This window comes from Chimaeribacter arupi (assembly GCF_002858805.1).
Taxonomy (GTDB): domain Bacteria; phylum Pseudomonadota; class Gammaproteobacteria; order Enterobacterales; family Enterobacteriaceae; genus Chimaeribacter; species Chimaeribacter arupi.
The window spans coordinates 1-48,943 of record NZ_PJZI01000038.1; the positions used below are offsets into that span (position 1 = coordinate 1).

The 48,943-nt window shown below is 57.0% G+C and carries 45 protein-coding genes and 1 pseudogene; 21 read left to right on the plus strand and 25 right to left on the minus strand.

Annotated features, from left to right (window positions below; all coding sequences use genetic code 11):
- Positions 1–396: 396 nt before the first annotated feature.
- The 4 genes from CYR52_RS18670 to CYR52_RS18690 all read left to right on the plus strand — a co-directional run bounded on the left by CYR52_RS18670 (position 397) and on the right by CYR52_RS18690 (position 4,582).
- Positions 397–807 carry an ASCH domain-containing protein gene (locus CYR52_RS18670; protein WP_072929258.1) on the plus strand — a complete coding sequence of 137 codons (411 nt, stop codon included), beginning with the start codon at positions 397–399 and terminating at the stop codon, positions 805–807.
- A gap of 552 nt (positions 808–1,359) precedes the next feature.
- Complete coding sequence (locus CYR52_RS18680) at positions 1,360–2,490, plus strand: MFS transporter (RefSeq protein ID WP_101829162.1); 1,131 nt, start codon at positions 1,360–1,362, stop codon at positions 2,488–2,490.
- A 213-nt stretch (positions 2,491–2,703) separates the two neighbouring features.
- Positions 2,704–3,555 carry an aldo/keto reductase gene (locus tag CYR52_RS18685; RefSeq protein WP_101829163.1) on the plus strand — a complete coding sequence of 284 codons (852 nt, stop codon included), beginning with the start codon at positions 2,704–2,706 and terminating at the stop codon, positions 3,553–3,555.
- A 37-nt stretch (positions 3,556–3,592) separates the two neighbouring features.
- A complete protein-coding gene (locus CYR52_RS18690) occupies positions 3,593–4,582 on the plus strand; it encodes an aldo/keto reductase (protein WP_101829164.1) in 990 nt (329 codons plus the stop codon).
- A gap of 204 nt (positions 4,583–4,786) precedes the next feature.
- On the opposite strand, the gene CYR52_RS18695 is transcribed toward CYR52_RS18690, so the two are convergent.
- From CYR52_RS18695 to CYR52_RS18735, 9 genes are all read right to left on the minus strand, one after another.
- Positions 4,787–5,350: an LOG family protein gene (locus tag CYR52_RS18695; protein ID WP_072929252.1), complete on the minus strand. Its 564-nt coding sequence runs from the start codon at positions 5,348–5,350 to the stop codon at positions 4,787–4,789.
- Positions 5,351–5,659: 309 nt separating this feature from the next.
- Complete coding sequence (locus tag CYR52_RS18700; protein WP_101829165.1) at positions 5,660–6,088, minus strand: ParB N-terminal domain-containing protein; 429 nt, start codon at positions 6,086–6,088, stop codon at positions 5,660–5,662.
- 4 nt (positions 6,089–6,092) lie between these two features.
- Positions 6,093–6,743 carry an orotate phosphoribosyltransferase gene (gene pyrE, locus CYR52_RS18705; protein ID WP_101829166.1) on the minus strand — a complete coding sequence of 217 codons (651 nt, stop codon included), beginning with the start codon at positions 6,741–6,743 and terminating at the stop codon, positions 6,093–6,095.
- Positions 6,724–7,779: a quinone-dependent dihydroorotate dehydrogenase gene (locus CYR52_RS18710; protein WP_101829167.1), complete on the minus strand. Its 1,056-nt coding sequence runs from the start codon at positions 7,777–7,779 to the stop codon at positions 6,724–6,726. Before CYR52_RS18710 ends, pyrE begins: the two co-directional genes overlap by 20 nt.
- Complete coding sequence (locus CYR52_RS18715; RefSeq protein ID WP_072929248.1) at positions 7,776–8,045, minus strand: hypothetical protein; 270 nt, start codon at positions 8,043–8,045, stop codon at positions 7,776–7,778. Before CYR52_RS18715 ends, CYR52_RS18710 begins: the two co-directional genes overlap by 4 nt.
- A gap of 423 nt (positions 8,046–8,468) precedes the next feature.
- Positions 8,469–9,362, minus strand: coding sequence for a LysR family transcriptional regulator (locus tag CYR52_RS18720; RefSeq protein ID WP_101829168.1), 894 nt, complete (start codon positions 9,360–9,362; stop codon positions 8,469–8,471).
- A gap of 201 nt (positions 9,363–9,563) precedes the next feature.
- Positions 9,564–12,101, minus strand: coding sequence for a malto-oligosyltrehalose synthase (gene treY, locus CYR52_RS18725; protein WP_101829169.1), 2,538 nt, complete (start codon positions 12,099–12,101; stop codon positions 9,564–9,566).
- Complete coding sequence (gene treZ / locus CYR52_RS18730) at positions 12,098–13,885, minus strand: malto-oligosyltrehalose trehalohydrolase (protein ID WP_101829170.1); 1,788 nt, start codon at positions 13,883–13,885, stop codon at positions 12,098–12,100. Before treZ ends, treY begins: the two co-directional genes overlap by 4 nt.
- A gap of 265 nt (positions 13,886–14,150) precedes the next feature.
- Positions 14,151–14,393, minus strand: coding sequence for a hypothetical protein (locus CYR52_RS18735; protein ID WP_072929239.1), 243 nt, complete (start codon positions 14,391–14,393; stop codon positions 14,151–14,153).
- 488 nt (positions 14,394–14,881) lie between these two features.
- Here CYR52_RS18735 and CYR52_RS23105 point away from each other — a divergent pair, with 488 nt between their 5' ends.
- Complete coding sequence (locus tag CYR52_RS23105) at positions 14,882–15,352, plus strand: RES domain-containing protein (protein WP_146001355.1); 471 nt, start codon at positions 14,882–14,884, stop codon at positions 15,350–15,352.
- On the opposite strand, the gene CYR52_RS18740 is transcribed toward CYR52_RS23105, so the two are convergent.
- Positions 15,253–18,240, minus strand: a complete 2,988-nt coding sequence (locus tag CYR52_RS18740; RefSeq protein WP_101829171.1) for a Tn3 family transposase — start codon at positions 18,238–18,240, stop codon at positions 15,253–15,255. The genes CYR52_RS23105 and CYR52_RS18740 overlap by 100 nt on opposite strands.
- A 448-nt stretch (positions 18,241–18,688) precedes the next feature.
- Between CYR52_RS18740 and CYR52_RS18745 the strand changes: the two genes are divergently transcribed.
- Together CYR52_RS18745 and CYR52_RS18750 are read left to right on the plus strand one after the other, a co-directional pair.
- Positions 18,689–19,867 (plus strand): MFS transporter, encoded by a 1,179-nt coding sequence (locus CYR52_RS18745; protein WP_101829172.1) that lies wholly within the window; start codon positions 18,689–18,691, stop codon positions 19,865–19,867.
- Between the two features lie 124 nt (positions 19,868–19,991).
- The gene (locus CYR52_RS18750; RefSeq protein ID WP_101829173.1) at positions 19,992–21,101 is read left to right on the plus strand and encodes an alkene reductase; all 1,110 of its coding nucleotides are present in this window, start codon (positions 19,992–19,994) and stop codon (positions 21,099–21,101) included.
- An 8-nt stretch (positions 21,102–21,109) separates the two neighbouring features.
- On the opposite strand, the gene CYR52_RS18755 is transcribed toward CYR52_RS18750, so the two are convergent.
- Positions 21,110–22,021, minus strand: a complete 912-nt coding sequence (locus CYR52_RS18755; protein WP_101829174.1) for a LysR family transcriptional regulator — start codon at positions 22,019–22,021, stop codon at positions 21,110–21,112.
- 22 nt (positions 22,022–22,043) lie between these two features.
- On the minus strand, positions 22,044–22,778 hold the full coding sequence (locus CYR52_RS18760) for a hypothetical protein (protein ID WP_101829175.1): 735 nt from the start codon (positions 22,776–22,778) through the stop codon (positions 22,044–22,046).
- 240 nt (positions 22,779–23,018) lie between these two features.
- Between CYR52_RS18760 and CYR52_RS18765 the strand changes: the two genes are divergently transcribed.
- The 5 genes from CYR52_RS18765 to CYR52_RS18785 all read left to right on the plus strand — a co-directional run bounded on the left by CYR52_RS18765 (position 23,019) and on the right by CYR52_RS18785 (position 27,589).
- Positions 23,019–24,014 (plus strand): LLM class flavin-dependent oxidoreductase, encoded by a 996-nt coding sequence (locus tag CYR52_RS18765; RefSeq protein ID WP_165698484.1) that lies wholly within the window; start codon positions 23,019–23,021, stop codon positions 24,012–24,014.
- A 5-nt stretch (positions 24,015–24,019) separates the two neighbouring features.
- Positions 24,020–25,108 carry an alkene reductase gene (locus tag CYR52_RS18770; protein WP_101829192.1) on the plus strand — a complete coding sequence of 363 codons (1,089 nt, stop codon included), beginning with the start codon at positions 24,020–24,022 and terminating at the stop codon, positions 25,106–25,108.
- A gap of 150 nt (positions 25,109–25,258) precedes the next feature.
- The gene (locus CYR52_RS18775; protein WP_101829177.1) at positions 25,259–25,585 is read left to right on the plus strand and encodes an EthD family reductase; all 327 of its coding nucleotides are present in this window, start codon (positions 25,259–25,261) and stop codon (positions 25,583–25,585) included.
- Between the two features lie 49 nt (positions 25,586–25,634).
- A complete protein-coding gene (locus CYR52_RS18780) occupies positions 25,635–26,639 on the plus strand; it encodes an LLM class oxidoreductase (RefSeq protein ID WP_101829178.1) in 1,005 nt (334 codons plus the stop codon).
- Positions 26,636–27,589 carry a nuclear transport factor 2 family protein gene (locus CYR52_RS18785; protein ID WP_101829179.1) on the plus strand — a complete coding sequence of 318 codons (954 nt, stop codon included), beginning with the start codon at positions 26,636–26,638 and terminating at the stop codon, positions 27,587–27,589. Before CYR52_RS18780 ends, CYR52_RS18785 begins: the two co-directional genes overlap by 4 nt.
- A gap of 363 nt (positions 27,590–27,952) precedes the next feature.
- Here CYR52_RS18785 and CYR52_RS18790 read toward each other — a convergent pair.
- Positions 27,953–28,093, minus strand: a pseudogene (locus tag CYR52_RS18790) (DUF6500 family protein); the annotation flags it as partial.
- 405 nt (positions 28,094–28,498) lie between these two features.
- Positions 28,499–29,113: a MerR family transcriptional regulator gene (locus tag CYR52_RS18795; RefSeq protein WP_101829180.1), complete on the minus strand. Its 615-nt coding sequence runs from the start codon at positions 29,111–29,113 to the stop codon at positions 28,499–28,501.
- Between the two features lie 263 nt (positions 29,114–29,376).
- On the opposite strand from CYR52_RS18795, the gene CYR52_RS18800 reads away from it, so the two are divergent.
- Complete coding sequence (locus tag CYR52_RS18800) at positions 29,377–30,468, plus strand: tyrosine-type recombinase/integrase (RefSeq protein WP_101829181.1); 1,092 nt, start codon at positions 29,377–29,379, stop codon at positions 30,466–30,468.
- Between the two features lie 44 nt (positions 30,469–30,512).
- Here the strand turns inward: CYR52_RS18800 and CYR52_RS18805 are convergent, their stop codons facing one another.
- Positions 30,513–31,001: a hypothetical protein gene (locus tag CYR52_RS18805; protein ID WP_072929624.1), complete on the minus strand. Its 489-nt coding sequence runs from the start codon at positions 30,999–31,001 to the stop codon at positions 30,513–30,515.
- A 244-nt stretch (positions 31,002–31,245) separates the two neighbouring features.
- Here CYR52_RS18805 and CYR52_RS18810 point away from each other — a divergent pair, with 244 nt between their 5' ends.
- Together CYR52_RS18810 and CYR52_RS18815 are read left to right on the plus strand one after the other, a co-directional pair.
- Positions 31,246–32,025 (plus strand): DUF3750 domain-containing protein, encoded by a 780-nt coding sequence (locus CYR52_RS18810; protein WP_072929233.1) that lies wholly within the window; start codon positions 31,246–31,248, stop codon positions 32,023–32,025.
- An 80-nt stretch (positions 32,026–32,105) separates the two neighbouring features.
- A complete protein-coding gene (locus CYR52_RS18815) occupies positions 32,106–33,074 on the plus strand; it encodes an apurinic/apyrimidinic endonuclease family protein (protein WP_101829183.1) in 969 nt (322 codons plus the stop codon).
- Between the two features lie 44 nt (positions 33,075–33,118).
- On the opposite strand, the gene CYR52_RS18820 is transcribed toward CYR52_RS18815, so the two are convergent.
- Both CYR52_RS18820 and CYR52_RS18825 read right to left on the minus strand, forming a co-directional pair.
- Positions 33,119–34,327, minus strand: a complete 1,209-nt coding sequence (locus tag CYR52_RS18820) for an aldose 1-epimerase family protein (RefSeq protein ID WP_101829184.1) — start codon at positions 34,325–34,327, stop codon at positions 33,119–33,121.
- A 278-nt stretch (positions 34,328–34,605) separates the two neighbouring features.
- Positions 34,606–35,001, minus strand: a complete 396-nt coding sequence (locus CYR52_RS18825; protein WP_241522432.1) for a VOC family protein — start codon at positions 34,999–35,001, stop codon at positions 34,606–34,608.
- A 77-nt stretch (positions 35,002–35,078) separates the two neighbouring features.
- Here CYR52_RS18825 and CYR52_RS18830 point away from each other — a divergent pair, with 77 nt between their 5' ends.
- A complete protein-coding gene (locus CYR52_RS18830) occupies positions 35,079–35,771 on the plus strand; it encodes a helix-turn-helix transcriptional regulator (RefSeq protein WP_101829193.1) in 693 nt (230 codons plus the stop codon).
- 44 nt (positions 35,772–35,815) lie between these two features.
- Here the strand turns inward: CYR52_RS18830 and CYR52_RS18835 are convergent, their stop codons facing one another.
- A complete protein-coding gene (locus tag CYR52_RS18835) occupies positions 35,816–36,913 on the minus strand; it encodes an oxidoreductase (protein WP_101829185.1) in 1,098 nt (365 codons plus the stop codon).
- Between the two features lie 145 nt (positions 36,914–37,058).
- On the opposite strand from CYR52_RS18835, the gene CYR52_RS18840 reads away from it, so the two are divergent.
- The 3 genes from CYR52_RS18840 to CYR52_RS18850 all read left to right on the plus strand — a co-directional run bounded on the left by CYR52_RS18840 (position 37,059) and on the right by CYR52_RS18850 (position 40,380).
- On the plus strand, positions 37,059–37,946 hold the full coding sequence (locus CYR52_RS18840) for a LysR family transcriptional regulator (protein ID WP_072929225.1): 888 nt from the start codon (positions 37,059–37,061) through the stop codon (positions 37,944–37,946).
- Positions 37,947–38,035: 89 nt separating this feature from the next.
- Complete coding sequence (gene araJ / locus CYR52_RS18845) at positions 38,036–39,220, plus strand: MFS transporter AraJ (protein WP_072929223.1); 1,185 nt, start codon at positions 38,036–38,038, stop codon at positions 39,218–39,220.
- A 59-nt stretch (positions 39,221–39,279) separates the two neighbouring features.
- Entirely contained in the window at positions 39,280–40,380 is a 1,101-nt protein-coding gene (locus tag CYR52_RS18850; RefSeq protein WP_072929221.1) for an NADH:flavin oxidoreductase/NADH oxidase, read from the plus strand.
- Positions 40,381–40,433: 53 nt separating this feature from the next.
- Here CYR52_RS18850 and CYR52_RS18855 read toward each other — a convergent pair whose 3' ends face one another.
- From CYR52_RS18855 to CYR52_RS18885, 7 genes are all read right to left on the minus strand, one after another.
- On the minus strand, positions 40,434–41,360 hold the full coding sequence (locus tag CYR52_RS18855) for a nickel/cobalt transporter (protein ID WP_101829186.1): 927 nt from the start codon (positions 41,358–41,360) through the stop codon (positions 40,434–40,436).
- A complete protein-coding gene (locus CYR52_RS18860; RefSeq protein WP_101829194.1) occupies positions 41,360–43,054 on the minus strand; it encodes an ABC transporter permease subunit in 1,695 nt (564 codons plus the stop codon). The genes CYR52_RS18855 and CYR52_RS18860 overlap by 1 nt, the downstream gene beginning before the upstream one ends.
- Before the next feature lie 99 nt (positions 43,055–43,153).
- Complete coding sequence (locus CYR52_RS18865; RefSeq protein WP_101829195.1) at positions 43,154–44,611, minus strand: ABC transporter substrate-binding protein; 1,458 nt, start codon at positions 44,609–44,611, stop codon at positions 43,154–43,156.
- 68 nt (positions 44,612–44,679) lie between these two features.
- Positions 44,680–45,456 carry an ABC transporter ATP-binding protein gene (locus tag CYR52_RS18870; protein WP_101829187.1) on the minus strand — a complete coding sequence of 259 codons (777 nt, stop codon included), beginning with the start codon at positions 45,454–45,456 and terminating at the stop codon, positions 44,680–44,682.
- Positions 45,453–46,271: an ATP-binding cassette domain-containing protein gene (locus CYR52_RS18875; RefSeq protein ID WP_101829188.1), complete on the minus strand. Its 819-nt coding sequence runs from the start codon at positions 46,269–46,271 to the stop codon at positions 45,453–45,455. The genes CYR52_RS18870 and CYR52_RS18875 overlap by 4 nt, the downstream gene beginning before the upstream one ends.
- A gap of 137 nt (positions 46,272–46,408) precedes the next feature.
- Positions 46,409–47,419 (minus strand): nickel/cobalt transporter, encoded by a 1,011-nt coding sequence (locus CYR52_RS18880; protein WP_101829189.1) that lies wholly within the window; start codon positions 47,417–47,419, stop codon positions 46,409–46,411.
- A complete protein-coding gene (locus CYR52_RS18885) occupies positions 47,410–48,036 on the minus strand; it encodes a DUF1007 family protein (RefSeq protein ID WP_101829190.1) in 627 nt (208 codons plus the stop codon). Before CYR52_RS18885 ends, CYR52_RS18880 begins: the two co-directional genes overlap by 10 nt.
- Before the next feature lie 183 nt (positions 48,037–48,219).
- Between CYR52_RS18885 and CYR52_RS18890 the strand changes: the two genes are divergently transcribed.
- Complete coding sequence (locus tag CYR52_RS18890) at positions 48,220–48,717, plus strand: hypothetical protein (RefSeq protein ID WP_101829191.1); 498 nt, start codon at positions 48,220–48,222, stop codon at positions 48,715–48,717.
- A 3-nt stretch (positions 48,718–48,720) separates the two neighbouring features.
- Positions 48,721–48,943, plus strand: a 223-nt coding sequence (locus CYR52_RS18895) for a PAAR domain-containing protein (protein WP_175579001.1), incomplete at its 3' end; no start/stop codon positions are given.

Here is a 48,943-nt window from a genome sequence, read left to right on the forward strand (position 1 = left end):
CAGGTAAGAACTTTCAGACTCCCACAATGTGCGTGATTGAGACAAAGCAAACGGGCACATTTCATTGAATGTCTGAAGTCAAAGAGGAGCCTGAATTCGACGCAGTTTATTGGCAAGATGCGTGGTCGCCCAGTAAAAGGTTCTACAGAAACAGAGACATTAACCTGGTCTCAGACATGGGTTATGCGATACCGGAAGATTTCAGTGATGGATAGCGCAGAAGCTTTCTGACTCGGACTAAGCATGTCGAGGATGACGACTGGCTTGATGGTTAAGGTCTGCTATCAGCGAACAGCGGACCACAATACCAGAGGGAAAGCATCACTGTTAATGTCCGGACAATTCATGCTAAAACCCTGTATGACATTTTTCATCGACGATTAAAAGGGGCTGTTAATGGCTACAGTTGAGGTATTAAAAGTGAAGTATCCAGGCGCAGATGCCTGGCAAATGGGTGACAGTCCGGAACTGGCCAGCAAGCTTGCTGACCTGATTAAAAAAGGGATCAAAACGGCCTCCTGTGGATCTCTTACCTCTTACCAGCAGGAAGAGTTTGTCCCGAAGATTGGGAGCTATAACATCATCCTTGATGGCCAGAACGTCCCGGTCTGCGTGACCAGACTGGTTTCAATGCGACTGGTGCGTTTTTGTGATGTTACTGAGGCGTTTGCACGTAAAGAAGGTGAAGGCGATTTAAGCCTTGAATACTGGCAGAAAGAGCATCAGAGGTTTTTCACCTGCACAGGACATTTTTCAGACGATATGGAGCTGATCGCAGAAGAATTTGAGGTGATTGAGGTGCTGTAAGATAAAATAAACGTTCTGGCGTTTGATCCCCTGCCATTTATAACAATGTCCGCTTCTGGCACAGAGCGGACATGCGCAGGGCAAGGTCCGTTATGAGCGAAAAGCGGACGTTCAATTTGCAGTTGATGTAGCTTGAACTGTTTGAATTTGTTTTACGGCAATTAAGGAACATGGCAAACAGGGTTGACTGTTCGGTAAATATCGAACTAATATTGTTCTACATTTACCGAACAGTAGAAGCTTTATGACTCGCTCCTATCAACATCCGGCCCCAGAAGAAGTTAATTTGTCACAAGTACTGTTTGCTTTAAGCGACCCTACACGACTGCAAATGGTCCGTATTCTCGCTGGCCGGGAATATGTTAACAGCCTCGACCTGGCACCAGACATGCCTAAATCCACCGTAACGCATCACACCGGTACGCTGCGTAAGGCGGGTATAACTCACACTCGTCCTGAAGGTCGCAACTGCTGGATCAGCCTGCGACGTGACTTACTGAACGCCAGGTTTCCCGGACTTCTGGACGCTATCCTGAACCAGGAACCAGGCTCATGATTTGTCTGTTATGGCCGCTGATACTTGGGGGTTTTGCGCTTGGTCTGGATGCTTATGTTCTGGCTGGGCTTCTGCCGGGCATGGCACGGGATTTACAAACAACGCAGGCTATGGCTGGCCTTGGTGTCGCGTTATTCACCGTAGCTTATGCGGTAAGTGCGCCTGCTTTAGCCTCTGTTTCGACACGTTATTCGACACGGACAGCGTTGTTGGCCGGTATTGGCCTCTTCACCGTGGGCAACTTAGCGACAACTTTCGCCCCCACACTGAAGATCTTATTCGTCTCCCGCGTGATTGCTGGCGTTGGGGCTGGTTTATACTCACCGCTGGCTACAGCGAGCGCTGCCGCCATGGTCAATTCATCCCAACGTGGCCGGGCACTTTCCCTGATACTTGCAGGCTTAAGTGCCGGGACAGCCTTAGGGGTTCCTTTCGGGTTATTGCTCGAAGCACACTTTGGCTGGAGATGGACCATCGGGTTAATCATTCTGTTGGGCGTTCTGGCTGCGTCAGGGGTAGCAGGGGCCGGCTCCTTTCCAACCCTGACGCCTGTCAGATGGAAAGAACGACTCAGTGTACTAACTGAACCTTTTATCCTCTCCACACTGGCCGTGACGCTGTGCACAGGCATTGCATCACTGGGGCTATATACCTATATGGCTGAAATATTATCATCCAGGGCCATGGGGGATTTTACTGGCAGCTTTATATGGTTCTGGGGATTGGGGGGGATGGCCGGGGCATTATTCATCGGGAAAGCTATTGACCAATGCCTTACCTCTGCCAGGGCGACGTTATTACTGCTCATCGTGTTGGGAATGGGCTTTGCGTTAATGGGATATGCACCCGTGGCATTAGCAGGTATAGGATGTTTTATTTGGGGGATGTGCGGTTGGGCCAGTATGGCACCCCAACAGCATGTTCTGGTGTCTTATGCACCGAAACAAGCCACGGCCTCTGTAGCCTGGAATTCATCGGCTAACTATCTCGGTAGTGGTATTGGTGTGGCGCTGGGTTCTGCGGCATTGAATTCAGGCGTCCCAGCCAACTGGCTGCCAGCCGGGTCAATGATAGCCGTACTGCTGGCATTAACGCTTCACTCGTTCAAACGCCATTACCCCAAATAAATGGCTTCAGATCCACAAACAATATATTTCTGTATTTATGGCACATCGTTGTTATTAGTTCAATGTGTCAACGTCCGCTTTTGGCACTTAGCGGACTGCTCGCCCCCTCACATTAATGAACACATCTAATAAACCCTAGCGAATTACCCCATCTAATCGAATAAATCACATTGCGTTATGCTTTTCCTACTCAACCGCTGAAGGGAGAACATCATGCAAACAGTCACACTGAATAACGGGATTCAGATGCCCCTGCGGGGCTTTGGGGTTTTCCAGATGACGGACGCCGCAGAATGCGAGCGCGCCGTGCTCGACGCGATTGACACCGGCTACCGGCTGATTGATACCGCCGCCTCTTACCAGAATGAAACCCAGGTCGGGAACGCGCTCAGGCAGAGCGGCATCGCACGGGGTGACCTGTTTGTCACCACCAAACTCTGGTTGCAGGACACAAATTACGAAGGTGCAAAAGCGCAGTTTGAGCGCTCTTTGAACCGGCTCCAGCTCGACTATGTCGACCTGTACCTGATCCACCAGCCCTACGGCGACGTGCACGGCGCATGGCGGGCGATGGAAGAATTACAGCAGGTCGGGAAAATCCGTGCCATTGGCGTCAGTAACTTCCATCCGGACAGGCTGGCCGACCTGATGGCGTTCAATAAAGTGGCCCCGGCCGTGAACCAGATTGAGGTGAATCCTTTCCATCAGCAACTTCACGCCGTGCCGTGGATGATGAGCAAAGGCATCCAGCCGGAGGCATGGGCACCCTTTGCCGAAGGGCGCAATGGCCTGTTCCAGCAGCCCTTGCTGGCCGCCATCGGGGAGAAACACGGCAAAAGCGTGGGGCAGGTGGTGCTGCGCTGGCTGTACCAGCGCGGGATTGTGTCGCTGGCGAAATCGGTGCGCAAAGCGCGGATGGAGGAAAATTTCAATATTCTGGATTTTGCCCTCAGTGACAACGAGATGATGCACATCACCGCGCTGGACACCGCCACCAGCGCCTTCTTCTCCCACCGTGATCCGGCGATGGTGGAGTGGCTGACCGGCCGCGAACTCGATGTGTAATAACCGCCACCTTTCAACAGAGTGTGAGGAACCCACAATGCAAACACGTTATCTCGGAAAATCCGGCCTGGAAGTCTCCGCCCTGGGGCTGGGCTGCATGGGGCTGAGCTACGGCTACGGCCCGGCCACCGATACCCGCCAGGCAATTGAACTGATCCGCGCCGCCGTTGAGCGGGGCGTGACCTTCTTTGATACCGCCGAAGTCTACGGCCCTTACCTGAATGAAGAGGTGGTGGGCGAGGCGTTAGCGCCGTTCCGCGACCGGGTGGTGATCGCCACCAAATTCGGGTTCACCTTTGGGGAAGACAACAAGCAGCAGATTTTAAACAGCCGGCCGGCGCATATCCGCGAGGCAGTGGAAGGCTCTCTGAAGCGGCTGAAAACCGACGTCATCGACTTGCTGTACCAGCACCGGGTCGATCCTGAGGTGCCGATTGAAGACGTGGCAGGCACCGTCAAGGATCTGATTGCTGAAGGAAAGGTCAAACACTTCGGCCTGTCAGAAGCGGGCGTGCAGACCATCCGCCGGGCACATGCCGTGCAACCGGTGGCGGCGCTGCAAAGTGAGTACTCCATGTGGTGGCGTGAGCCGGAACAGGCCATTTTACCGCTGCTGGAAGAGCTGGGGATTGGCTTTGTGCCGTTCAGCCCGCTGGGGAAAGGTTTTCTGACCGGGGCGATTAACGCCGGAACGACGTTTGGTGACGATGATTTCCGCAGCAAAGTGCCGCGTTTTGCCGCGGAGGCGCGTGAAGCCAATAACGCGCTGGTGGCATTGCTGACCGGCCTGGCGGCTGAAAAAGGCGTGACCCCGGCACAGATTGCACTGGCCTGGCTGCTGGCGCAAAAACCGTGGATTGTGCCGATCCCTGGCACCACCAAATTGCATCGTCTGGAGGAGAACCTGGGCGCGGCGGCCGTCACCCTGACGCAGGAGGATACGCGGCAGATTTCCCAGGCGCTTGAGACGGTAAAAATTGTCGGTGAGCGTTACCCGGCGGCGCTGCAGGCGCGGGTCGGGAAATAGAAGCGGGGCGGGAAACACAAAGAGTACGCAGGCCAACATCTTTATGGCCTGCGTACTGGAGTACGCTATATCATCTTTAAAATGGCCAGGCTGCCCGATGTTATACCACTATTATCGTGACATGGCCGGGTGAGGCGGAATAAGGTCTCCAGCCCGGCTATTTTCTCCTGGCCGGTATTATCTCCGGAAAAGGAGATACTGGCATCAGCGCACCCATTTCGGTGGTGGCGGCGTGTATGACAGCGCCTTTTCAATCAGCTCATCAGGATCATCTGAGATAATAAGCATCTCTGAATACGCTTTTTTCATGAATCCGTCATCGATCATGCGTTCAAAAAAGGTAAACAGGGAATCAAAATAGCCATTCACGTTGAAAAAGGCACAGGCCTTATTATGCAGGCCCAGTTGCGCCCAGGTCCATGCTTCAAATATCTCTTCCAGCGTACCGGCACCGCCGGGAAGTGCAATAAAGAAATCTGCATTTTCAGCCATCGTTGACTTACGTTCATGCATATCTTTGACGACTTTCAGCTCGCTGACACCGCGATGCGCCAGCTCATGGTTCACCAGCGAGTGTGGCATAACCCCAATAACATGAACACCGGACGCGATGGCCGTATCCGCCAGCGTTCCCATGAGGCCAACGTGGCCGCCGCCATAAACCAGGCTGACGTTCCTGTCAGCCATCGCCTGAACCAGGCGCTCAGTTTCTTTAATAAAAGCGGGATCAGTTCCGTGAGCCGATCCGCAGAAAACAGCTGCGCGCATACTTTCCTTCGTCCTTTCCTAAAAATAGAACACGATAGACATTTTTCGTCCTGATTATCACAAAACAGGCCGGTCAGTACCAATACAATTCCTGCAAAGAGATATTATTATGGCAATGTCTGGCCGGCCTGCCGGTTTAATACAGCGCTGGATAATAACCCTAAGTTAATATGACCCCGCTGAATTAACGGCGTGCCATGCCACCTGAACAAGGCGCAGGCTGATTATTTTCGACGGACCCAATAACGATAACCCTGCCTGTTCCCGCAGCCAATTCAACGTATACCCGGCCTTGGGTTTAAATATATATCAGCCTATACGCAATTCATCCAAAGAAATCCGCACCTCCGGCAGCAAGGGACTAAACCGGTGCTTCGTTGTTTTAAAAGGCAGCAGTACTCTGCGCGCTATCTCGGCACTGATCTGAGTCGTTGGGTAAGGTGTTTCATTATCCCATCTCAGCACACTTACCCGCGGGTCGTCATAACGCAGTCTGACCACGGGAAGATGGGTTAACCCCAGATGCCGGGCCACGTTTAACCTGTGATTACCGTCCATCACCCAGCCTGACGCCCACTCAACAGGGATAACCGTGGTCCATATTCCTTCACAGAGAATACGCGCAGACAACCCCTTTACCGCCTCGCTGCTGATCTCTTCTGACTGCCGGAGACAGGTAATCTTCTCAAGTTGTACAATGTAATTCACTGATGTCTCTGTCGCGACGTGTTCAGACATGGTATTACTCCGCGCCAAATTCCTTGAGGTAAATTTCTATCTTTCTTACTTTGCCCTGTGCGTCAGGCGCGTCTCTTAAACACGACACAATATGACCAATGGTGGTTATCGAATAGATATCAATATTAAGCCGCGCTGCCGCACGTTGCAGCGCAGAGCCGGAGCCCTCCGCCCCGCGCTCCTGCCGGTCAAGCGCCACGAGATAAGCCGCCGGGAGGCCGCCTTCAGCCCGTATCAGCTTAATGCTGTCGTCAATGGTCATCCCTGACGTAATGACATCATCAACAGTGACTATTCTTTTATGTTGCAAAGCGGCGCCAACCATTAACCCGCCGTCACCATAGCTCTTTATCTCTTTACGGTTGAAGGCGTAATTTACCTCGGTGTGGAAATCACGCTGAAGAGAAAGCGCAATGGCGACGCCCAGGGGTATCCCTTTATAAGCCGGCCCAAAAATTACCTCAGGGGATAAGTTATTCTCCGAAATAAAACGCGCATAAAACCAGGCGGCTTTATTAAGAAGACGGGCACTGGAAAGTTTGCCGAAATTAAAGAAATAGGGACTGTTCCTGCCGGACTTTAACGTAAAATCCCCGAATTCAACCACATCACTGCTAATCAAGAAATCCGCAAATTCATGCTGTGCGTCTGACATAATATGATCCTCTGGCTTGGTCAATTGAGCTGAACCCGTCCCGCTGCATGCACGCTTTCATTTGCTTAAGCATGGCCGGTATCAGGGAGGGGCCATCATAAATAAAGGCCGTATATATCTGGCAAAGTGTGGCCCCCATACAAATTCGCAGGTAGGCCTCTTCGCCGCTGTTAATGCCCCCGGATGCGATAATAGGTTTACTGTTCCCGATGGCCGTATATGCCCTTTGCAGCATGTCGCGCGATTTTTTCTGCAACGGTGTCCCTGACAAGCCCCCTGTTTGCAGATGTGAAGGCAGATTATTAAGGCTATCCCTGCTGGTGGTGGTATTGCTGATGATAATCCCATCAACCACAGATCGCGCTAAATAGGTAAGCAGCTCGGATTCTTCACCCGGTGCCATATCCGGGGAGAGCTTAATCAGCAGAGGGCACCCCGGTTTCCTTTGCTGCCTTAAGGTATCCAGTCTCCTGAGCAAGGGATCTATCGAGGCCGCCTGCTGAAGATCTCTTAATCCCGGTGTGTTGGGCGAAGAGAGGTTAATGGTCAGGTAATCCGCAAATGAGATAAGCGTTTCCGCTCCCTTGATAAAATCATCCATATCGTTGGCAGAGGTCTTATTCTTGCCCAGATTGACTCCCAGCGTGAGGTCACCTTTGTGGTTGATGAGACGCTGCTGCACATACGCCATACCCTTTGAGTTAAACCCATAGCGATTGATAATGGCTCTGTCATCTTTCAGGCGGAACAACCGGGGACGGGGGTTCCCAGGCTGAGGCTGAGGGGTGACTGAGCCTACCTCAACAAAACTGAACCCAAGGCGGGCAAGCGCTTGATACGCCTCGGCATCTTTGTCAAAGCCTGCGGCCATCCCCACGGGGTGGGTAAAGTGTTTTCCCCATACGTTCAGGGAAAGCCCATCAGGAATGCGGAGAGTTTGAGCCGGCGCAAACCGGCGCAGGCCGAGGATGGCAAGGTGATGTGCGGTTTCGGGATCAAGCCGCAACAGCGCTTTACGGCTGAGTTCAACGATCATTTCACGACGTCCAGGGTGGCATCAAATGCCTTCAGGCTTAACGCCAACTGCTGCCTCAGTTGCTCGCATGACAGTAACGGCATCTTTTTATCCGCCAGCCATTCATCGTCGTAGAACTGTTCCAGATAATTAATGCCGGAGTCGGGTGCTATCGCCATCACTGACTGAATATCGTCAAGCTGCAGCGCCATCAATGCGCTGAAGATGACCACGCCTGAGGAGCCACCCAGCAGGAGGCCGGTATCCCGCGCAAGCAGGCGGCACAACGAGATGGCATTCTGATCGGTGACGCTGTTGAGAAAATCAAATGCCGCAGGATGCCGCCGCCATCCATTATTCCGGCATGCTGAATTTTAGGAATATCGCCAAAATAGTGTAGGTAAATCAGCACTAAAACGTCTTAAAGGCCTAGCGATGCAGAACTGAGCAGCATCGCGGCAGCAATGCCCTTGCTGCCCGATTAATGGAGGGGGCTCATGACAGCATTCGGTATCGCCGGCTAAAGAAGCGGCCGGGAGCAGCTGTATTCAAAAGTGAGGAAAGAATATTTTCCTTTGTCAGAACAGAAAGCGTCGACTGTTGACTATTGCGGAGGGGGGGCCAAGCCAATGCTGCCAGCCGGAATACTGAATGCGTTTAAAGCAAAAAATATCAGGCTGGTACACCTGGATTAACCGGCGTACCCCACATTATTCCGTATAGCGCAGCGCCTCAATCATCAGGGCAAACGCCGCCGGATGCTGTTTTCGGCTGGGGTAGTAGAGGTAATAGCCGGGAAAAAGCGGGCACCATGCCTCCAGTACCTGCACCAGCGCCCCGGATTTTATTGCGTCCTGCACCATGTCTTCGGGCACAAAGGCCAGCCCAAACCCGCAGAGTACCGCGTCGATTCGCTCAGACAACAGGTTAAAGGTCAGTTGCCCCTCAACCCTGACGCACAGCGGCTTGCCGTCTTTCTCAAACTCCCAATGGTACAGCCCCCCGGCCGTCGGCAGCCGCATATTAATGCAGCGGTGCTGCTGCAACTCGTGCGGCGTCTGCGGGGTGCCGTGCGCCGCAAAATAGGCGGGCGAGCCGACCACCACCATGCGCATATCCGGCCCGATCCTGACGGCCACCATATCTTTATGGATGCTCTCACCCAGCCGGACGCCCGCGTCGAAGCGGTCATCCACGATATCGACAAACCCATTATTGACTTCCAGCTCGACATTGATTTGCGGATGCGCCAGCAGAAACGGCTTCAGTTTTGGCCAGAGCACGCTGCGTGCGGCGTGTTCACCCGCAGAAAGGCGGATATTCCCGGCCGCAATGCCGTTCAACTGGATAACCGACGCCAGCGCCTGTTCCAGATCGGCCAGGCGCGGTTCCAGGCAGGCCATCAGCCGTTCGCCGATCTCTGTCGGTGCCACGCTGCGGGTGGTTCTGGTCAGCAGCCGGGTGTTCAGGCGTGCTTCCAGCGCTTTGATGGAATGGCTCAGGGAAGACTGGGACACACCGAGTTTTGCGGCCGCTTTGGTAAAGCTTTTTTCCCGCGCCACCATCAGAAATGTCAGCAACTCATTAAAATTCTCTTTCAGCACGGCAGGTTCCCTCTTTCACGATGGCATACATAGTGGCGCACAGCCCTGGTTTACCCGGTATTGCGCGCCGGGCAAACGGCAGGGTGAGCAGTGTAGCGTAAAAGGGAGGGCCTTCCCCAGCGGGAAAATTGACGGGAAGCGCCGTGAAAAAAGGCTGAATACCCTGTCCGGTATTCAGCCTGTGTGGGTTACCCGGTGCCGTTATGGCAGGCTGACCAGGATCACCGCGGAGCAGCAATCCACTGACTCGAGCGTCAGGCGGTCGGTGAGGGCGATCTCCTCCCCGCTGAGAATGTCACGGTAGCGGCGGTTGGCCAGCGCGTCCGGCAGGGCGATGGCCGTCCCGCTGAAGCGTTGCTTGTGCGGCAGGCTGTTGCTTTCCTGAAGCAGGCCCAGCACCAGGCGCGGGGTGATGACGATCAGCGCATCGTCGCCATTTACCCGCGCAAAGGTAATGACGTTGCGCGCCCAGGTGCCGGTGGCGGTGAGCGGCAGGTAATCACCTTTGCGGAACAGCGCCGGTTTCTCCTGGCGTAACCGCAGGGTTTTGGCAATCGCGTGCTGGTTCACCCGGCCGCTCAGCCAGTCCTGCTCCGTGGCCGCCGTGGGCTTCTCAAAACCGTCCAGCATCTTTTCCAGGGCCGCGAAATCCGGCTCACGCCGGTTGTCCGGGTCAACCAGGCTGAAGTTCAGCGCCTCACTGCCCTGATAAATATCCGGCACGCCCGGCGCGGTGAGTTTTACCACCGTCTGCGTCAGGCTGTTGACCAGCCCGGCACGGATAAACGGCTGCAGGGTGCTGACGAAATCCTGCAAAAAGGCCGGGTTGTCCGGGGAGAGCAGGTGGCGGGTATAGTTGAGCACCGCCTCTTCGTAAGCATCATTGCTGTCGGCCCAGTCGGTGCGCAGTTTCGCTTCCCGCAACGCTTTTTCCACAAACGCCAGGAACCGCTCCTCCAGCGCCTTCAGGCCCGCGGCATCAGCCGGTTGCAGCCTGACCGGCCAGACACCGGCCAGCGCCTGATAGAGCATCCAGGCACCGGCGGCTTTGGGGGCCGCGCCATCGTCGAGCATCGAGACTTTCGACTGGTTCATCTGCCGCCAGCGGGCAACGCACTCAGCCCAGCGCGCCGGGGCTTCGGTGAGCGTGTAGAGCCGCGCGCGGGCATCTTCACCGCGTTTGGTGTCGTGCGTCGAGGTGCCGGAGAGTGCATCCGGCTGATGATCAAGGCGGGTCTTCATCTCCGCATGGAAGCGTTTAAGCGAGAAGTCGCCGGGGATCGGCTCTGCCCCTACCTCATTCAGCGCCAGCTCCATGTTCTGGCGGAAGAACAGCGTATCCTCCACCGATTTTGCCATCAGCGGGCCGGTAAGCTGCTGGAAGCGGGTGCGGAAGGTTGCCGCCTGCGCGGCTGCGGCATCTGACACCTCGCCGGTCAGGATCTGGCTGATAAACGCCAGCGCCGCCGGATCGGGCGCATGTGCCCCGGCGTTGACTTTGCTCACGACTTTTTGCAGCAACTGACGGCCTTCCGGCGGCAGCCCGGCCTGGGTGCCGTAGGTGCGGTAGACCGGGAAGGCGATCAGCAGCTCACGCAGCGCGGCGCGTACTGCCTGCTCATCCTGTTTGCTGCCTTGTGCCCCGGCAATCTCCAGCGCAATGCGCAGCAGCGTGGTGAATTCCCCTTCGAAATTCCGGTCCACCATCAGCAGCTTGGCGGCGCGCAATTCGGCTTTCATGTCCACCGGTTTGCCCACTACCTCGTCATAGGCGTCACGCAGGGTATCGAGCTTGCCGCCGTCCACCAGGGCATCTGAGAGCGCGGCCACGAATTCATAGCCGGTGGTGCCGGACACCGGCCAGTCCGCCGGTAACTGCTCCCCTTCGCCGAGGATTTTTTCCACGGTGAGGTAGCATTCCGGCCCGGTTTCCCGGCGCAGGCGCTCAAGATAGGCTTTCGGGTCAGCCAGCCCGTCCACGTGGTCTACCCGCAGCCCGTCCACCGCGCCGGAACGCACCAGTTCCAGGATCAGCCGGTGCGTGTCGTCAAAGACGGTATCCTCTTCCACCCGCACGCCTACCAGCCCGGTTATCTCAAAGAAACGGCGGTAGGAGAGGTCACGCGGCGCATCACGCCACGACATCAGCCGCCAGGGCTGGCGCTCATGCAGCGCCGCAATCGCGGCAGGGTCGGTGAGTGCCAGCACCTCATCTTCGCGATCTGCCCAGGTTTCCGGGTTCAGCGGATAAAAACTCTCGTAATAAGCGAGCGCCGGTTTGCCGGTGTCCGGGTCACGTTTCACCGTGATTTCACCGTTCTCCAGCGCGGCCTCAAAAGTGTCGCCCAGGAACGGCAGGGTCAAACGACGCGACCAGTCGATGTCGAAATGGCGCGCATACCGGCTTTTTTCGCCGTGCTCAATCACGTCATACCACCAGGTATTCTCCAGCGAGGCCGCCATATGGTTCGGCACGATGTCGAGGATCAGGCCGAGATCGGCGGCTTTCAGCGCCTTGACCATGCGGTCGAAGCCCTCACGGCCGCCAATCGCCGGGTCGATCTCGTTGGCGTCGGTCACGTCATAACCGTGGGTGGAGCCGGCAGTGGCGGTAAAGATCGGTGAAGCGTAAAGGTGGCTGATGCCGAGCCGTTTCAGGTAGGGCACCAGCCCTGCCACGCGGTCAAAGGTCATGCCGTTACGGAACTGGATGCGGTACGTCGCGCTGGGTATCGTCACTGGGAACCTCCCTGGGAAAAACGGACAAGAATAGAATGCTGCGGCAGGTCATTGCCCGCCTTTGGCCAGGCAAAGATCGCCTCGCCCGGTTGGTCCGGCAGGGGCCGGGTACTGTCGCCGATGTTCAGCGCTATCGACAGCGTGCCGGCCGGGAACGTCCAGCTCACGGCCACAAAGCCCTCTGCGGTCGTGATGACCTTGCCGCACCGGCCGCCTGCGGTGGCCAGCAACGGCACCACCTTCTCGCGGCGTACGGCCAGCAGTTGCCGGGTGAAATCCAGCCAGGCGCTGCCCTCTGCGCCGGCGGGTTTTGCCCAGTCAAGTTTTGACAGGGTGAAGGTGCTTTCGGCGTTGGGGTCGGGCACATCCTCGCCCTCATGCCCGGCGTGGCCCTCGAACTCCCTGGCGCGCCCCTCGCGCACCGCGTTGGCGAGATCACCCTGGAAATCGGTAAAGAACAGGAACGGGTTGGTCTCGCCATACTCTTCGCCCATAAACAGCAGCGGGATATGCGGCGACAGCAGCAGTGTTGCCAGCAGGACTTTGGTGCGCTCGGCCCCGGCCAGCGAAATCAGCCGTTCGCCCTGGGCGCGGTTGCCTATCTGGTCATGGTTCTGGATAAAATCCACAAAGGCTTGCGGCGGCTGGCCGGTGCTGTCGACGCCGCGTTTCTCGCCTTTCTGCCGCGAGACTTCGCCCTGATAGACAAAGCCCTCGGCCAGCGCCCGCGCGACGCGTTTTTCCGGCTCGTCGGCAAAATCCTGGTAATAGGCGTGGGTTTCGCCGGTTGCCAGCACATGCACCGCGTTATGGAAATCATCATTCCATTCGCCGGTGAACAACGGCGTGCTGCCGTCTTCATTGCGCGGGTGCAGGAAAATCACGTTGCGGCTGTCTTCGGTGGTGAGGTGGATCGGCCGGTCAGTGATCTCAGTGCGGATGCGTTCCGCAATCTCGATCAGCACATGTTTGTCCGCACTGTCTTCGATCTGGTCGATGGCGTCGAACCGCAGGCCGTCCAGGTGGAACTCCTGCAACCAGTAGAGCGGCGCCTCAACAATGTAGTCACGGGTGGCGGCGACATCATAAGCGATGCCCGCGCCCCAGGGCGTCATGCGATCTTTATGGAAGAAATCGGGTGACAGGGCCGGCAGGTAATTGCCCTCCGGCCCGAAATGGTTCAGCACGATGTCGAGCACCACGGACAGGCCGTGGCCGTGCGCGGCATCCACAAAGGCTTTGAAATCGTCCGGCGTGCCGTAGGCGGAGTGCGGGGCGTAAAGCAATACGCCGTCATACCCCCAGCCCCGGTTGCCGCCGAACTGCGACACCGGCAGCACTTCCAGCATGGTGATGCCAAGTTCGGCAAGGTAGGGCAGTTTCTCGATCGCGGCGCGGAAGGTACCTTCCGGCGTAAAGGTGCCGATGTGCATCTCGTAGACCACCGTCTCTTCCCACGGGCGGCCTTGCCAGCCGCTGTGCTGCCAGTGGTAGCGGGTGGGGTCGATAACCAGTGACGGGCCGTTCACATCGGCTTTCTGCGCGCGGGAAGCCGGGTCGGGGATCGTCAGGCCGTCGGCCAGCTGATACTGGTATTCGGTGCCGGGCGCGATGCCGGTAGCCTGGTGTTCGAACCACCCCTCACCGGCCGGGCGCATGGCAATTTCTTCGCCGGCAAGCCTGAGCGTGACGTTTTCCTGCCCGGATGCCCAGAGACGGAAGCGAACTGTGTCGGCGGCCACATACTCAGCGCCCCAACGTTTATGAAATGACTTGGACTCCATTCAATTGCCTCTTTTACCCAGAAAATAATGGACGGCATCGCGCGGTGCGTGTTCCGCATGCCGTGACGGATTGCCGGGGCTGTGCCGGAATCAGGGAAGGGAAACGATGCCGCCGGTTCCGGTTCAGACCGTATACGCAGAACAATCATAGACTATGGGGCGGGAAATGAAGTGACGGTGTCACCTTGTGGCGGCAGGAAAGCGGGGAAAATCAGCCTTTACCGCCCAGGTATGCCCGCACCGGGTGGCCGGGCATTAATGTCACTTAATGGTAGGTGACATCCTGAATATCCTCTTTGGTGAACCCTTCCGAACGCAGATGCTGGATGGCTTCCTGCAAGACTTCTTCATCACTGTAATTTTTCGGCAGGGTATTTTGCCAGGCGCACTGGCCTTCGAGACGTTTCTCGCCTTTTTCCTCTGTTGGGGAGGTAAAGATTTTATAGGTCTTGCCGGTATTCTCATCGGCAGAGAAGATCTCGATACGAATATATTTAGAATCTGACATTTACACTCCTTATAAACCGAAAAAAAGAACAGGGATTATTGCTCCCACCTTCTTTTAAACATAGTTGCGCCTGCCGGTGAAATCAATGTTTCACCGGGAAGGCCAAGTTAAAGCCGTGGGTAACAGGCGCTAAAGCTGCACCTTTTTGGTACCAAAAAGGTATTTAAATAGTGTTTTTATAGCGTCTTTTTGGTGCTTTTTTACAGCTAAAAGGTATGCGTGTTTTTCACGGGTCTGTTGATTTGCCCACCGAAATGCAGAAGCTGGGTGCAGTACAATAACGTTTAACCCTAATGGGTTAAACGTTCTGTGGGGAGTTATTCCTCAGAGGTAATTTAAGAAATCGTGTAAGAAAAACAGCAAATGGAGAAACCAAATTAGGAAACATTAAGATTAAAAATTCCATTATAAAAGCCGAGCAAGGTTTGGCTGCATTAAAAAAAACGGGCAGGATCCCCGCTATTACACTGCATTCAGGTACCACATTGATGCGCAGTCAACCGGGTAAATATGAGAGTGGCATCCATTACTCAGCCCCGGTGGAAGCTAGGGAATGTGGCCGGTTTAACCCGCCGGGCGGGCAGATTGCCGTCTTGTATGCGGCTGATGCTTCGATAACCGCGATGGCTGAGGTCTATGGCCGGACATGCCAGTTGGAGGGTTCGGTTATTTATCCGGAATCCGTGCTTGACCAGCATTACCTCTGCGCAGTGGAAACGCTCATGACAGTTAAAGTGATTGATATAATTGGACTTTTACAGTGCATGCATATCCCCTTTAGCGATCTTGAAGGTGAGGATTACCGGTTACCACAATGGTTAATGGCCCGCCTGTATGGGGTCAGTTTGGATATCGAACATTATTGTACGTTAAGGTTTTTTTTTGACCTTTGTACTTTAGCCGGCCTCAGCCGACGAAAGTTTCCGGAAGCCGGTATCCGGTTGCTTTTCCAGATATAATCGCCTGTCAGATTGATGTGCTCCCAGCCTAACGGCGACAAATGCGATAGCAGTTGCTCGTTGATCTTCACCCCTTTACGCTTTAAGGCCTCGACCGCTCTTTCCATATAGACGGTATTCCACAGGGATATGGCAGCTGTCAGGAGCGTCAGTCCACTGGCGCGATAGCTCTGATTTTCCGGTTTTCGGTCCCTGATTTCACCCAGGCGGTGCAGGAATACCGCACGCGCCAGCGCGTTACGGGCTTCTCCTTTATTCAGCCCCGCCTGTACCCGCCGACGAAGTCCCCGATCGCGGAACCAGTCGAGCATAAACAGCGTTCGTTCAATACGGCCAATTTCCCTCAATGCTTTGGCAAGTCCGTTTTGCTTGGGATAGCTGGCAAGCTTTTTTAGCATCAAGGATGCCGTCACGGTTCCCTGTTTTATCGAGGTGGCCAGACGCAGCACTTCACGCCAGTGAATTTCGATCTCTTTCAGGTTCAGGCTGGTCGTTGATATCAGTGACTGAAGCGCCGGGTACTGGTCCGCTTTCCCTTTGATAAACAGCTTTTTGTCGTGGAGATCCCTGATTCGCGGACAGAACGCAAATCCCAGCAGATGCATCAGGGCAAAGACATGATCAGTGAAACCAGCGGTATCAGTGTAATGCTCCCTGATTTCCAGGTCGCTTTCGTGGTACAGCAAGCCATCGAGAACATGGGTTGAATCGCTGACCCGGCTGATTATGCAGGTGTAAAACGGGCTGTATTGATCCGAAATATGGGTATAAAACTGACGTCCAAGCTCCTGCCCATATTTCGGGTTAACCTGCCCTGCGTAGCGGCCTGAGCTGCCTGTTCTGAAATTTTGTCCGTCTGATGATGACGTTGTCCCATCACCCCAGAATGCCGCCAGCGGCCTTTTCCCCTGCGCATTTACCAGCTCTGCAAGGGCGGCTGAATAGGTTTCGTCACGGATGTACCATGCCTGAATATCTTCGAGTGATGATTTGGTGCTCCCGGGGCAGGCTTCTGCCATTTTGGTCAGGCCAAGATTGATGCCATCCGCAAGAATGGTGGTGAGAAGCAGCCGGGGATCGGGACGGGTAAGGTCATTTTTTATATGCGAAAAATGTCGGGTAAACATCGTCCAGCTGTTTACCTCATCGAGAATTTCAGTGATTTTAGGTCGCGGTAGCATGCTGTAGACCAGCTCTGCCAGCGGTGAAACCTGCGCCGGAACGCAGTTATCCAGCGGAGAGACTTTTACGCCTCTGTCAGATATTTCCACATCGGGCAGTTCACCAAGGGCAGCCATGGCATTGACCTCTTCAAGTCTGGACTGAAGCAGGGTCATACGGCTGGTAATGTACTCATGATAATCAGCTGATACGGGCAGTGGCAGCGCCGGTGTGAGTTTGTCAAAATCCTTTTCGGGCATGAGGTAATCATCAAAATTTTTGTAGCGGCGCGAGCCTTTAACCCAGATATCCCCAGATCGCAACGCACCTTTAAGCTCGCTGAGAGCACAAAATTCATAGTACTGCCTGTCAATACCCGCAGGTGTAATCACCACCTTGCGCCAGCTTTCAGGAACAAACTCAAGCGGCGCTGTCACCGGAACTTTACGTGACTGCTTCCGGTACATATCCTTAATCACAACCAGCGCATCAGCCAGAGGTTGCGCTGCCGGGGTTGCGACTAACTGTAAAGCAGACAACATGCGCGGGGCATATTTCCGTAATGTGCTGTATTTCTCGGTAATAATATGCAGCGGGTCAAAATTATCTTTCCTGGCGAGGTGGCGTGTTTCCTCCAGACTGGCGACAAATTCAGGCCATGGCAGTATGTTTTCTATTGCGAGCCATGGATCGCCACCGGAATCACGGGCTTCAGACAGAGCCTGGCCGACATCGATATATTGCCTCAGTTTGGAGTGGATCAGCTTTCCGGTCTGCTGAAGGCGCTCAGCCTGTGTTCTTTTGGCTTTGCTGAAAAGGCTGTTTAGCATTCGCTCATGCAGTTCAATCACTTCGTCTGTCAGAGTGGCTCTGGCTTCTTCCAGTACGCACACCAGGATCGCATGACGCCAGGCTGCTGAAAATCGGGTCAAATCCCGGCTACTCATCTTTCGGCCTTCCCGTGCCATTTTAAGCAACCGGTTCTGGTGAATGGTACGATCTATACCTTCCGGTAATGCCAGCGATTCAATGCAACTGAGCCGATCAAGGTGTTGCAGCACGTTCTTACCATTGATTTTACCCGGCGGTTGCAGAAGCCATGTCAGCCTGGAAGACTGATTATCTGAGGACTCAAGTAAACGCTCTAGGGCATCCCTGTGAGCCGGGGTTAACGGGGCATTCAGAGTCTGAAATACGATTTTATCGCCGCCTGTCATGGCCTCCGCACAGGTACGCTCCACTACATCAATCGCGGGGATTATCACGTGGTTCTGCCGGAGATAGATCAGTAACTCTTCGGCCAGGAGAATACCTTTATCGGTGCGCGTCGCCATCGACAGCAGATGTGTAATACAGTCCTGCTGTATTTTGCCGGAGAATGCCTTTACGCCAAGATAGCGGTACAGTTCGGTTAAATGCTCACGCCGGGTTGTATCCCTGCCGGAAAGGTAAGCGGGCCAGAGATCCCCGGTGAGTTTTAGCCTGCTGGCGATATGCTTCAGTAGTGCATCAGATGGGGAGATTTTTTTATCCGGAGCAAAACCGACATTTTTCAGATAGCAAAGAAGGACGGCAAAACCAAAACGGCTGGCAGGTTTACGGTGAGCACTGATAAGCGCCAGATCATGTTCACTGAAATAGGCCATTCGGGTCAGCGTTAATTCATCGTCCGGTAATGCCAGTAATGATTCTCTTTCCGACAGAGAAAGAATCTGCCTCCTTGCCATATGGTTTCCCTCATAAATTATTCGATGTGGTATTTTTAACAAAAATGGTTCTCGCATAAGGGTAACCCCACAGGATGGAGCATCGGGTAACTGTCTCCCCCCGGGGTCTTCATGTTTAGCGACTAACAGTCGATTAGACGTTCTTTCTTAAGGTGTCAGCTGCGATATAAATACCGAGACCGCCTCTGCCGACTGATTGATATCAGTAATGTCTGCTGTGTGCCAGCAGCGGACATTGCACATGTTGAGTTGTACTAAGAAAAAGGGATTGGGTCAGTAGCATTGAAGAATTTATGTCGTTATAGAAACGCCTAAACACGTATTTCCCCCCTTATAAAACTCAGCGATGATCTTCTCCCCGGAAAGCTATCCGGGTAATAACGCATAAAAGTTACTTTTCGCTATTTAACTTTGTGAATTTCATCTGCAATGTTTTTAAGGGTATTCCATGCAAAATAAAAGCACCCTGCTTTTACTGGCGCTGTCTGTGGCTGTTTTCGGGGTAATCACCACCGAAATTGCCATCATCGGCTTACTGCCAAAACTGGTTTCTCAGCTCCACGTTACGCCCACCCAGGTCGGTTTTCTTGTCAGCATCTATGCCATTATCGTGGCCGTAACCGGACCTTTTATCACGCTAATGCTGTCTGGCTTTAACAAGAAAACGGTTCTGCTGAGCATTCTGGTCGTCTTTATTGTCTCAAACCTGATTTATGCCACCACTGACGTGTTCAACCTGATGTTGGTGTTTCGCATTCTGCCTGCGCTGGCTCATGCCGTCTTTTTTGCCGTTGCGCTGGTCGTGGCGGCCAATTCCGTACCGAAAGAAAAAGCCGCAGGCGCTGCAGCAAAAGTGTTTGCCGGGGTGGCTATTGGCCTGGTGTTGGGTGTCCCCCTCAGCTCTCTGATTGCCGAGCATTTCTCTTTATCCGCAGCGTTTTACTTTGGTGCTGTAGCGTGCGTGCTGGCCTTCTTGGGCGTCCTGTTCCTGATGCCTTCAATGCCGACCCTGCATAAGGTTTCCTTTGCCAGCCAGCTTTCCGTTCTGCGTAACGGCAAGCTGTGGCTGACCATCTCAACGGTAACGTTAATTTTCGCCGCAATGTTTTCCAGCTTTAGCTACGTCGCAGATTATCTTTCACGCGTTACTCACCTGAACAACAATTACATCAGCGCCATGCTGATCCTGTTCGGCGTCTGTGGCTTTGCCGGTAACTTCGTGTTCAGCAGTTTCCTGCAAAAAAGCGTTGTTAAAACAACACTCGTTTACCCGCTGCTTTTCACATTGCTTCTGCTATTGGTATGGTTCTTCGGCTTCTCACCGTTGGTGATGTGCCTGCTGACCGTGTTCTGGGGCGCATTCCACTCCTCCGGCCTGGTGGTCAGTCAGACCTGGCTGATGCGCGAAGCCAGCGAAGCGCCGGAGTTTGCCAACAGCCTTTATATGTCGTTCTCCAATCTGGGAATTACCCTCGGTTCACTGACGGGCGGATGGTTTATCGCCCGCCTGGGGACGCACTCCGTGGTACTGAGCAGCGTGATCTTCACTCTGCTGGCATTTGTCAGCATTCTGATTAAGCACCGCTCTGATACTAAAGCAGTACCGGTTCAGGAAGAGATGGCCTGAGAAAAATTATGACGGATCGCTGCTGTAAGTAGAATCTATGGAACCTCTGTTCGGAATAGAACGGGGGTTTTATTCCCTCTTTCAGCACCGCATTATGGAGTTCAGTGATTAAAAGGAGCCTGTAATGGAAAAGTTGTTTACTTCATACACCGTCGGCGACACGACAATTCAAACCCGTATTGTCATGGCACCGATGACCCGTTCCCGGGCCAGAGAAGGGGATATTGCCGATAACCTCACCGCTAAATATTATCGTCAGCGCACATCAGCAGGCCTTATCGTCAGCGAAGGCTCTCAAATTTCCGTTCAGGGGCAGGGGTATCTTTTTACGCCTGGTATCTACTCTGCTGCACAGGTAGAGGGATGGAAGAAAACGACTCAGGCCGTTCATCAGGCAGGCGGCAAAATATTCATCCAGCTCTGGCATGTTGGGCGAATTTCTCATGTCAGTCTGCAAAAGAATGGCGCCGCCCCCGTCAGCTCAGTTGCCGTCAGGGCTGAAAACTCGACGTGTTATGCCCGTGATGAAAATGGCATTGCTGGACCTGTTCCGGTTTCATTCCCACGCGCTCTTTCAGCCAAAGAGATCGGTTTGGTCATTCAGGATTATGTACAGGCCGCTGAAAATGCTATTGAAGCGGGTTTTGACGGCGTTGAAATCCACGCGGCAAACGGCTATCTGCTGGAACAGTTCATTAATGGCGCTCTGAACACGCGCAGCGATGAATTCGGTGGAGAGAGTATTGAGAACCGACTGCGGTTCGTGCTTGAAGTGACTGACGCTGTATCACGGGCGATCGGTGCAGGAAAAACCGGCATACGACTTGCGCCATTTGGTCGTCTGTTTGATATGCATGCATTCAGCGGTGAAGAAAAAACCTGGCTGACTCTGGCAGAAAAGCTCACGACACGCCGGCTGGCCTATGTTCACCTTAGCGATCAACAGACTTTAGGTGAACAGGCTATTCCTGAAGGGTTCATTGATAAATTCAGAAAGGCCTACAGCGGCACGCTCATTATTGCAGGGGGATTCGATAAGCAACGAGCCGAAATCTATTTGCAGGAAGGAAAAGCGGATCTCATTGCTTTTGGCAGACCCTATATTGCCAATCCTGACCTCACAGAACGGATGAAAAACGACTGGCCGCTGAATGAAGTTAACCGGGCAACAATGTATGGTGGGGCTGAGGAAGGCTATACCGATTATCCGTTCTGGCCAGACACAACGGCATAGTCGTACCATCAGTCAAGTAAGCCGTCATCTGCTGCCTTTATCAACGTGTCCACAACATAACGAATTTTAGGTAACAGCTGGCGGTTTTTAGGCCAGAGCGCACTGATGGGCATTTCTCCACCGGAATGTCCGACCAGAACCTCTTTCAGCTCCCCTGATTCAAGATATTTTCCAACCAGCCATAACGGCAGTTGTGAAAGCCCACAGCCAGCCAGCGTGGCCGATAATATCGCATCTCCGTCCGCAAACTCATGGGTCGGTGGCGGCGTATACCGCGAAATCTGACCATCATTTTCTTTGAGTAGCCAGGAGATCGGCTGATTCCGGCGAAACCCCACCACACACTGATGCTGGCTCAGTTCTTCAGATGAAACGGGTTCTCCACCGTACAGTAAATAGTCAGGGGAAGCGCAGATAACCAGTTTCTGCGTGGTCAGCCTTCTGGCAACCAGCCCACTGCTGTCGGCAAGTTCACCAATGCGGATGACAAGGTCAATACCCTCCTCAATGAGGTCGACAAACCGTTCGCTGAAAGTGACGGTTAATGCGAGTTCGGGATAACGGCGTGTAATCTGCAGCAGGATCGGCAAAATACGCTGTCTGCCAAAGGCTGCGGGTAAGTCCACCCGTAGCCTCCCTGAAGGCTGGCAGATATGAGAGGTCAACTCGGCTTCTGCCTGCTCAAGAATATCCATGGCATTTTGACAACTTATCAGGAAACGCTCACCATCCGGCGTCAGGCTCAGACGCCGCGTGGATCGCAGAAACAGTTTAAGTCCCAGCCTGGCTTCAAGACGACCCACACTTTTACCCACGGCTGATTTTGTCAGCCCGAGTCTCTCAGCCGCCGCGGTAAAACTTCCCTGCTGTGCGGTAGTGACAAAGGCGGTAATTCCGCCCAGGTGATCGGTATTTCGCATGTTGAATATTCCGTTAAGTGCTTCAGGACCAGTCTGCGTGACGAATGACGAGGTAGCGGCCTCCCTCTTCAGCCAGTTCCAGGCTGAGTCTTCGTTTAGTACCGTCTACAGGGAGTAACAGGGTGCACTTCATCGCCAGAATGTCTGTCTCTTCAATATTCATCCCGTCGGGATCGGCACTGCGTAAAAATACGGGTAAATTCTGCCGTGTATTCTCATCGGCATTCCCGGAAACGATCGTTGAAACAACCCCAGGCCTTGCAGTCAGCATAAGCTGAGAGAAACGGGCTATAAACGAATGTACCCGGTTTTCACTGAATGACTCACGGAATACCTTATCAGGGTTTTGATATACGGGAGTTTTCTGCAGGAAAGTAAAAACAGCGTCCTCTCCCTCACCGAATAAGAGCGTTGTCCGGTATTCCGAAAGTGCCCCTCCCACCGTCAAATCACTTTCGACCCTCTGGTAGCCAATATCCATATTAACGGTTGCCTCGTTTTCCTGGCCGGGGATAAATTCAAAGCGTCGGATAAAGTGCGAGCCCTTTTCGTATGGCAGGCTTTTCAACCAGCTATCCATTCCGTCTTTTCCTTCAGCCAGAAGATGCGTGCCGGCATGAACCAGCCTGACGTACGGAGAGAAAATATCCAGATGCCGGCTGACCTCCTCTGTTTGCCCCTCAAAAAAAGCAAACCAGCGATGGGCAATATCACATGCCGAGTAATACCGGGCTTTCCAAATCTGCTCTTCAGTCATTGTTTTTCCTTGTCTGTCTGTCTGTCTGTCTGTCTGTCGCGTCGTGTCGCAGGTGGTTTTGGTTTGTTGACGCAGAGTAAGACATCAAAGATACCCGTAAAGAAGAAGCAGGATTGTAGAACCTAAGTCCGCATAGATGCGACCGAAACCCGATTTATCATCCGTGTAAAAACAATCATAGTAATTTCCGAAATGATTAATTTACCTCCGGACGACTGTTCCGGCGATGTGGAGATAATGATGAAAGAGAAAACAATCCCCCTGTCACTGCTTGACCTGGCACCCATTACCGAAGGCAATACCCTTTCTGACGCCATTACCAACAGCGTGCGGCTGGCGCAGGCCGCCGAAAAAGCCGGGTATCACCGTTTCTGGATGGCAGAGCATCACAATATGGTCGATATCGCCAGCGCGGCGACGGCGGTGATACTCAGCCATATCGGCGCAAAAACTGAAAAAATCCGTATCGGCTCGGGTGGCATTATGCTGCCAAACCATGCACCGCTTGTTGTCGCTGAGCAGTTTGGCACGCTTGAGATTATGTATCCGGGCCGCGTTGATTTAGGTCTGGGCCGTGCGCCGGGCACTGACCAGGAAACATTGCAGGCGCTGCGCCGTGAAACCCGCGCCAAAGGTCTCGACTTTCCCGACATGCTGGATGAACTACAGCATTTTCTTGCGCCTGCGCAACGCGGGCAGCGTATTACGGCCGTGCCGGGTGCGGGACTCGATATTCCGTTGTGGCTGCTGGGTTCGAGTACCTTCAGTGCACAGCTGGCGGCGCAGAAAGGTTTGCCCCTTGTTTTTGCCTCTCACTTTGCGCCTGATGCCATGCTTGCTGCCATTGATACCTATCGTTCAGGCTTCCGCCCCTCAGAATCGCTTGCCGAACCGTATGTGATGATTTGCGTCAACGTCGTCGCCGCTGAAAGCCAGAGCGAAGCAGACTATCTGGCGACTACCGAACTGCAGAAGTTTGTAAATCTGGGGCGGGGCGTTGAGGTGAAATTACCGAAGCCGGTAGACGATATGAATGCGCTCTGGCATCCGGTCGAGGCTCAGCGCGTACTGACTCAGCTGCGTGAATCGGTGTGGGGCACAAAAGAGACCGTCCGGACCGGACTGAATGACCTGGTCCGCCGTACCGGTGCGGATGAAATTATGGTGAATTCGTGGATACATGATGCCGATGCAAGGATCAGGTCACATCAGCTCATCGCTGAAGCCTGGAACTGATGGCGATGAAGAAGCTATTTACCGGCTACAGGCTCGGCGATATCACGCTGAAAAACCGCTTTATCATGGCGCCCATGACGCGCTCCCGCGCACGGGACGAGCATGCTGATGCCTTAACGGCACTTTATTACGCACAACGTGCCAGCGCCGGATTAATTATTTCTGAAGGTTTACCGGTCTCTCGTGAAGGCACTGGCTATCTCTTTAATCCGGGGATCTATCTCGACAGTCATGTTGAAGCCTGGCTGCCCGTCACACAGGGCGTGCATAAGAAAGGAGGAAAAATATTTGCTCAGCTCTGGCATGTTGGACGGGTATCTCATACCAGCCTCCAGCCTGAGGGGCAGCCCCCTGTCAGCGCCGTCGCCGTTCAGGGTGGCAGCGCCTTTGCCTGGGATGAAAATGGTGAACCTGCAACGGTTCCTGCAAGCCCGCCCCGCGCCCTGCTGACTGAAGAGATTAAGCAGATAGTGGCTGATTTTCGCAAGGCCGCTGCCAACGCCATTTCGGCGGGGTTTGATGGCGTGGAGGTGCATGGTGCCAATGGCTATCTCATTGAACAATTCATTAATCCTGTACTGAATACGCGCGATGACGGCTATGGCGGCGGAAGCCTGGCAAGCCGTACGCGCCTTCTTCTGGAAATTGTTGACGCCATTTCAGATGAAATTGGTACAAGCCGGACGGGCGTGCGCCTTTCCCCCTGTAATCAACTTCAGGACATGGCTCCTTACGCCGATACCTCAGAAACCTATCTTTATATCGGTAAGGAGCTTAGCCGCAGAGGGATAGCTTATGTCCACCTGATGGCCCAGGGGCCCGTGATGTTTAACGGCCTGTTGCGCGATTTCCGAAAGGTATGGCGTGGCACGCTTATCCTCGCCGGTGGCCTTACTCCCGTTCAGGCCGCGGCACTTATCGACGATGGGCTGACCGATCTTGCGGCTTTTGGCAGTCCGTTTATCGCCAATCCAGATTTTGTTGAGCGGGTCCGCAAGGGCTGGCCACTCACTATGGCCAGGCGCAGTTCCTATTACGGCGGGGGGGAAGAAGGCTATACCGACTATCCCTTCCATGGTGAGGATCATGTCTGAGGCGCAGCCAGTGAAACTCCAGGCACCACTAACCTGCTATTAGCCAAACTTAATGGCATTGCGTCAGGATGCACCAGAAAACGCGCGTCAGCTTCATCAATTACGCTGTTTCAAACAATATTTGCAGATAACTGTACACAGGAGAACACGATGACATCTTCAAACGGCTTCAAGCATGTGGGCTTTCTTACCCGTAAAAAGGGACAGAGCTTTGAGGAGTTTGTAAAGCACTGGGATGAAGTACACACGGAAATTGCACTGCGTTTACCGGGATTACGGGGCTACGTCCTTAACCCTGTCGATCGTGAAAAATACCCGGATGCACCGGTCGATGGGTTCTCTGAATTATGGTTCGACTCCATTGAGGATGCCGTGGCCGCCTTTGACTCGCCGGTTGGTCAGGAAGCCTTCCGGGATGTGCCGAACTTTGTCGATAGTGCCGCCATCACCTACATCACCGAAATCAGAAAACGTTAAGACATCACTCTTAGCCAGCGTTCGCGCTGGTTAACACCGGACCGTCAAAATGACCCCATCAGACAGTGAAATCTCGAAAATGCCACCGGCTCTCTCAACGCATGCCGGATATGCCCGGATCTTTCAGCCGGGAAAACTCACCTTTGGCTTCATAATGCCACTGGAAGGGTATCCATTCTCTCCCTGGCCTACGATGCATCAGCATCTTGAACTCGCGAGTAAGGCCGACAGCGCTGGATTCAGCAGCCTTTGGTTACGCGATGTGCCTTTCTTCGATCCGGCTTTTGGTGATACCGGCCAGATTCTGGACCCGATGGTTTATCTTGGTGCCCTGGCGACGACCACGAAGCAGATAACTCTAGGTACTACAGGGATTGTTCTTCCCCTTCGCGATCCTGTGATAACGGCCAAACAGGCAATGTCAGTGGATTTTCTCTCTCACGGCCGGTTTGTTATGGGACTTTCTACCGGTGACCGCCCGACTGAGTATCCCGCATTTGGCGCGAATTATGATAATCGAGCAGCGCGCTACCGCGATGCATGGGATTTGATTGAGACACTGACGCAAAAGAATTTCCCCAAAGCAAAATCTGAGTTTTATGGCGAGTTAAACGGCAACCTCACGATGATGCCCAAGCCTGTCAGTAAGAAAATCCCCACAATCGTAGTGGGCCGCGCGCGACAGGAAATTAGCTGGATAGCTGAACGCAGCGATGGCTGGATATGGCACATCGGTGATTTTGGACAACTTTCTGATCTCATCACCTGGTGGCGCTCATTACTCCCTGCTGGTGTATTTAAACCTTACGGGTATGCCACCTTCTTTGATTTGGACGAAAATCCCGACCTCCCTCTACAGCAGGGTTTCAACGGCATCCGGACAGGCAGAAATGCACTGATAAACCTGTGGAAAACGCAGGAATCCCAGGGCGTATCGCATATTGCCCTTAACCTCAAGCCTGCCCGCCGACCCGCCGCAGATATCCTGCAGGAGATGGCAGAATTTGTATTACCTCACTTTCCAGGCGCTGTACAGAAAGGAGATACTCAATGATTACCCCTCTTAGCCGCTCAGATGCACTCGGTTTTATGGAAAAACTTCGCAAAAACTGGGAATCCGGCCTCTGGGCCGATGCGGAAGACTTTATGGCTGATACGGTCAAACTCAGAAGCAGCCACAAAGGCATGCTTCATGGTAAAGAAGCCTTAATCGCAGCACTACGTGAAGATACAATGTCTGAAAAGCATCTGAATCTGGTTACTTCTAATTATTATGCAGCTGCGAACGGAGAAGGGACCGCCATGGTAAGCGCCTATCTGTATGGTGAGGTGGCGCCAGGCGCAAAATATAATCCCGTTGCCCTTTTTGGTGCAGTGTTGCGACTGACGCTGAAAGCAGAGTCTGACGGCTGGAAGCTTACCGAAGTGCTTATAAACATTGGCTGGGCGGAAGGTGACAGTGATTATCTGGTTAACTGGCGTCTGCCTCCTGGGCAGCAGGGGTGGCGTCCGGGAGATGCCCCACCTGTTCTGGTCAGTGAGCTGGATTCCCCCTGGCATTGCATTGCGCACAACCAGATAAAGGCGACTGAAGAAGAGCAAATTGAGGAGTCGTATTCACGCTATTCGTGGGGGATCGACCAGAATGATTTTAGCCAGTTCCGCACCTGTTACACCGTAGATGCTTGCGGACAATTTCCTCCTCTGGGACCCTTAAACGGCCTGCACAATATTGTCGGATCGCTGAAAGAGTTTCGTCGTCACTGGCCATGGATGCAGCATTATGGCGTCCCACTAAAAATTACCCTTGGAACTGACGGTAAAACGGCTGAAATGTGGACGGGCCGCTTAATCCCCGGGCAGATAAAAAATGAGAATGGTGAGTGGATGTACGGTGCTCACTATCGAATCGAGCTTCGCAAAGAAGAGGGTTTGTGGAAGTTCAGCTGGAGCGAGTACGTTCCCGGTTGGTTCACTGAAGAGAATCCTCCATTTCTGAACTGAAACTCTTGGCGCCTTTTTTGGGCAATTAAGCTTTCAGGCTTTGAAGGCTTAATTGTTAAGTCGTTGTTTGAAGTAAAAATCCCCTCAGCCACTACAATTCATAAAGACAATTGCTAATATCCCGAAAAATATCACCGGTGAAAGTTATGAGATTCGATCGGGTCATCCCTTTACTCCGCTATAAAAGTACAAAAAAGCACCTTAAGTACAATATTTCCGTTTCCCAAACGGGGCCCTATAAGGTCTTGCCAGGGGTATCAAGAGTGCCAGATCAAGTCCGGGCTAATACAGACTACGCTATACAAGAGATATTATTTATCTGGCTTTTCCAACGTGGTCCAGCTTGATCTCTATGATCAATCATTGGGCTACTTCCATGAGTAATTCTGGTTCATCATTCTTGTTGGCAAAAAAAGCATAAAATGACATGCCAATTTCATCCCCTTTAGCCGCAATCCTGGCTTCACATACCTTCACTGTCTTCGCTCGAATGATGGCTCTCATGACCTATCCCTGGTGTGGTTGCGGAGGCCCCTGACTATCACACAGCGGTTAACGAGAGGGGTAGGTCAAAATTTAGCCTTAACGTACAATAATGCTCGATATCCAAACTGACCCCTGTATGCAGACTATGGGGAAACATTTGATGGCATCGCCTATGACAGCAGGCATCGCCGATATAAGAAATGCTACGCTTTCTGGCGTCAGCCAGGGAGAACGATCCCTTTCAGAGATACACCGGGGGGAATGTGGACATTGAGGGAATACAAAGAGTATGACTCCGCGATATTCCCCTCTGGCTGGGCAGAATCTTATATGACGGGCGAAGCATTGCTTGAAGAGGGGCTAAACTTCCAGATTGCCTCAGACCCGTACTGATGACAGAGGGGCACCGTTGCGCCCCTCTTTTTAACCTGCCATCTGCTGACCAAAAAGATGGGCGTTACGCACCAACACGGCCATCTCTTTTTCGTTTGCGCCGTTCTGTAATATCTCAATGGGGGTTCTGTAAACGCCCTCATCATGCACATCGATCGGCGTTTTCAGATGATTCAGCATCAACATTGGGTGAAGCGCAGGATCATAGGCACTCATCACCTCTTCAAAGCCGGGCAGTAAACCCGCTTCAGTAAACTGGAAACGTGGGTAGATAAAATCGCCGTTCTGTTTAAAGGCCAGCAGCCTGTTCTTTTTCACACGGGCATTCACGCCTTGCCGGGAAATACCCAGAATATTCGCGACATCATTCACTTTGAGGGTGCCGCCCAATGCCTGAAGCTGCTCGTAGAATTTTTCCAGGTTTTCACGGCGACGGCGGGCCTTACGCAGTTCACTGTCGGGTACCCGGGTGTTTTGCTCGAGCATCGTCGTGTATAAACGCTGGATTAACGTTTTATCATCCAGGCTGACCGCGTTCATGGCCTCTGCCTTGTCTTCAAATTCAGGCATTAAGGCCAGTGCTATGTTGTTGATGCGCTTAAGCAGGTTAAGCTGATACTCATTCAATTTGGCCGCATGTGTCATAAATTACCCCTCTTGAATGTACAGTATACAGCCAGTTTACCAGTTACTAAAGTCGTTATCTGTTATTAGTAAAGCATTACGGCGAATTGTGCAATTCGCACACAGAAATCACGACAGCGCAGGCACATCATAGCTCTCTTCCATTGCCCCTCGTATCCGCGATAGATTCACCCTAAACTCACCTAAATGATTCCATACTTGGAAGGTATGGAATCATTTTCACAAGCGCGCTATGCTGAACAAAATCTTACGGAGAAATGGCCATGATCAAAGGCTTCAGTGAAGATAAAGCCGCAGAAAACTGCTCGGCTGAAACCATCGCTTACCTGAACGCGACACTCGCGACCCCGATTGAGCAGCTGGAAGATTATTCCGATAACGATCCGCCGTTCAGCAAAGCGTTCATGCTGTTTACCCGGTTGTCACTGATGGTCACACGCCGCCGCCCGGAGCTGGGGGTGCATTGTATTCTGATCCACGTCATGCCGAAAATTGCTGACCTGCCGATCTCAAAAATCACCAAAGTCACGGTGAACCGGCTGACCAACCCGCTGATTATGCAAGGGAAAATTGTGCAGAGTAAGCGCGTGTTTTCCCTGATGAAACAGTTTCTGGCCTGGTGTGTTTATCAGGGCTACCTGGAGCAATCGCCGGTTGGGGACATCCCGATCAATAAAGTCGGCGGCACGGCACCCGCGCCCCGCGAGCGCACCCTGTCAGACGCTGAAATCTGGGTGTTCTGGCACATCTGGGATTACCACAATGTCAGCGAATCCACCCGCTGGGCTTCCCGGTTGGTGCTGGCCGCCGCGCGCCGCCCGGATGAGGTGCTGCGCGCCAGGGTCAGCGAGTTTGATCTGGAAAATAACATGTGGAACCAGGGCAACCGCAATAAATCCCACCGTGATCACCGTCTGCCCATCAGCCCGATCATGAAACTCTGCATTGAAAAGCTGATTGCGGCGGGTAAAGGCAGTGAATGGCTGGTGCCGTCCAACAAAAAGCCCAACGCGCCGATGTCCAAAGTGGTGCTCAGCCAGGCGTTACGGCGGATGACCAGTGACCCGACCATGCCGGCGCTGGACCCTTTTTCACCACGCGATTTACGCCGGACGGCCAGGAGTTGCCTGGCGTCACTCAATGTCACCAGCGATGTTTCGCGTAAAATCCTTAACCAGAGTCTGGTCGGGCTGGACCGCACCTATGACCGGCACGACTATATTGAGCAGATGCAGGACGCGCTGTGCAAATACTCTGACTTTCTTTTCACATTGATAGAGCATGATGGCGTAGGCGAACTGAACCATAAATACAAAGGCGATCGCCTTGATGTGGGAAATAGCCGGTTAGGGTAAAATCCATTTTATTTACCCTAACCGGCGTGAGGCGGAAAAATAGACTAGGTGCGGGTGAGTGCGTTATTTTCCTGCTGCTCAAGGGCCGATTTCGCCACCTGATAACAGGCATTCACATGGGCATTGCCCACATATTTCATGGCGGTAAAACCAATGCCCGCGGCAATAATCTGGCCGGCGAACGGCACATATTTTACCAGTTGCTTTGAGGCCATTTTCACGCCCACTTTTTTCAGCAGCCTGATCACCAAATCACGGGTAATTGAATGCCCGATCACCTTGGAGCCAATGCTGCCGGCAGTGGTCAGCACCAGGGCTTTGGTGGTTGGGTCCAGCGCCTCGATATCCGCTTCTGACAGCTCAAACTTCTTGCTGATCGCCGGTAACATCTCCAGCAAAATCGCGGCATCGGAGCCGACATCGATCCCCGGCAGCGGCACGGCAGACGCCACCCCCGAAAGTGATGAACGGCGGGTGACCAGGCGATAGCAGTCATCACGGACTTTATTGAGTTCTTCCATTGTCTTGATCATGCGGGCACCCCGTTTTGCGTCAACATGGAAATAAGTATAGCTAAGGTTCTGGTTTTCCGCGTTTTCCGGCGTTTCGCCTGATGTTTTTTCGCGCATTTTTATCGGGCGTGCGGTGTGCGGCGGCTAAAAGGCGAGCTGCATACTGCTTAAAAAATATTCATCGCGCAACGGCCCGTTGCCTCTTGCCCGCTGTATTTATTTACAGTAATTTAGTGGTTTGACTACCCCCCACCGTGAAGACACTATGATTTACCTTAAATGGTTTAGTCTCTGTTACCTTTGTATCGTCTTTTTATCACTGGGATATAGCTTTGCCAGAGCCTCGCAGGACAGGGAAACCCCGGCCGCCCAGAGCTGGGCGAGCGCCCGCCGGGACTCCGCCCGCCTGGCGCCGGACCCGGCCGCATTCAGTAAAATCGCCATTGTGCAAGTCTATGCCGCACCCACTTATGGCTGGCGCGGGAAGGTGGCGCTGCACCCGTGGATCATCTTTAAACGGGCGGGTGAAACCCAATACACCCGCTACGATGTGATCGGCTGGGGCGGCAATAATGTGGTGCGCCGTAACTACGCGATCCCGGACGGCTTCTGGTTCGGCTCACAGCCTGCGCTGCTGGCCTCCCATCAGGGCGTGGATGCTGAAGCGATGATCCCGCGGATTGAGGCGGCTATCGAACGTTATCCGTTCCCGCACACCTATCACGCCTGGCCCGGCCCCAACAGCAACACCTTTATGGCGCACATTGGCCGGGAAGTGCCTGAACTGGCGCTGGATCTGCCGTCCAATGCCATCGGCAAGGATTACCGGCCGCTGCTTAGCCCGGTAGGGCTGCCGCCTTCCGGCCGGGGGGTGCAGGTGTCGTTGCTGGGCGTGCTCGGCGTCACGGCCGGGGCGCAGGAAGGGCTGGAGTTCAACATCCTGGGCCTGAATCTTGGGGTGGACATCGCTTCGCCGGCGCTGCGCTTGCCGTTTATCGGCCGTGTCGGCTTCACCGGTACACCGGCCGTGGCCGGGAAGGAATAACGCCGGGCAGCCTTTTCTGCGCGGCTTTCCCCCAACTCACTGTGAGCTGTTACACTTATATCACGTTCACAGGGGGTATAATGAAACTAGGCTTTGCATGTAAATATCTTGATTCTGACCTGAAACAGGCTTACCCGTTCCGGGCCACCACCCGCAAGCGTTTTCTCAGTTTACCTGCTGAAGAACAGAAAAAGCTGATTTATGATCTCTCCGTGGTTAATTTAACCAACCTCTATTTAACGCTGGAGCAATTGGCTTTATTACCGGAAGCTTTAAGGATGATGCGCATCGGCAGCGATCTGTTGCCGTTATATACCGTACCGGAAGCCACGCCGATCTATAATGATTTCCTGCCGGAGCTATACCCGTTATTTACCCGCTGCGGCGAGATTGCCCGGCAGTATAATATCCGGCTCTCTTTCCACCCTGGGCAATATTCAGTGCTGGCATCGGATACGCCATTGGTGGTCGAGCGGGCGATTGAGGATGTCGAATACCATGCGCTGTGCGCAACCTTAATGGGGTACGGCAAAACCTTCCAGGATTTTAAAATCAATATCCACATGAATGGCCGGAAAGGGTTTGCAGGATTCCAGGCAGCATTCGGGCAGCTCAGCGAAGCCGCGAGGCGGATGCTGACAGTGGAAAATGATGAGATCTCCTGCTCGCTGGATGACGTGCTGCAAGCGGCCCCTCTCTGCCCGATCGTGCTGGACATCCACCACAACTGGGTAAAAGAGAATGAATTCATTATGCCGGATGATCCGCGCGTGGCGCAGGTGATTGCCTCCTGGCGCGGCGTCAGGCCGGTGCTGCACTACTCTATTTCGCAGGAAGGCCTGATCCCGGAGCAGGGTTTCCCGGACCAGCTGGTGCTGGGGCTGCCAAAGACCAAACTGCGGGCGCACTCCGATTACTACTTCAATAACACCCTGAATGACTGGGCGCTGTCGTTTGGTGAGTTCGACATTATGTGTGAGGTGAAAATGAAAAACCTCGCCAGAGACGGGCTGTATAACCACGCGCAACGCCGCGGGATCATCCAGTAATGCCCCACCGGGCCGACGCCGTGTCAGCCCGGTGGCCTGCGCCGTTACTCAACGGCGATCGGTTTTTCGTCCACCTGGACTTTCTCGTCACCCTGAATCCGGGTGATCCGCTGTTGCACCTGCTTCACCGCGTCAGCATCTTTCAACAGTGAGTAGGTCAGCACAAATTCAGTGCTCTGCCCCGGCTGCAACTGCTTCACCCGGCCCTGCTCTTTCTCAATTGTCACCGGGTAGGCGTAGTTGGTGCCCGGCTCAATGCCGGTTACGTAGCCCTGCTTCTGGGTATCGGTGTTCTTCCACATCGTCAGCAGCGGCAACTGGCGGGTATCAAACTCAATTGCGGCACCTTTGTCCCCTTTGCTGTTCACCACGGCCGCCACGGTTTTGCTGTTGCTGTCCGCTTTCGGCACCAGGTTAAACACCATTTCATCGAAATCTTTGGTCGGCGCGCCGTAGACATTCCAGTCCGCCAGCCCTTTTTTCGCATAGTCATTGAACGGCGAAACCGATTTCAGCGGGGCCAGGAAACGCGCGTCTTTTTCCAGGATCGGCATCCCGAAGTTGCTGTGATAAATAATCTGATAATCATGCGGATAGTCCGCTTTATTGGTCAGCACATCATGAAGGGTGAAGGAGTCCGCGCCCGGCACGTAGCGCAGCTCCGTCCAGGTTTCGAGTTTGGCTTTTTTGAATGTCGTCTCTTTCAGCAGGCCCCGGATACGGATTTCATGCGGTGCCTGGTCATCGACAATCACTTCGACTTTTGAGGCCGGGGTGTTGCCCGCTTTGCCGTGCAGGGTGTAGATCATGCCGTCTTTGGTGACCGGGTGGCCGGTCCACTCAAAGCCGCAACGCACCATCATCTCATTGAACCCTTCCAGCCAGCCCAGCCCGTTGCGGCTCTCCAGGTTGATATAGGCGGGGTTAACCACTTCATCCACCGGCGAATCCCAGCCGAGGCGCACGCCGTGGCCGTTCACATGCAACAGATCCATGCCGCGGGTCGGGCTGAGGGTGATGGTCAGGCCGTTTTCACTGGTGAGGGTCAGCACTTTTGAGCCTTCCTGCTTGCCGCCATGCAACACTTTCTGTTGCAGGCTGAAGGGCTCACTCGACAATTTCAGCTGTTGGCTGCTGACCTGCCAGTTTCCCAGCTCGGTACTGCTTTCAGCATCTGTCAGCACCCAGCTTTGTGCCGCCGCCTGCCCACTGATTGCCGCCATGATCATCCCTGCCAGACACGCTTTTTTCATTTTCTTCACCCTGTTGCTGAATTGATTTAGCTAACGAGCCGCAAGAGTACAAACAGCGGCCGGTGGAAAACGTGACTGGCATCACCGCACCCGGTATCCGGGCATTTTAGCGCTGATAAACGTGAATGGTGTCACTTAACACCCTGAATCATTACTTTTTTGCAGCACTTTCTGTAACGTAAATCACTCTTTATTCACAGGATATTAAAACGATTCAGCCCGCTATCGCTGTTCGCGGCGGGCTTAACCCGATGCGGATAACCGGCAATAAATGTTGATTAATCCGTTACATAAAGCCCGCAGGCCTGAGGGGCACTAATCCGGTATACAGACCCGCAGCCGGTGGCCGTCCGGGTCACACGCCACAAAGGTTCGGCCAAATACCGCATCATGCGGCGGCTGTTCAATCTCCACCCCCAGCCCGGCCAGCGGGCGTACAGCGCCTCAACCTCCTGCCGGTCTTTTACCATAATGCTCAGTTCGGTGGCCGGGCCGGGGCCACCTGAGGCAAAATCCCTGGCATGGGTCGACCACAGCCCCAGATGCAGGCCATTGTCAAAAGCAAAGGCGGCCCAGGTCGGCAGCACGACTTCGGGCGCGCGCTCAAACAATTTTTCATAAAAGGCACTGCTCGCCGGGGGGCTGGCAACATAGAGAATGAACAGGTTCGGCATTATCATGGGGTTTTCTCCTTCAGGAATGGAGGCCACACTCTGTCACGGAGCAATGACAAAACATGTCAGCATCAGGCATTAACCGGGCGGAACGCCTGTTGAACCTGCTTCAGCATTTACGCCGCCGCCGTTACCCGGTCAGCGGGCAGCAGCTTGCCGGGGAACTGGGCATCAGCCTGCGTACCCTCTACCGGGATATCGCCTCCCTCAACGCGCAGGGCGCGGACATCCGCGGCGAAGCCGGGCTGGGCTACGTCCTGCATGCCGATAACCTGCTGCCGCCGATGATGTTTTCCCGTGATGAGATGGATGCGCTGCTGCTCGGCATCCATTGGGTGACGCGGCACGGCGACCCGGCCTTAAGCCTCGCCGCCCAGGATGCGCTGGCAAAAATTCACGCGGTGCTGCCGGAATGCGCCCGGCAGTCGGTGCATTCGCAACGTGTGTTGGCCGGCCCGCCTGAACAGCCGGTGTCGACACGGTTCCAGGCTGAACTGCGCGAGGCGATCCACGGCCGCTATAAAGTGGCACTGATATACCGGACGGCGCAGGCTGAGGCGTCAGAGCGGGTGATCTGGCCGGTGACATTGGGCTATTTTGATGCTGCCACCCTGCTGGTGGGCTGGTGTGAGTTGCGCCGGGCTTTCCGCCACTTCAGAACCGACAGAATAGACGCGCTGAGGGTGCTGGCGCAGCGCTACCCCAGCTCCCACCCGGCGCTGCTGCAGGCGTGGAAAACACAACAGGGGATTGTAGTGGATGGGCCGTAGCCGCATGGCCGCCCTGCGGCTGGTCACAGGGCGGCCTGACAGGATCAGGACGGCAGCTCACTCTCTTTAATGTCGGCGATTGGGCCGAGGATATCGCGGTTGAAATCACGCAGCGGCTCGCCCTGGCGGACGCGCTCAGGCCAGTCGTGGTTAGCCAGCGCGCCGCGGCCCAGTGCGATCAAATCTGCGCCCTGTTGCAGGCTCAGTTCCGCTTCCGCTACCTGATGCAGGCTGCCGTTGGCTATCAGCGTCACACCCGGCGCGAATTTACGTGCCAGCGCCACCAGCGACAGCGGGTTGTCAGCAAACGCCGGCTTCCACGCCTCGTACTCCGTCACGTGGATATAATCCACGCCAGACGCCGCCAGCAGCGTGAACACCGTGCAGGCATCCTCTTCGCCGTTCGCCCATTTATGGTGGAAATCATTCACCTTGCCCTGCGAAATGCGGATCCCGACCGGGATATCCTGGCCCACGCGGGCGCGGACAGCCTTGATCACCTCGAGGATCACACGCAAACGCCCGGCGGTGTCTCCGCCCCAGGCGTCGGTGCGCAGGTTGGTGTGCGCCGTCAGGAACTGGTCGAGCAAATAGCCGTTTGCGCCGTGAATTTCCACCCCGTCAAAGCCCGCTTCACGCACAGCCCGCTCTGCGGCATCGGCAAAATGCGTGATGATCGCCTGAATCTCTGCTTCCTCCAGTGCGCGCGGCACCGGGTAGCGCCCCTCGCCGCGGTAAAAGGTGAGCTGCTCCCCGGCGGGCTGTACCGCTGAAGGGGCGACGCTGCCTGAACGGTGGGCGTTCCCCTGCGACAACGCACCGGCATGCTGGATCTGGGCAATGATCCGGCTGCCCTGCGCGTGGACGGCGTCGGTAATGCTGCGCCAGGCGCCCGCCTGTTTGCTGGTGACCATGCCTGACTGGAACGCGTAAGTCTGCGACCATTCTGCATCGATATAGATGCCTTCGCTGATCACCAGGCCAAAGCCGCCACGGGCGAAGTCCTGGTAATAGGCTTTCATCCGTTCACTGGCGATGCCGTCTTCCGAGGCGCTGACGCGGGTCATGGGCGCGACCACCAGGCGGTTTTTAAGCGGGCGGCCGTTCAGGGTGAAGGGGCTGAAAAGGGGTGAAGCAGTCATGGTGTCTCCGGGGGTCTGATTTATCTCTCCCTGCAATATAATCCGTCCCGATCCCCGTTTGAATCTCCTATCCGGATAGGCCGGTATAACCTTTCACGTTATACTGGCCGCTCTTACCCTGTGATCTCCGGGAGCGTGTGACAAGATGAACCTCAGCGATGTGCACCTGTTTCTGGTGATCGCCGAAAGCGGCAGTATGGCGCAGGCTGCGCGCCGCCTTAACCTGTCGCCGATGTCCGTTTCACGGCGGCTGGCGCTGCTGGAACACGAAGTGGGCAAGCGGCTGATCCAGCGCACCACCCGCGCCCTGTCGCTGACGCAGGAGGGCGAAGAGTTTATCCCTTACGCCAGGGCGATGACGGACGCCGAAGCCAGCGCCAAGGCCCTGTTTATGCCGGAAGCGCAGGGCGCGGGCGGGCTGTTGCGCATCACAGCCCCTTCCGGGTTGGGCCGCAGGACGATTGTGCCGCTGATCCCCGATCTGCTGCTGAATAACCCGGAAATGCGGGTCGATTTGCAGCTCAATGATGAAGTGGTGGACATCGTCAGCCGCGGTATTGATGTGGCCGTCCGGGTCGCCCCACTGCGGGACTCCAGCCTGGTGGCGCGGAAAATCGCGGATAACCCGCGCATCCTGTGCGCCTCGCCTGATTACCTCGCCCGCCACGGCAAGCCGGGCGTCCTCAGCGATCTCCGCGCCCATAACTGCCTCAGGCTGACCAACGTGCTGAACTGGTCATTCGAGGTGGACAGGCAGATCATCAGCCACAGCGTGGACGGGCGCTTCACGTCCAGTAACGTTGAGGGCATCAGGGCGTTATGCATTCAGGGGCTGGGGCTTTCCCAGCTGACGTACTGGGATGTGAAAGAGGAGTTAAGCCAGGGCAGCCTGGTTGAGATTGCGTTGGGTGATGCCGCCCCGCAGCCGCTCTCCATCTGGGCCGTGTTACCCACCGCGCGTTATCTGCCGCGCCGGGTGACGCTGTTTATCGACGCCCTGAAAACCGCGCTGAGGCCGGTGGCCGGGGTATAGCCGAAAGTTGACTAAAATCAGGGATATCGTGAATCCCCGGCTGGTGCGTAAGGCGCTACCCTACAACAAACCACACAAAGGGCAATCGGATGAAAAAGGTAGTCATCGCGCTGGCGATGGGGGCATTCGGGCTGGGTATGGCCGAATTCGGCATGATGGGCGTATTGACGGAGCTGGCGCACGACGTGCAGATCCCGATCCCTGACGCCGGGAATATGATTTCGTTTTACGCGCTCGGCGTGGTCATCGGCGCGCCGGTGATGGCGCTGGTTTCCAATAAGTTCTCGCTGAAAAGCCAGTTGCTGTTTCTGGTGGCGCTGTGCGTGCTCGGCAATGCGCTGTTCGCCTGCTCCTCCTCCTATCTGATGCTGGTTATCGGCCGGCTGCTGTCGGGCTTTCCGCACGGGGCCTTCTTTGGCGTCGGGGCGATTATGCTGACGAAAGTCGCCCGCCCCGGCAGGGTCACCGCCGCGGTGGCGGGCATGGTCTCGGGGATGACGCTGGCGAACCTGGTCGGCATTCCGCTCGGCACCTGGCTGAGCCATGAATTCAGCTGGCGCGCGCCGTTTTTGCTGATTGCGGCGTTCTTCCTCGCGGTATTGCTGGCGGTGATACGCTGGATCCCCACGCTCTCGGACACCTCCACGGCCAAACTCCGCGAACAGTTCCGGTTTTTGAAATCACCCGCGCCTTGGTTGATCTTTCTGGCCACCCTGTTGGGTAACGCCGGGGTGTTTGCCTGGTTCAGCTACATCAAACCGGTGATGCTGGGTGTCTCCGGCTTCGCGGAAGCGGCGATGCCGGCCATTATGATGCTGGCCGGGCTGGGCATGGTGCTGGGGAACCTGGCAAGTGCCCGATTATCTGCCCGTGTCCCTCCGCTGCGTATCGCGGTGATTACCGACCTGGTGATTGTTATCTCGCTGGTGATGATTTTCTTCTTCTCCGCGCACCAGGCGGCCTCGCTCAGCTTCGCGTTTATCAGCTGCGCCGGGCTGTTTGCGCTCTCGGCACCGCTGCAAATCCTGCTGCTGCAAAATGCGAAAGGCGGTGAAATGCTCGGCGCGGCGGGCGGGCAGATCGCCTTCAACCTCGGCAGCGCGCTGGGCGCATTCTGCGGCGGGCTGATGATCACCCTGGATTTCGCGTACAACTACGTCGCCCTGCCGGCGGCGCTGCTGTCGCTGTCGGCCATGCTGTCGTTAATGCTGTATGGGCGTTTGACTACCCCAAACCGCACAAATATCAACTCGCCGGCGCAGGAAAGGCACTAGGCTGTTTGCCCTTGCCCATTTCACCGGGCACGCTATTTCATGACAAAGAGAAGATAACGATGGCTCAGCTATTTACACCGTTCACGCTGAAAAGCGTGACACTCAAAAACCGTATTGCCGTACCCCCGATGTGCCAATACTCGGCGGTTGACGGTCTGGTAAATGACTGGCACCGGGTACACTACGCCGGGCTGGCACGCGGCGGCGCGGGTCTGGTGATCGTCGAGGCAACTGCGGTGGCCCCGGAAGGGCGCATCACCCCAGGGGATCTCGGCATCTGGAATGATGAGCAGGCGGCAGAGCTGGCGAACATCGCCAAAGCAATCAAAGAGGCAGGTGCCGTGCCGGGCATCCAGATCGCCCATGCCGGGCGTAAAGCCAGCGCGAATGCGCCGTGGGAAGGCGACGACCATATCCCGGAAGGCGATGCCCGTGGCTGGGAAACCCTGTCACCGTCTGCGGTCGCGTTCGGCAAAAACCTGCCGAAAGTGCCGAAAGCCATGACCAAAGCGGACATCCAGCGCGTCACGGAGGATTTCGTGGCAGCCGCGCGCCGCGCGCGTGATGCCGGGTTCGAGTGGCTGGAACTGCACTTCGCCCACGGCTATCTGGCACAGAGCTTCTTCTCAGTGCACGCCAACCAGCGTACCGACGAATACGGCGGTGATTTCACCGGCCGCAGCCGCTTCCTGATTGAAACCTTCGACGCCGTGCGCGCCGAGTGGCCGCAGGATCTGCCGCTGACCGCCCGTTTTGGTGTGATTGAGTATGACGGCCGCGACGAGGAAACCCTGTCGGAGGCGATTGCCCTGACCAACATCCTGCGCGAAAAAGGGCTGGATATGCTGAACGTCAGCGTCGGCTTCTCCACGCCGGACAGTAACATTCCGTGGGGGCCGGGCTTCCTGGCACCGGTGGCCCGCCGTGTTCGCAACGAAGCAGACCTGCCGGTTGCCTCCTCCTGGGGCGTGGAAGCGGCTTCCGTTGCGGAACGCTGCATTGCCGAAGGGGATATGGACCTGGTGATGATTGGCCGCGCCATGCTGGCTGACCCGCACTACAGCTACCGTCTGGCGCAGCAACTCCAGGTGGAGAAACCCTCCTGGGTGCTGCCGGCCCCTTACGCACACTGGCTGGAGCGTTACCGGATCGGCGAGTAATCGCCGCGATACGTGTATGCAGGGCGGCCGGTGGCCGCCCTTTTTTTTCGCCGTTAACACCCGGCGGCGATGAAATCCCCGTTGGCGCTGACCGGGATCACCGAGGTAAACAGCACCAGCGCAAACAGCATCAGCAGCGCGCCGCCGCACATCATCACGCCACGGGCCACCGGCGGCAGATAACGCCCTGCCAGCCCGCCCGGCGCGGCAATAATCCGTTCCCGCGCGTGGTGCACCAGCGTCGCCAGCAGTGTGACGGCCAGGGCCGTGCCGAGCGCCATCGCCATCACCGCGATCATGCCCCAGGTAAACATGCCGAGGGCATTGGCAAACACCAGGATCAGAATCGCGCCGCTGCAAGGCCGGATGCCGATGGCCGCGATCACCCACAGGGCGTTTTTCCCGCCGGTATCCGGCGGGTGAGAATGCCCGCAACCGCAGCCCGCGTCATGCTGCGCACTGCCGCGCCCATTCACCCCGGCGGCGCGCAGCATCACCACCAGCCCGAACGCGGCGATCAGCAATGCGCTGATTTTCTCCACCCAGTAGCGGCTGCGGCTGAGATCGCCCATCGAGAAATTAAACAGCACCGCCAGCACCAGCACGAACAGGATCGCGGTCACCCCCTGCGTCAGGCTGCCGAGCAGGGTGATGATCCGGCTGGTGTTCAGTTGCTGCCGGTGGCTGGCCAGATAGGTGGTGATAACAAATTTACCGTGGCCCGGCCCCACTGCGTGCAGCACCCCGTAGAGAAAACTGCACAGCGTCAGCATCAGCCCGCCGCTGGCCTGGTGGTTATGCTGTTGCAGCAGATAGAGCACCAGAGAGCGGTGCAGGTAAATCTGCGCATTGAGGCAGGCCTGGATAAAGTCCGGCCAGTAGCGGCTGAGCAGCGCCGACGCGGCAGCCAGCAGGAGTGCGCCGGTCGCGAGCATGGCGAGGGCGGCAGGGTTGGCATTTTTCAGTGACAGACTCTTCATCAGGCAGCCCCAATAGTGGTTGACCTGTTGACTATAGTTGCCCGTGTCCGTCTGCGCCGCCCCGCCAGCCCGGCGGTGGTCACCGCCAGTACTGAAAACAGCACCAGCGCGCCACCGGGCGCAAGCACTGCCCAGCCTGCACGCTCGAGGTACGGCATCCCTTCGGCCAGCACCCGCCCCCACTCCGGCGCGGGCGGCGGTGCGCCCAGCCCCAGGAAACCGAGCGCCGCCAGCGCCAGCACAATCCCCGGCAGCCGTAACATCGCATGGCGCAGCAACGGCCCGCTCAGCGCCGGAAGCAGATAACGCAGCGTCCGCCGCCACGGGCCGACCCCCAGCACCGGCAGAATGCGGATATGCGGCTGGGCGTTGATCTCGCTGACCAGCGCGGCGGTGTGCGCCGCCAGCGGTGCCCAACTGGTGGCCATCACCGCCAGCGCCGCGCCCCCGGCGGTCGGGCCGTTCACCGCCGCCACCACCAGCCCGGCAATCACCGGCGGCATGGCGTTGGCGACCTCCACCGGGCCGCTGCTCAGGCGCGGAAACAGCCCGGCCAGCAGCCCGATCGCCAGGCTGGCAAACGTCACCGCCAGCGCCAGCGCACAGGTATGCAGCGCGCCATGCGCAACCCGCGCCAGCAGATCGCGCCCGGTGGCATCCGCCCCGAACGGCAGATCCCAGCCGGGCGGCTGCAAGCGCATAAACATCGGCGTGACAGGGTCACGCGGCAGGCCGGCGATAACCGTAATGAGCAGCAGCAGCGCACACGCAGCCGGGACGATCCACGCCCCCGGCGGCAGGCGGGGCGCCGGCATGGCAGCCGGTAACGCCCCGGCGTGCAGTGCCGGGCCAAGCAGTGCGCGCCGTCCCAGATTGGCCGCTGCACCGACGCCACACGCCAGCAGCAACAGCAGCAGCAGGCCGGTCTGCAACGCCGGGAGATCCTGCGCCGCCACCGCGCCCAGTGTGGCGCGCCCCAGCCCCGGAATGGCGAACACTTTTTCCACCGCCATTGCCCCGCCGGTCAGCCCGATGATCACCAGCCCGACCTGTGACAGCAGCCCCGGCAGCGTGCGCCGGAACACTGCCGCGGCAATCTGGCTGCGCGGCACACCGGCCATCTGCCAGGTCAACAGCCATTTCTCATGGAAGGTGGCGGCGAACGCATCAGAAAAGAGCCGCCCCAGCAGCCCCCCGGCCGGGATCCCCAGCGCCAGCGCCGGTAACACCGCATGGTGCAGGCTGCGCCAGCCAAAGGGCGGGAACGCCTGAAGCCAGACCGCCCCCACCAGCAACAACAGGGAGGCCAGCAAAAACTCCGGCAAGGCGGTCAGCGCGGCGGGCACGCTGCCGCCGGGGCGCTGCGCCCGGCCTTTCAGCCCGGCCAGAAACGGGCGCAGGCAGATAAGCCCGGCCACCAGCACGGCCACCAGCAGCGCAAACGCCATCAGCGTCAGGGAGACACCGGCTGCCTGCAACATCCCCGGCCCGACCGGCTGGCCGGACACCCAGGAGGTGCCGGCATCGCCGTGCAGCAGGCCGCGCAGCCACTGTTGCAGCAGTGCCGGCGGCCCTTGTTCCAGCCCGAGCGCCTCGCGGATGGCGTTGAGTGTCTCCGGTGTCGCCTCCTGATCGCCGGATCGCGCCCGCAGCAGCGCCAGCGCCGGATCGCGGCCGGAGAGCCACGGCAACATCCCCACCAGCGCCACCACCGCGCCCAGCGTGACGAGGCGTGACAGCAGCGGCAACAGCCTGTCTGCCCCCAGGCAGAATCGATGAAAAACGCGCACGGCTTAGTCCGTTAACACTGTGGTGTCAGAGGTGACCAGCATCCGTTCACGCGGATCGCGCGCCGCCTCGCGTACGCCCGCCGCTTCGCCCTGGATAACCCGTTCATGCAGCAGCGGCAGGGCCGCATCAGAGGCCAGAATCCGCTGCTCGGCCGCCATGATCGCCTGCCGCCGTTCAGCCCCGGCCGGGATGGCCGCCGCCTGCTCCAGCGCCTGATCGATGCGCGCATCACAGAGTTGCGACAGGTTAAACGACCCTTTACAGGCGAAATCGCTGTAGAGATAGGCCACCGGGTCGCCTGAGTCCAGCACCGTGGCGCGGGAGAGGATAAAGGCATCGAACTTGCCTGCCAGCGCGTCCGCTTCGATATGCGCGTACTCCCGCACCACCTGTTTCACCGTGAACCCGGCGGCGCTGAGCTGCTGGGCGAGATAGGTCGCGACTTCCGGCAGTTCGGCACGGTCACTGAAGGTCGCCAGGGTGATGGTCGCGCCGTTGGGTGACGCCGGTGCAGTGGGTGCGGCCACCGGTTGACGCAACGCGGCCGCCCACGGCAGCGCCGGGCCAAGCAGCCCGTCGGCACGGTCAGCGCGGCGTTCGTAGACGTTGTCGATCAGTTGCTGCCGGTTAAGTGCCTGACGTGCCGCCGCCCGCAATGCCGGGTCACGGAACGGGCCGGTGCGGCTGTTGAGGTACAGGGTATTGGTGCGCGGCATCGGCACTTCATGCACCCGTTGCGGGTCGAGCAGCGCCACCTGTGACACCGGCACCGCCTCGACGATGTCCGCGGTGTGGGTACGCAGGGCGGCGGCGCGCGCGGTGCCGTCCGGCACAAAGGCCACATCAATGCCCGCCGCGCGTGCTTTGGTGCCCCAGTAATGCGCAAAACGGTCGAGCCGGGCGCTGCTGGTGCCGTTGACCTGCGTCAGCACAAACGGCCCGGTGCCGGCTTTCACCGGGTTGACCACGCCGTTTTTGCCATAGGCGGAAGGCGCGAGGATGGCGAGTTGCGGGCTGGAGAGCCGCTGCGGGATCAGCGGGTCAGGCCGGGCGGTGGTGACGATCACGTTGTGATCACCGTCCGCCACCGCGTCCAGGGTCACGCCGTCGAGGATGCGCGGTTTCGGCGCGGCATGGGCGGCGGTGGTCAGCGCATTCACCACACTGGCGGCGGTCAGTGGGCTGCCGTCGTGGAACTGCACGCCTTCGCGCAAGGTAAAACGCCAGCGCCGGGCATCAAGCTGTTGCCAGTGGGTCGCCAGCGCCGGTTGCGCCTCGCCTAATGGGTCCAGCGTCACCAGGGTTTCCGCCGTGCGCCAGCGGGAGAGCTTAAAGGCGTCGTCACTCAGCGGCGTCAGCCCGGAACGCGGCGGCTGAAGCATCGCCAGCCGGATCCGCGGCCCGTCGTCCTCCTGCGTTTCCGGCGGCGGTTCATTGAAACAGCCTGACAGCAACAGCATTCCGGCCAGCAGACCGGCCTTCGGCAGGGAAAAAAACGGGTTATTCACGGGATTGTCCTTTTTAACGCTCAGGAGGCGAGGCGCGGGGCCGTCAGCCGGGGAACCGCAGCCAGCAGGGCGCGGGTACAAGGGTGGGCCGGGCCGGCCAGTAACTGGGCGGTGGGGCGATCTTCCACGATCTGCCCCTGCTCCAGCACCACCATCCGCGGGCACAGGGCGGCCACGCAGGCCATATCATGGGAGACCATCAGCATCCCCATGCCGGTTTCCGCCGCCAGGTGGGCGAACAGCGCGGTAATCTGCTCACGCAGCGGCAAATCCAGGCTGCTGAGCGGCTCATCCGCCAGCAAAAAGTCGGGCCGCAGGATGATGGCGCGGGCGATCGCCACCCGCTGCGCCTGCCCGCCCGAGAGCTGCCCGGCGCACTGGTGCGCGATGCTGCCCGCCAGCCCGACCTGATCCAGCACCTCGGCGATGCGTCGTGCCGGGTCACGTTCATGGCCCAACCGGCGCAACGGCTCAAGCAACAGATCGCTGACGCGCATCTGTGGGTGCAGGCTGGTGGCCGGGTCCTGCGGGATGTATTGCACGCGGCGTCGGTAGTCGCGCAGCGAGCGCACCGACCCCGGCCGCACCGGCTGTTGTAAGCAGCAGATGGTGCCTTGCGTGGCCGGGGCCAGCGCCAGCAGCAGGTTCAGCAGTGTGGATTTGCCGCTGCCGGAGCGCCCCACCAGCCCGATGCGCTCGCCCGCCTGCATATGCAGCGTGATGTCATGCAGCAGCGGCTGGGCGGTGTGCGGCGGGCGGTAGCTTACGCTGTCCATTGTCAGGAAAGGCATCGTCATAGCGCCCTCACCGCAGGCATCGCCGGGTGCAGCGGGGCAATCGCCTCCCCCGCGCGGCGGGCGGCGCTCACCAGCTCACGGGTATAGGGGTGTTGCGGGGCGTGGGTCAGCTGGTCAAAGGTGCCCTGCTCCACGATCCGCCCTTGCGCCATCACCAGCGCGCGTTGGCATAAATGGGCCGCGAGCACGATATCGTGGGTGATAAACAGCAGTGCAGGCGGTTCCGGTTGGGCGGTCAGGCGGGTCAGCGCGGCCACCACATGCTGCTGGGTGGTGAGATCCAGCGCGGTGGTCGGCTCATCGGCCACCACCAGCCGGTGGCGGCAGGCCAGCGCCAGCGCAATGCAGACCCGCTGGCGCTGGCCGCCGGAGAGTTGCATCGGGTAACGGGACAGGATGGCCGCCGGGTCGTCAAAATCCACCTCGCGCAGCAGCGACGCAGCCCGCGCGGCGGCGTCGCCCGGCTGGGTCGCCAGCACCTTCATCAGTTGCTTGCCGACCGTCACCAGCGGGTTGAGCGCAGAGGCGGAGTCCTGAAAAATCGCGGCCACCCGCTGCCCGGCTGCGCGCCGGGCTGGGTGCAGCCCTGCTACCTCATGGCCGTCAAGGCGTACACTGCCGCGCCAGGTGGCCTCTGGCGGCAGCACGCCGAGCAGCGCCCCGGCCGTCAGGGATTTTCCGCAACCGGACGCGCCAATCAGCGCCACCCGCTCACCGGCCCGCAGGCTAAACGAGAGCGGCGACAGTTTTTCCTCACCGGCAATCGCCAGTGAAAACGCTGAAACAACCAATAACTCTGCGGTTCCGTTCGCCAAAACGTCTGCCCTTTATCCAAATTCTGCTTCTTGATATGTAATAACATAACAATTTGTCCACAGAGCTTGCAACCACGGCTTACCGGAAAAGGCAAAATTCAGGCATAAAAAAGGGAAGCGATGCCTCCCTGTGGGGGTTAGCGCAGCAAGGGATTGCCGCTGCCGGTCAGCCCCGGCTGGGCGCTGAACCAGAGGAACAGCCCGGTCGCCAGCAGCAACAGCCCCCCGGCGAGGGTCAGGGAGGCGCGGCCGATACGCCGCCAGGCGGGCACCGGGCCGCTGCGCAGGTTGCGCATCAACAGCCGCTGGAGGCTGTGCACGCCCAATGCCAGCAGCGAAATGGTCAGCGAGGTGCCGAACGCCATCACAAACGCCGCCACCACGCCCCAGAGGTAAGCGCCGATCACCTTGGCGAACAGCAGCATCATGATGGCGCCCGAGCAAGGGCGCAGCCCCATCGACAGCACCAGCGCGACGCGGGTGCGCCAATCCCCCGCCGCCGCCAGTGCCTCATCGGTCGGCATATGGCGGTGGCCACAGCCGCAGTGTTCGCTGTGCACATGCGGCTCCCCCTTCAGCGGCCGCAATGCCCGGAACGGCTGCCGCAGGCTGTGCCACTGTTGGCGCAGCGCCCTGAATGCGCGGCCCATCAACAGCACGCCCAGCCCCATTACCAGCAGGTAACTGCCGCGCTCCAGCCAGAAACTGCTCTGGTGCAACTGGCGGGAGGAGAGATCAAACACGCCGAGCAGCAGCGTCACCAGCGCCACCGCCACGCTGCCCTGCAACAGCGACGCGGCAAAGGTCAGGCGCAGGCTACTTTTCAACCGGGAGGGGTGGGTCGCCAGATAGGTGGTGATCACCAGTTTGCCGTGCCCCGGCCCGGCTGCGTGGAGGATGCCGTACAACAGGCTGAACAGCACCAGAACCAGCCCGGCGCGTTGCGGCTCGGCCCTGACCTGCTGCATCAGCGCGGCGATCTGCCCGTTCAGGCTGCGCTGCCACTGGGTGCCCTGCCACAACAGCGAGGGCCAGTGCTGCATCAGCCACAACCCGCCCAGCAGCAGCACGGCTGCCAGCAACAGCAGCGGCCAGAGCTGGAGCCAACGGCGGCGGCGTAACGTCTGTGTCTGGGAAATCACTGGCATGTCAGGGTCACCTTCTGGGCAAACTGGCGGCCGAGATCCATGTCTTCCGGCGGCGCATCGGCTTTATCCAGCGACAGGGCATAGTTCTGGAGCGAGGCGTCAGGCGTTGGGGTGTCCAGCGTAATGGTGCAGGCGTCCATCTCCGGCGGGAGGTGCAGGCTGGCGGCGTTTTCATAATGCATATCAACGAAATAGGTTGGGTCAAAGGTGGAGAAGGTATACGTCTGGCCTTTGAGCGGCTGCGGCGTGGCCAGCGGCAGCACATACTCCAGCACCGCCTTATGCCCTTCACGCAGCAGGCGGTAAGAGGGCGGCAGGTTATGGAATTTGACCCGCTGGCCGCCATGGTAGAACTCGGTGAAATAGTGCTGGCCCAACACGTTGGCCATCACCTCAGCGGCGAGCTTTTTCCATACTTCCGAGTCGGGCGGCGCGTCCCCGGCGTCATACAGCAGATCGGCAGAAGTGATTTCATCCATCGTCCAGCGCATCTGCAGGCCGGTCAGCTGCGCATCCTGCTGGAGGAGCGTCGCCTGCATGGTGATAAAGCTGTGCGGGTGCGCCCACGCCAGCGGCGCGCAAACCGACAACAGCAGGGGCAGATAAGAGAGTCGCATAGTGCTACGGCGTCCTGGTTGTTAACCACAAGCGCGGACAATATCGGCTCCGGGCGGTGGTGGCAAGCGTGGGGAAAGCAGGCCCGCCGCCGCGGCGCCCTGTGCCATGTGGCACATCACCCGAATTTCTCGTTGCGCGTATGATACTCCGCAATTTATCCACATAGATTGCAAGGGATTCTTATGCCGCAACACTACACCAATGCTCTGACCCCGGCCTTAGTGGCGTCGATAAATGAACCTGTGTTTACCGCCGCTCAGCGTGCGGAGATGAACGACGACGCCCGAGCGCTGATAGCCACCCAGGAAGCATTCCATCGCGCGCATCCGGTAACGGCCATTTACCGCCTCGCCGTGGCAGGCAGCCTGACCCGCCGCGGCGGCGTGGCCGATGAGTTTAACCCTGACCCAGAACAGGGCTATAAAATCCGGCTCAGTGACGGCCAATGGGTGAGTGTGCTGACAGAAGGCTGCACCGTCACCTACCCGGACGGCAGCACCGCGCGGATTATCAGCAGTGCCGGCAGCCTGCACACCTACCAGGACCTGGGCGTGGCGCTGGTTGGCAGCCGCCTCGATAACGGCGATGAGATTATCAGCACGCCCCAGGGCAGCTGCTACCTCATCGCGCAGCAGGGCGTGCCGATGCCGGAGGATTTCCTGCACGTCACCGGGGCGTAAATCATGGGATACCGGCCCAATATTCACGGGCGCGGCAAAGCGCTCTCCTGTGATAAAACCACCACCGGCGCACGGCTGCTCCCCTCACTCCCGCTCGCCCAGTACAACGTTTATGGCCACGCAGTTATCCGGCGCGGCGATGTCACCACCGACTGCCCTAAGTGCGGCCGGCGCGGCCGGGTGATTGACGGCGACACGCGCTTTACCATTCATGGCAGCCCGGTGG

Coding starts and splice junctions, on each gene's coding strand:
- CYR52_RS18815 (WP_101829183.1), top strand. CDS start 32,106: ATGAAACTAGGCTTTGCATGTAAATATCTTGATTCTGACCTGAAACAG.
- CYR52_RS18840 (WP_072929225.1), top strand. CDS start 37,059: ATGAACCTCAGCGATGTGCACCTGTTTCTGGTGATCGCCGAAAGCGGC.
- CYR52_RS18680 (WP_101829162.1), top strand. CDS start 1,360: ATGATTTGTCTGTTATGGCCGCTGATACTTGGGGGTTTTGCGCTTGGT.
- CYR52_RS18700 (WP_101829165.1), bottom strand. CDS start 6,088: ATGTCTGAACACGTCGCGACAGAGACATCAGTGAATTACATTGTACAA.
- CYR52_RS18685 (WP_101829163.1), top strand. CDS start 2,704: ATGCAAACAGTCACACTGAATAACGGGATTCAGATGCCCCTGCGGGGC.
- CYR52_RS18735 (WP_072929239.1), bottom strand. CDS start 14,393: ATGTCAGATTCTAAATATATTCGTATCGAGATCTTCTCTGCCGATGAG.
- CYR52_RS18780 (WP_101829178.1), top strand. CDS start 25,635: ATGACCCCATCAGACAGTGAAATCTCGAAAATGCCACCGGCTCTCTCA.
- treZ (WP_101829170.1), bottom strand. CDS start 13,885: ATGGAGTCCAAGTCATTTCATAAACGTTGGGGCGCTGAGTATGTGGCC.
- CYR52_RS18865 (WP_101829195.1), bottom strand. CDS start 44,611: ATGCTGTTGCTGTCAGGCTGTTTCAATGAACCGCCGCCGGAAACGCAG.
- CYR52_RS18745 (WP_101829172.1), top strand. CDS start 18,689: ATGCAAAATAAAAGCACCCTGCTTTTACTGGCGCTGTCTGTGGCTGTT.
- pyrE (WP_101829166.1), bottom strand. CDS start 6,743: ATGTCAGACGCACAGCATGAATTTGCGGATTTCTTGATTAGCAGTGAT.
- CYR52_RS18760 (WP_101829175.1), bottom strand. CDS start 22,778: ATGACTGAAGAGCAGATTTGGAAAGCCCGGTATTACTCGGCATGTGAT.
- CYR52_RS18855 (WP_101829186.1), bottom strand. CDS start 41,360: ATGAAGAGTCTGTCACTGAAAAATGCCAACCCTGCCGCCCTCGCCATG.
- CYR52_RS18755 (WP_101829174.1), bottom strand. CDS start 22,021: ATGCGAAATACCGATCACCTGGGCGGAATTACCGCCTTTGTCACTACC.
- CYR52_RS18750 (WP_101829173.1), top strand. CDS start 19,992: ATGGAAAAGTTGTTTACTTCATACACCGTCGGCGACACGACAATTCAA.
- CYR52_RS18765 (WP_165698484.1), top strand. CDS start 23,019: ATGAAAGAGAAAACAATCCCCCTGTCACTGCTTGACCTGGCACCCATT.
- CYR52_RS18885 (WP_101829190.1), bottom strand. CDS start 48,036: ATGCGACTCTCTTATCTGCCCCTGCTGTTGTCGGTTTGCGCGCCGCTG.
- araJ (WP_072929223.1), top strand. CDS start 38,036: ATGAAAAAGGTAGTCATCGCGCTGGCGATGGGGGCATTCGGGCTGGGT.
- CYR52_RS18805 (WP_072929624.1), bottom strand. CDS start 31,001: ATGATCAAGACAATGGAAGAACTCAATAAAGTCCGTGATGACTGCTAT.
- CYR52_RS18810 (WP_072929233.1), top strand. CDS start 31,246: ATGATTTACCTTAAATGGTTTAGTCTCTGTTACCTTTGTATCGTCTTT.
- CYR52_RS18880 (WP_101829189.1), bottom strand. CDS start 47,419: ATGCCAGTGATTTCCCAGACACAGACGTTACGCCGCCGCCGTTGGCTC.
- CYR52_RS18795 (WP_101829180.1), bottom strand. CDS start 29,113: ATGACACATGCGGCCAAATTGAATGAGTATCAGCTTAACCTGCTTAAG.
- CYR52_RS18890 (WP_101829191.1), top strand. CDS start 48,220: ATGCCGCAACACTACACCAATGCTCTGACCCCGGCCTTAGTGGCGTCG.
- CYR52_RS18870 (WP_101829187.1), bottom strand. CDS start 45,456: ATGACGATGCCTTTCCTGACAATGGACAGCGTAAGCTACCGCCCGCCG.
- CYR52_RS23105 (WP_146001355.1), top strand. CDS start 14,882: ATGCGCAGTCAACCGGGTAAATATGAGAGTGGCATCCATTACTCAGCC.
- CYR52_RS18820 (WP_101829184.1), bottom strand. CDS start 34,327: ATGAAAAAAGCGTGTCTGGCAGGGATGATCATGGCGGCAATCAGTGGG.
- CYR52_RS18670 (WP_072929258.1), top strand. CDS start 397: ATGGCTACAGTTGAGGTATTAAAAGTGAAGTATCCAGGCGCAGATGCC.
- CYR52_RS18775 (WP_101829177.1), top strand. CDS start 25,259: ATGACATCTTCAAACGGCTTCAAGCATGTGGGCTTTCTTACCCGTAAA.
- CYR52_RS18860 (WP_101829194.1), bottom strand. CDS start 43,054: ATGTTGCCGTGGCTCTCCGGCCGCGATCCGGCGCTGGCGCTGCTGCGG.
- CYR52_RS18710 (WP_101829167.1), bottom strand. CDS start 7,779: ATGATCGTTGAACTCAGCCGTAAAGCGCTGTTGCGGCTTGATCCCGAA.
- CYR52_RS18800 (WP_101829181.1), top strand. CDS start 29,377: ATGATCAAAGGCTTCAGTGAAGATAAAGCCGCAGAAAACTGCTCGGCT.
- CYR52_RS18825 (WP_241522432.1), bottom strand. CDS start 35,001: ATGCCGAACCTGTTCATTCTCTATGTTGCCAGCCCCCCGGCGAGCAGT.
- CYR52_RS18740 (WP_101829171.1), bottom strand. CDS start 18,240: ATGGCAAGGAGGCAGATTCTTTCTCTGTCGGAAAGAGAATCATTACTG.
- CYR52_RS18690 (WP_101829164.1), top strand. CDS start 3,593: ATGCAAACACGTTATCTCGGAAAATCCGGCCTGGAAGTCTCCGCCCTG.
- CYR52_RS18835 (WP_101829185.1), bottom strand. CDS start 36,913: ATGACTGCTTCACCCCTTTTCAGCCCCTTCACCCTGAACGGCCGCCCG.
- CYR52_RS18850 (WP_072929221.1), top strand. CDS start 39,280: ATGGCTCAGCTATTTACACCGTTCACGCTGAAAAGCGTGACACTCAAA.
- CYR52_RS18695 (WP_072929252.1), bottom strand. CDS start 5,350: ATGCGCGCAGCTGTTTTCTGCGGATCGGCTCACGGAACTGATCCCGCT.
- CYR52_RS18770 (WP_101829192.1), top strand. CDS start 24,020: ATGAAGAAGCTATTTACCGGCTACAGGCTCGGCGATATCACGCTGAAA.
- CYR52_RS18785 (WP_101829179.1), top strand. CDS start 26,636: ATGATTACCCCTCTTAGCCGCTCAGATGCACTCGGTTTTATGGAAAAA.